Origin of the sequence: Vibrio jasicida CAIM 1864 = LMG 25398 (assembly GCF_000400365.1) — a bacterium.
GTDB lineage: Bacteria > Pseudomonadota > Gammaproteobacteria > Enterobacterales > Vibrionaceae > Vibrio > Vibrio jasicida.
This window is the reverse complement of sequence record NZ_BAOG01000023.1, coordinates 1-57671: the sequence shown is the minus strand read 5'-3', so window position 1 is coordinate 57671 and position 57671 is coordinate 1. Positions and strand designations below refer to the sequence as shown.

The window sequence follows — 57671 nt, the reverse complement described above, 5'->3', positions numbered from 1 at the left end:
GGAATGTCTTTGATGGTGGTCGTGGCGATGCTTTAGAAGACATCAACCAAGCTCGTTTTGACGCAGCAACACTGACTTACCAACACGCCGTAGATTCGGCTTTTGCTGAAGTGGATTCCACCTTATTTGCCTATGGCAGAAGCCAAGAGAATCAGCGCCGCATTGATGATGCTCTAGTTGCGACAGATAAAGCCGTGGGGAAAGCCAAATCTCTCTACCGTGCTGGGTTGATTGACCACTTGTCGGTACTGGATGCTCAGCGCCAACAACGCATGATGCAAGACCGACAAATCGCAGCCAAATTGCAAACGGCTCAGGTCACTGTCGCACTCTACAAATCACTGGGTGGCGATTGGGCATTAGAGCAATCTCCACAAAGTTAAACCGAATGAGTTAAGTAACGATTTTGGGGAGTGGGTTAGCTTCAACGGGGACCTCGAATCTAACCCCTCCTCTTTTTTATTGGGTATAAAGTCGCGCATTGGCTCGCGTTTCCTATAGTTAAAAGGATTGAAATCAGAGAGTAAGGAAGGAACTCCCTCATGATGACATTAATCTTTTTGCTGTTATTAATTGCGATGCTCAGTGCATTTTTAGGTAAGAAAGCGGTGGGCTATGCCTTCTTTGCTTCCTCGGTGATCATTGGATTGTATTGGTTCAATCATCACGCCACCGACCCTCTATCCATCTTGTTGTAAGGGGGATTGCACATGAATCGAAACTATCTGGCTTTGCTCAATACCCTTGGTTTACTGGGCATGACAGCCGTTCTACTGATTGGCTTTGTTCTGCAATTTGTACTGAACGAGTTGCCTTGCCCTTTGTGTTTATTGCAGCGCATTGGCTTCATCATGATCATGTTCGGTTTCTTGTTGAACGTGGTGTATGGGCCGCAGTCGCGACATTATGGTGTGGTCCTTATCGGCGCACTCTATGGCGTCGCTACGTCACTGAGACAAGTCTCTTTACACGTGATTCCCGGTACGCCTGGATACGGTAGCCCTATCTTCGGGATGCACTATTACACTTGGGCGTTTGTGTTGTTTGTTGCCACCATTTTCGCGGTCGCCGTTATTCTGATGCTCACCAGTAAAGAGGAGTCTCCAGAACCATACGAAATGAGCAACCTAGGTCGCATCACATGTTTGCTGGCGATTTCTGTTGTGGCACTCAATGTTATTGGGACTTTTGCCGAATGTGGTCCTTATCAATGTCCAGACAATCCAGAAAGCTACTGGCTATTTCACTAACGAGTTCTTAATCGAAGCAAGAGGAGTCATGCATAGGTACATGTGACCTTGTATTACTCCTCTTTTCTATCGGTTACGAAAATACGATTCTTAACACAATCCGACTTGGTTCAAATTCGTTGGTATGCAATTGGATGTCATACAAACATGTCAGTATGTTTAGAGATAAACGTACCGATTAATTCTCTCATCATGTTTTACCAAAGCAGGAGTGGTTATGAACTTTGTCGACGGTGTATTACAGGTCGAATCTTTTCTCGCGGTGACCCTCGGGATCATCGTGTTGTTTTTAGGCAGGCGCCTAACCCAAGCCAGCAGTTTCTTAAAGGAATTCAGTATTCCTGAACCCGTTTCCGGCGGCATCTTAGTATCAGTGTTGTTCGCCGTTATCCATTACGTCACTCAAATCGATGTCCAATTTGATCTTGCTACCCGAGACTTGTTGTTGGTGTATTTCTTTACCACTATCGGCATCAACGCCAGTCTGCAAGATCTGTTCAAAGGCGGTAAGCCATTATTGATCCTGCTTTCGGTCACCATCGGTTATATGTTGATTCAAAACCTAACCGGCATTGGAATCGCGACCATGTTAGATCAGCCAGAGGCGGTTGGCTTGTTGAGCGGCACGGTATCTCTGATCGGCGGACATGGAACCGCGATTGCGTGGTCACCTCGCATCGCTGAAATATTCGATCTTGATACCGCAATGGAAATCGGCATCGCAAGTGCAACGTTTGGCTTGATCTTAGCAAGCTTGATGGGCGGGCCGATTGCAAAATACCTGATCAACAAACACAACCTAAAGCCAGCTAAAGTGGAAGAAATGGACGTGGGTACGGCGCAGGATGAACCGCAACCGTCTATCAATGCTTATGACTTCTTAGATGCGATGTTAGCGATCCATGTTTGTATCATCTTGGGCGCGATTTTAAACGAAGGCGTAAGCAGCTTAGGACTGGAATTGCCGTTGTTTGTGACCTGTTTGTTTGCCGGTATCTTGATTTCTAACCTTATTCCCGCCTCTTACCCTCGCCTTACAGGTACTCGTTGGCCAGCAAGAAAACCAGCGGTTGCGTTGATTGCGGATATGGCGTTGGGCGCGTTTTTAGCCATGTCACTGATGAGCATGCAGCTATGGGCTTTGGTCGATTTAGCAGGACCTATTTTTATCATTCTTGGCGCGCAGTTCTTTGTGGCTATTTGCATCGCCATATTCGTCGTTTTTCCTCTAATGGGAAAGAACTACGACGCTGCGGTTGTTTGCTCTGGTTTTGGGGGGATTTCTTTGGGTTCTACCCCAACCGCAATGGCGAACATGTCGGCCGTTGCACAAAAATACGGTAACTCTCACCAAGCCTTTATTATTGTGCCTTTGGTGTGTGCTTTCTTTATCGATTTGGCGAACGCGCTGATCATCCCTTACTTCATCCGGTGGATTGGCTAATTAAGATGCTAACCGGTTAAAAAGGGGTCACTTCGGTGGCCTCTTGATTTAATCGTGCAAATATTGCTACCACCTTGCCCCTCACTCAGTTGTATAATGCTTGTCTTGTAATATTTTGTTACGAACGTCGTAACCCTTGAGAAGACGCATGAACAGCAGCAGATGGGTTGGCTTAACAGTCGGCACACTTTTTTTAATTGGTACATTAATTCTATTTGGATCAACTGTGCATTCCGCGTGGTACAAGATCCCAGTAGAAGCCGTAAATGGTATCGCATTCACTCTATCCTTCGGATTGGGGCTGAATCATCTTGTTGCCTATATATCCGCTTTTTTCACACTCGCTGCGCTATTTTATCTTGGTTACGCGATGGGTTACCGTATCCATCAAAAACTCAAGTAGACACCTCATACTTTAGACTGAATTTAAATTCACTAGTAGGATGTAAGTACTAGTTTTACCTCACTAAATTTGCCGTTTACCCACTTTTTATGCGGACATATTGAGATCGGGGCATTTTCCCGAAAACCGTATAGTTTTATGCAACCCTGCCTCATAGAATAGTTTATAAAAACGGCAGTAGGTATCGAGCAACTTTATGAAATGCAGTGTCGCTTGCAGACGAGAAAAACGCCCAAAAAAGCACATGCGCCTGGCATTTACAGACTCATGCGGGGTAAGTCGTTTCGTCTTTACAAGTCATCCATCCACACTCAATCCATACAGAATCCTCTCCTAGTCTGCCCATTATTTGCTGTTCCTTTGAGACATAACTATGGACAGAACACAGTTCACCAAAATTTTTACGCGCTATTACATGCGCTCTACGAGTTTGGGCATTCTGATTACCCTATTCGCTTGTGCAATTAGAGGGGTAGAATTTGTTGTATACCTTCCTTACCTGTTCGCCGCTGTCGCCTGCCTAACTTATCTTTGGGCTGGGCGCTTTTTCGTTCTCGAACAAAAAAACAAAGCGGTGGTTATTGCTCTTATCCTCGCATTCACACTCACTTTTTACCTATATTATTTTTTAGGCGGGCATTTTCTCTTTTCGTCGTTAGTGACGGTCAATCTCCTTTTAGCCTTAATTGAATTTGGCGTATTTTGGTCGCTAATTGCATACGCACTATCAATGGCTGCTTGCTTTAACATAGATTTGATAGTTGCAGGTAGTGACCCGTTTAAACTACAGGGTTTAAGTGAGTTCTCCATTCGGAGTACGTTTCTGTACCTGTTCAACCTTTTTATTTACAAAGGATTGCTTTCTATAGAGCGTTATTGGCAAAACGCTTGGCAAATGCAGTACGAACAGGTCGAAAAACTAGAAAGACTGCTCGAGATAGACGAGCTGACAGGGTGTTATTCCCGCTTTAAAGGCCATCAGTTAATTGAACATCAGATACAACGCGCTCAACCGTTTACTCTGTTGTACATCGACTTAGATAGCTTTAAAGCCGTGAATGATAAGTTCGGCCATGATGCCGGCGACAAGGTTTTGAAAGTCACCGCCCAACGGATCTTACAACTGCTGGGTAACGATCAATTTGCTACACGAATTGGTGGTGATGAATTCATCCTTTGTCTTCCCAACCTAGAAAGTACAAAGGATTTAGAACAATTTCAGTCTTTACTACAACACGCATGTAGTGCACCTATTTTCATCCATTTTCAAAACGTTCACATCGGTTTGAGTATCGGAATGGCGCGCTTCCCTCATGAAGGGAGTAACAGTGACGCGCTTATCCAGCATGCTGACCAAATGATGTACCTCACTAAAAAATCTAGAACATAGAAATTTGGCCCATCTCGGGCTGCTTCAAGCAATCAAAAAATATAATGAGTTCAGGACGTAGATATATGGTTAGCAAGTTAGAATTTTCGCATGCTGTTGCTGCAATTCGAAAGGAAAGGGGTTTGACTCAAGGCCAGTTAGCCGATGAGTTAGCAAGGAGTTACAGCGCTTTCGAAAGCTTAAATCAACCAACATTAAGCCAGTGGGAAAGCGGTAAAGTTACACCGAGTCTATTAAAGCGACTGGCCTTTTCACACTTCATCGGAGAACAATATCAATACACCTCCAGCGAGTATAAAAGAGTCAAAGCTTCTCAAAGTAAAAGTATTTATTTGAGCTTTAAAGACATTGTGTACGAATACCAAGTTACCGATGTAAAAAGTTGCTCCCTCAACCAAATCAGTGTGTCTGAATTCGAGCAAATCAACGCTGTACATAAGCAACTGATAACGCCAGGAGGCGTGGAAGATACACTTAACCAATTCGACCAATCCCCAAGTAAAGCTCGGCTTTATTACTGTAAAGGTATGTTAGTCGGACACATGATTTATCAGGAGCTGAGATCTGAATTCAGGATTCTTAGCCTATGGCATTTAGGCCGCTCAATTTTGAAGTTTTTGGTCTCTGACATTATTCAAGTAATGGGCAACGCGATCATCCACTTTCCTGTTCATGAGCCCGTGATTAAACAACTTTTGTTCGACATTTTTATACGGGATTTCTACCACCATCGGCGAGTCACCTTTTTTAAAGCGCCTGCTGCCAGGATATTTGAAAACCCCATGGTGAAACATTGCTTTGACGGATTACTCGATCTGGTGCTCTACCGCTTTCACCAAGTAGGAAATGAATTTATGCAGTCTCGACAGGAGGCAAACTAATGATGTACGACAATCCAACCAACAACACTATTTTATTGTTCACCTTCAACAATATTCAAGGCAGAGGATTACAAACTGCAATCGAGCAGCGCTTAGGGCAACCCGTTTTATTAGCCAAAGGGGCGGATGTGGAACTACCCGTTCACTATGACGAACACTATGTCGCGATCGTTGACAGCTCTCTACCCGACCTCTGTGATGTTAAAGTCACATTGAGTGAACTTCACCACGTCGACGCTACGATATTAGTCAATGCCGAACCAAACTTAGGTGTAGAGAGTTTACTCAGCTGGTCTAACCTAAAAGGTTTATTTTATTTTGAAGACGATTTCGACAAAGTAATCAAAGGTCTTAAAGGAATCTTAAATGGGGAGAACTGGTTATCTCGAGATATTCTTAATCGATTGATTGGCTACTTGATGAACTTAAATCACACCGTTACTGAGTTAGACAGTAAGCTCGATATTGAGCTCACGCGGCGAGAAATGCAGGTATTGACCGCACTATGTCAAGGAGGCTCGAACCTGGATATCGCAGACTCTTTGTTTGTGAGCGAGCACACGGTGAAATCTCATCTATATAGCATTTTTCGAAAACTGGAAGTCAAAAATAGAATGCAGGCCATAACTTGGGCTAAGCGTCATTTGTTTTAGCGAACCCAAGAAACAATAAAGGGAGCCCGTAAGCTCCCTTTTGCTGAATGTATTGTGCTTCGACTCGCTTAAGCTTTCTTATTGCATTAAATGGTAAACACGAAGTGACTCTGCCATCGCCGCCACATCCTTACCAAAAAACGTCACGGTTACAGGTTGTTCAGCAAGTAACGTCAAACTGGATTCGGAGAATCGACCATCCGTGTCCGCTTCTAGATGCACAAAGAATGCTGGCTTATCTGCCACCAGCGTGATTTGGTTGGCTTCTATCGTCACTTTGATGTTCGCCTTCTGCATCGGCAGGGTTTTCAGTTCATGAGTGCTAAACCATGTGTTCGTGATTCGCTCTTCGCCTGCTTGTCCCTCTACGTAGAGGAAGCCTGACTTCAATTCAGACGAATCAAACTGCCCATCCAACTGCCAGACAACCATGTTGCTGTCACTGGAAACGGTGTGCTCTAGCGACCAAGTTTGCTTCACTTCACCTTGCCAGTTCACCCAATGTAATTGCGCACTCACATCAACGGGTTCTTTGGCATCGTTTAGCAAATGGAGGCTCAGCTTACCGGTGTGCTCTGAGAACACCAAATACTGGGGCGCAAAGAAGCGTTTCGCATGGTAATGCAATTGCTTCCAACGGCCACTGTACTCCAAACTAGACCAAGAACTCACTGGCCAGTTGTCATTAAGCTGCCAATACAACATGCCACGACATATTGGAGAGATGGCGCGCCAATGGTCACAAGCAGTTTTGATTGCCATCGCTTGCTGAACTTGGCTTAAGTACAACATCTCCTCGAAGCCTGATGGGAAGCGGAAGTAACGAGTAAACATCTCTGTGATGATACTGTTACCACGAGGGTTCTTTTGGTGCTGCTCAAACGTTGGAGAGGTGACGTTCCAGTCTTGCTCTGGCACAAACTTCTTTGCCTCTGCAAAAGACGGCCAAGATTGGAAGCCAAACTCGGAACAAAAACGCGGGTTAATGTTTAGATAAGCATTAAACGATTTGCCTGAGTGCCAAACGTCCCAGAAGTGCATGTCACCTTTACTGTCATCATGCCACGCATCGCCAAAATCCAACTCGCCATTACAAGGTGAGCTCGGCCAAAAACGGCGTGAATCGTCTTGCTGACCAATGACTTGTTCGATCATTCGATTTAGACGATCGTAATTCACTGTGTATTTGACTTTGTTGTGCTTGGATTCGTCATACCAGCCAATCGCACCAATCACTTCATTATCGCCACACCAAAGTGCAATCGAAGGGTGCTCTTTCAAACGTGGGATTTGGAATCGCAACTCTTGTTCCACATCTTTCAAGAAATCGTCATCGGATGGATACAGCGAGCAAGCGAACATCATGTCCTGCCAAACCAACAGGCCTAATTCATCACACAGGTTGTAGAAAGTTTCGCTCTCATATTGGCCTCCACCCCAGACACGAATCATGTTCATATTGGCATCGATAGCACTCTGTAACAGATTGCGGTATCGGCTTTCACACTCTCGCCCCGGCATGGCGTCCACCGGAATCCAGTTTGCACCCTTAGCATTGATTGGCACGCCGTTAACGACAAACTCCATCGCCGAGCCATGCTCATCAGCTTGGTTGTTTAGACTCAGCTCTCGCAAACCAATCATGCGTGACAGTGATTGCTCACCACAAGCGACCGTTATCGGATAAAGATGCGCTTCGCCATAACCCGCAGGCCACCAGCGTTTTGGCTTGGAAATATGGAACTGACAGTGATAGTGACCACTTCCTTCGGTTTGAATCGATTGGCGCTGACCATCAAATTCAACAACAATTTCATGATGTTGGGTATCCGCTTCAACTTCGACTAAGACATCGATCTGCACACTGCCGTCAGCTTTCCATTGTTGCTCTGTCGCGAATCCTTTTAGCCACACATCTTCAACGACATCAATTAGAATCGGGTCATAAATACCAGAGACCATCAAGCAAATGCCCCAGTCCCAACCTGAATGACATTGGGTTTTACGAATCAAGTTCATGTGCGGGATCTGGTTGTTCCCCATCGCCGAAGGAATAGGGAATGGCAGTTTCTTTGCACGTTCTAGCCCTTCTAAATCCACACGGACAAACTCAACTCGAATCGCGTTAGTGCCTTGCTTTAAGTAAGGTTTGATATCAATACGTTGCTGGGCAAACATGTTGCTGCTAGTTAGTGCTTGCTCACCATTGATATAAAAGGTCGCTAAGGTGTCTACACGGGTTAGCGTCATCCACACTTGTTTGGCAGAGAGCACAGAACCATCGACAGCAAACTCGCGTTCAATATGCCAATCGCATTCTTCAATCCAACGAACCTTGGATTCATTATCTGCCACATATGGGTTAGGAATAAGCTCTGCTTGCAAAAGTGCAGAGACATTATCGCCAGGCAAAGTCATCGGAATATTGATGTCTGGACGCTGTGGCGAGGTAAGTTGCCACTGTCCATTGAGTTCAAAATGAGCCATAGGGTAAGACCTTTAATTTTTATTAGAACAGGTTGGCTCAATGTAATCCTGCGGTGTCCTTACAAGAATAAGGGAAATGTCATTTACATACGAAATGCGGCGCACTTCACGCAAAAAATCTCTACCTAGAAATCAGTAATTTGCCGCTTACGTAGACAATTATTCCGAATCTACGGTTATATTGAGGTGCTCAACGTGCTAGTATCAGCGGCTTTTTGATCATCCTCACACTTTTCGACCTATTTGTGTGAGGGAAATGCACGGCTTCCGAGCCCTAAAAAGCGAAGTAATTATGTCAAATATGACGAATGCCGCCTCTCATGCTCCTATTCAGGAGGCAGACTATTCTGCGATTCATCCTCCTTCCCTTATCAAGCGCCTTGAACTCACTAACCCTGTATTTTGGTTAAGTGGTAGCTTCCTTACTGTCTTTGTTCTGCTCGCTTTAACAAATACAGAATCTCTGACCGCGATGGTCAACGCAGGCTTTGGGTTTGCGACTCAATACTTCGGTGCCTTCTGGCAAGTATTACTCCTTCTGAATTTCCTTATTGGTTTGGCTATTGCACTAGGTCGTACGGGTTACGTACGTTTAGGCGGTTTAGCGAGACCTGATATCGACACCTTCAAATGGCTGTCGATCGTACTTTGTACCCTACTCGCTGGTGGCGGTGTATTCTGGGCTGCTGCAGAGCCTATCGCCCACTTTGTTTCTGCACCACCTCTGTATGGCGAAGCGTCGCCAAAAGCATCTGCAATCAATGCACTTTCTCAGTCTTTCATGCACTGGGGTTTCCTTGCTTGGGCTATCCTAGGTTGTCTTTCTTCAGTCGTTTTGATGCACCTTCACTACGATAAGGGCTTACCACTCAAACCTCGTACCCTGCTTTACCCAGTATTTGGTGACAAAGCGATCAACGGTTGGATTGGCGACGTCGCAGACGCATGCAGCATTATCGCCGTAGCCGCAGGTACTATTGGTCCAATTGGCTTCTTAGGTTTGCAGATCAGTTACGCCCTGAACTCGCTATTTGGCTTACCTGATACCTTTGTTACTCAAAGCTTAGTGATCGTCGCTGCGATTTTGATGTACACCTTGTCTGCCCTAAGCGGTGTAAGTAAAGGCATCCAGCTTGTGAGCCGTTACAACATCGTGTTGTCTGTGGCTCTAATTGGTTACATCCTGTTCTTCGGCCCAACCAGCTTTATTGTCGATGGTTACGTGCAAGGCATTGGCCGCATGGTAGATAACTTCTTTCCAATGGCGCTTTACCGTGGTGACACCGAATGGCTAAGTTGGTGGACAGTCTTCTTCTGGGGCTGGTTCATTGGTTACGGTCCGATGATGGCAATTTTCATCGCGCGAATCTCACGCGGCCGTACAATTCGCCAATTAATCCTTTCTATCAGCATTGCTGCACCATTGATCACGTGTTTCTGGTTCAGCATCGTTGGTGGCAGTGGCTTGGCGTTCGAGCTAGAAAACCCAGGTTTGATTTCATCGGCATTTGAGGGCTTTAACTTGCCTGCCGTTCTGCTTGCGATTACTTCTGAGCTACCATTCCCGATGGTGATTTCAGTATTGTTCTTGATCCTGACCACGACGTTCATCGTGACAACGGGTGACTCAATGACATACACCATCAGTGTGGTAATGACTGGCTCTACAGAACCAAACGCAGTGATCCGCTCGTTCTGGGGCTTAATGATGGGTGTGGTGGCGATCGCGCTTATCTCGATGGGCTCTGGCGGTATCTCGGCATTGCAGTCTTTCATCGTGATTACAGCTGTTCCTGTGTCTTTCATACTGCTTCCAAGCATCTGGAAAGCGCCGAGCATCGCTAACCACATGGCGAAAGAACAAGGTTTGATTTAATACACAACCAAGACTTTCGCGTCACTAGATAAAAATCGGCCCCGATACAAGTTATGTATCGGGGCCGAATATTATGGGTTGGATGCAAACAGCTTCACTACTTTACAGATGAAGTTTACGCAGCTCTTTCTTATCCACTTTACCGACGCTGGTTTTCGCAATATCGTCAACCATCTTCACTTTCAGTAGTAACGCTTCTCTGGCTAGAATGCCTTTGCTGATGAAGTCTTTGGCGAAACTTAACAACTCTTTCTCCGTTACTTCTGCATCATCTTTTAGCGTCACTAATGCCAACGGCACCTCGCCCCATTTGTTATGAGGCATGCCAATCACGGCGACTTCCGACACGGCCTGATGCTGGTGTAGAATGTCTTCCAGCTCCAAAGAACTGACCCACTCACCAGAAATCTTAATCATGTCTTTTACGCGGTCGGTGATCTTGATAAAGCCTTCATGATCGATATGCGCGACATCGCCAGTGTGCAGGTAACCACCACGCCACAAGGCTTTAGAGTTCTTGTTGTCTTTGTAATAGCTCGGAGTCAACCAAGGAGCGCGAACCACAATCTCACCCGCACTTTCGCCGTCGTGGGGGAGCTTGTTCATTTCATCATCAACAATGTAAGCGTCTACCAGCGCGACTTTCTTACCCGTTTTAGAGCGGTACTCCGCTTGCTGATCGATATCGAGTTCGAGTTGCTCAGGAGTCAGTTGAACAATAGACAGAATTGGTCCTGTTTCGCTCATGCCGTAACCCGCAAACACATCAATATCGCGCTCAAGGGCTGATTTACACAATGCTTTCGGTAGCGCGGCACCACCAATCACGACTTTCCAACCAGAGAAATCCATCGACTTGGATTTTGGTGAGCTCAACAACAGATGCAGGATGGTTGGCACACAGTGCGAGAACGTCACCTTCTCCTGTTCAATCAAGTTAAGAAGAACATCTGGTACATATTTGCCCGGGTAGACTTGTTTCACGCCAAGCATGGTCGCCATGTACGGAAGCCCCCATGCGTGGACGTGGAACATTGGCGTAATCGGCATGTAGATATCACCTTGATGCAGTCGACCTTGTGACGCATTGGTGCCGATGGTGCTCAATATGCCCATGGTGTGCAGAACCAGTTGGCGGTGAGTAAAGAACACACCTTTAGGGAAGCCCGTCGTACCTGTCGTGTAGAAAGTGGTCGCAACGGTATTCTCATCGAAATCAGGAAAGTTGTATTCCGTACTTTCTTGCTCCAGAAGGCGCTCGTATTCACATTCATCGTTATCGCGCAAAACCACGTAACGCGTAACAGTATCAATACGACCTTTGATCTGATCCAGAATTGGCAGAAATTCTTCGTTGATCAAGATAATGTCATCTTCTGCATGGTCGATGGTGTAAAGGATCTGCTCTGGAGACAAGCGTACGTTGATCATGTGTAGCTTTGCACCAATCATCGGGATGGCAAAGTAGCATTCAAGATAACGGTGTGAGTCATAATCCATTACCGCTACCGTATCACCTTTCTTCACGCCCATTTTGGTTAGTGCGTTTGCAAACTGTCTCACACGGTCATGAAACGTTTTATAGCTGTGACGACGGTGGTTCGCGTAGACGATTTCTTGCTCGGGGTTGAAAGCAACTGGGGAAAACAGCAAGTTTTTAATTAACAACTGATAATTGGATGGATCATTTACATACTGGTTCATATCGGGGATTCTTTTTGTATTTTTCTTAACGTTCGCTTTGCGCGAGTGGCGCTATTATCACTCAAAGACAAGACTGTATTCAGTACACAATATTGAGATCAGGTTCGAAAGACGCCATATATCTAAAGTACGCGGTTTCTAAAGTACCTCTGTATTGTAGCCTTCTATCACCAAGTCAGAAATGCTTCATCCCACGACTTAGTCATTAAGTTTTGTCGTGGTCAGAAAAAGTGCAACGAAACCGTCACAGTTTGTCGTTAGCATACGTCCCACACTCGTAAACCTCGCTCTATACTGACCGACACGTTACATCGACCTCAATCCAAACTGTGAGAAGCCAACTATGTCCAAGCCTTTGTATGTTTTTGATCTGGATGAAACCTTAATCAACGCTGACTGCGCAATGATTTGGAATGAATTTATGGTCGAGAAAGGTATCGCCATTGCGCCTAACTTTATTGAGGAAGATAAGCGTCTAATGGGCTTGTACGCAGAAGGCAAAATGGACATGGAAGATTACCTAACGTTCTCCATGAAGCCGCTAGAAAACATGCCGATTCAACAGGTCAACGCCTTGGTGGAAGAGTGCGTTGAAAACCATATTCTGGCTAAACAATTCCCGCAAGCCAAAACACTGATTGAACAACTGTCTCGTGATGAGATTGATATGGTCATCATCTCTGCCAGTGTCACTTTTTTGGTTGAAGCGGTTGGTCGACGTATCGGTATCCCTAACGCGCTCGGGATTGATTTAGTCGAACAAGACAACGGCTACACCGCTGAAATAGAAGGTATCCCGAGTTATCGCGAAGGCAAAGTTACACGCTTAAAACAGTGGCTAGAGACTCAACCTGAGACCTATTCAGACATTCATTTCTATACAGATTCGATCAACGACTTCCCACTGTGTGAATACGCCGGTTACGCCTATCTGGTCAATCCATGCCCTCGCCTAAAAGAACAAGCCGATAGACCGAATTGGACTGTGTTGAGTTGGGGGTAAAACAGCTCAACATCACTTACCCTCTTCACCAAATATCCAAGAGCAGGTCTAACTGCTCTTTTTTTGTGTCTCTCCTTCACAAATTAATCACTTGATTAAATACTGATTAATTTTTCACATGTCGTATAAGAAATCAGCACCTTATAATTAATCATATGTTTAATATTCTGAGAGACGATTGTGACGCAAGTTCATCGAAAGGCGGGAAGACCCACAGATAAAGTCGACGCACGTGAAAAGCTAATTTTCCATGCACGCGAACTCTTCACCATCATGGCCTACGACAAAGTGTCTACCCGTTTGGTGGCACAAAAGGCAGGGGTGAATGTGGCGATGATTCGCTACTACTTTGGCAACAAAGAAGGGTTATTTGAGACCATGCTGCGTGAAACGCTGTCACCGATGCAAAAGCAAATGCAGGCCTTATTGTCTGACAGTAATGAAAAGAACTTCCTCGACTTAATGCGTACCTACTATCGTGAGATGATCAAAGTACCGCAATTCCCCCGCTTGATTGCTCAAGTCATGCATATGCCCCCCTCAGAGACTCAACGTAAGTTACTAGAAAAAGTCTTTGCTGACATCAGCAAGCCGATGCAAGGCATTATGTTCGATAAGCTCATCGATAGTGGCGTTCTGCGAAAAGACGCCGACCCACAACTGTGCCGCGTTTCTTATATTAGTCTCATGGTGTTCCCATTTATGGCACCACCGGCCTTACTTGCGATTCATGGCATTGAGCTTTCTGAAGCCTTCTTGAACCGATTATTCGAACACAACATACAACTGATGAAACATGGATTTCTAGACTCGGGCGACCAATATGAAAATCAATAAAAAGCTTCTGTTCTTTCCTGCTCTTGCTGTCGGCGTCATTATCCTCTTTCTTGCGATTAGCCTTAAACCAGACTTACCCGTTAAACCCGCAGGTGATAGAGCAAGGCTGGTCGAGACAATTCCACTAGAGCTTAAGGCGATAGCACCTGTCGCAATTGGCTTTGGTAAAATCGCTCCGAAAGTTGAATGGAAAGCGATAGCCGAAGTGACCGGTAAAGTTGTTTACCGTCATCCGCAACTGGAAAAAGGACAAGTGCTGCAAGCAGGAACGGAAATCTTGCGCATCGACCCACTCGATTACGAATTGAAACTGGTTCAAGCTCAAGCCGATCTCAAATCTGCCCAAACCTCTCTGGCTAAGCTGAACCAAGAAGAAGCGAACCTCAAAAGCACACTCAAGATAGAAGCCAACCGTCTGGTTATCGCCAACAAAGAGTTAGACCGTAAACAAAACCTGCGTAAGAAAGGCCTAACGTCTCAATCAGATGTAGATCAGCAAGAGCAAAGCGCGCTCTCTCAACGTAAGTTAGTTTTGGACATAGAAAACCAAATCGGTTTGATGCCGGATGAAAAGCGTGTCGCAGAAGCCCTAGTTAAGGTCAATGCATCAAAGGTGGATGAAGCAAAACGTTCGCTTGATAAAACCATTATCACCCTTCCTTACAACTTGCGCATTGCAGAAGTCGAGATTGAGCAAAACCAAGTGGTTAATCTACAACAGACCATGGTGACAGGGCATGGTATTGATGTCATGGAAGTGGAAGCTCAACTGTCCATTCATGACATGCAAACTTTGGCGACGAGCATCGGTGAGTTTGTTCGTGATGAATCTGGTATTCCACAACCTGATATGAATGCGATTCATGCCAACATTGAACTCAGCAGCGGTAACCTCTCTGCAAGCTGGCCTGCGAAAGTTGCACGAATCAGCGAAACGGTTGATCCAAGCCAAGCGACGGCCGGTGTGATTCTGGAAATTGAACAAGACTACCGTGCATTAAACCCAACCTCTGCTCCGCCACTGGTGAACGGCATGTTTGTGCGTGCCTTGATTGAGGGACAAGAGAACCCGAGTTGGGTTATTCCAGAGCGTGCGCTTCATGGCGATAAGATTTACCTAATGGGTGATGACAATCGTCTGCAAGTGGTGACAGTTGAAGTGTTATATCGCCGAAATAACCAAGTGGTGATCGATGGTGAACTAGAGCAAGGCCAGAAGCTGATCATCAACGATTTGCTGCCTGCGATTAACGGTATGCTATTGAAAGAGTCCCCTGAACAGTCCGAAGCGGCTATTAAGGAGTCTGATTCATGATCCGATTCTTCGCCAAGCACCCAACAGCAGCCAACTTGTTGATGCTAACGCTGTTGATATTGGGGATTTCTTCGCTTTCCACGATTAAGCGGGAAACCTTTCCTGAGTTTGATCCGCCCTACATCCTCGCCGGTGTGGTTTACCCTGGCGCTTCCCCGCAAGAAGTCGAAGAGAGTATCTGTGTCCGCATGGAAGATGCTGTTGATGGCCTTGCTAACATTGAAGAAACGCAATGTGAAGCGATTGAAGGCTCTGCGCGTCTTATCTTAAAACTGAATGAAGAAGCCGACATCGGCCGCATGTTGGTCGACGTTCAAACTCAAATCAACTCGATTAATGACTTCCCACAAGAAATTGAGTCTCCCGTAGTCCAAGAGTTGGATTGGAATGAGCCAGTTGTGGATGTTGCGATCACCGCAGACACCACATGGCCAGAGCTAAAAGCTTATGCAGAACAACTTAAGCGCACATTGAAGCTCGATTACGATGTGTCTTTGGTTGAAGTTGCAGGCTTCTCTGACCACCAATACCGAGTAGAGTTAGATACTCAAGCTATTCGACAACTTGGCTTGAGTGTTGGTGATATTGCTGAGCAGATTGGTCGTCAGAACGTCAAGTTGCCAAGTGGTAATGTCGAAACGCCAGATAAGAACTTTCTGATCCGCTTTGACGAACGACGCGTGACGCCAGAAGAGCTTGAGACTATCGTCGTTGGCTCTGGTCCAAATGGATCAATCATCCGTCTAAGAGACATTGCGACGATTACCGACCGATTTGAATTAGATGAACAGAAAGTCCTCTTCGATGGTCACCCTTCTGCCCTATTAAAAGTCAGCAAAAACAAAGAAGACGACGCGCTGCGTATCAAGGAACGAGTTGCTCAATTTGTCGAAGAACAACAAGCCATCGCGCCTGACGGTGTGATGCTACAAATGACCAATGATCTTTCATCCGTGCTTTGGGATCGCCTGACCATGATGGTCAAAAACGGCTGGCAAGGTATCATTTTGGTCTTCGCCACCATGTGGTTGTTCTTTAGTTTTCGCTATTCCTTTTGGGTCGCAGCTGGTTTGCCCGTTGCCTTCTTAGGTGGGTTATTTTTGATGGCGCAACTTGGCCTGTCCATCAACATCATGTCTTTAGTCGGGCTACTCATGGCTATCGGAATCATGATGGATGACGCCATCGTTATTGCCGAATCGATTGCCGCTCACCTCGACCGAGGAGAAGAGATCGATGATGCCGTGATTAAAGGAGTGAAAAAGGTACTGCCGGGGGTGATTTCTTCCTTCCTAACCACGGTGTGTATTTTCGGTAGTTTGTTATTCCTGCAAGGTGAAATGGGTGCGGTGCTTAAAGCGGTTCCTCAAGTTCTGATCCTCGTACTGAGTTTAAGTTTGGTGGAAGCCTTCTTGATCCTACCTAACCACCTTTCTCATTCACTGCATAAACAAAAACAAGAGCGAAAGACACCGAAGTTCAAACAAAAGCTGCTCGCTTCTTTTGAAAACTTCCGCAACACCACCTTGGTCAACGCAGTGGATAAAGTGGTCGAGTATCGCTATGCCTTTATGGGTGGCGTGGTCGCCTTGCTTCTTATCTCCGCAGCCACGTTAGTTGGCGGTTTGCTCAAGTTTCAACCCTTCCCTGAACTGGATGGCGACATTGCAGAAGCGCGCATTATTCTTCCTCCGGGTTCTTCTCTGTCTCAAACGGAAGCTGTCGTCGATAAGATCGTCGCTTCCGCTCAAAAGCTAGATAAAGAATGGACAGAAAAAGTGGAAGACGGCAATCCATTGGTTCTGCACATCACCAGTCAATTCAATGCTAACGCCGACGCGAATGAATCTGGCCCTCACATTGCCACGGTACGTCTGGATTTGCTGGGCGCCGAGAGTCGTAACACACTCATCGATGAATTTATCGACGCATGGCGTGAAGACATTGGTGAACTTGCCGATCCTATCTCACTGGTATTTAAACAACCGACCATGGGGCCGGGTGGACGAGCGATTGAAATTCGAGCGAAGCATGATGATCTGGATGCGCTCAAAGCGGCCTCTATCGACATTCAGCAATACTTGAATGAGTTTGACGGTGTTCATGGCGTGTTGGATGACATGCGCATGGGTAAAGAAGAAGTCTTGGTTAAACTGCGTCCGGGTGCAGAAGCTTATGGGATTAACGGCCAACTCATCGCCAATCAATTGCGCGCGGCTTTCTTTGGCCAAACCGCAGACGAAATCCAAGTTGGGGTTGAAAACATTTCCATCGAAGTTCGCCTTGATAAAGCGCAAGCTGGTGACTTACAGCAATTGGCAAACTTCCCAATTATCTTGTCCGATGGCAGTCAAATTCCACTCGCGACCATTGCGACTTTGGATTTCCAACGTAATTACGTAAGAATCCAGCGCATCGATGGCTTGCGCACTGTGAGCGTATTCGGCGATATCGACAATACGAAAGCCAACTCAACCGCCATTATTCGTCAGTTCCAACAGGATGAAGCGCCAAAGTTGATGCAAAAGTATCCTGGTCTTCGCTTTGATTTTGAAGGCGAAGCCAAAGATACCGCGGAAACTGGGGCATCAATGGGTAAAGGCTTCTTGCTTGGTTTGTTTGGCGTGTTTGCGATTCTGAGTTACCAATTCCGCAGTTATTTGGAACCATTCGTCGTCATGCTTGCGATTCCCCTCGCCTTTATTGGCGTGGTATGGGGACACATCCTACTTGGTCACTCATTAAGTATGCCAAGTATGATGGGCTTCGTCTCACTAGCGGGGATTGTGGTGAATGACTCGATTCTGTTAGTTCAGTACATACGCCATCATGTCGATGAAGGGGATAATGTGCACGACTCGGTAGTCAAAGCCAGTCGAGAGCGCTTTAGAGCAGTATTCCTGACATCAATGACCACTGCAGCAGGTTTGCTTCCGTTACTGACTGAAACCAGCCTGCAAGCACAGGTTATCCAACCGCTGGTGATCTCCATCGTGTTTGGTATTTTTGCATCCACTCTGCTGGTGTTGTTTATGATCCCTGCCGCGTATGCCATTTTAGCTGACTTCGGCCTAGTCCATAAACACGAAGAAATCTAAAACGGACTGATAAGTAAACTTATCAAAATGAACAAGAGCGGCTTAGGTCGCTCTTTTTATTTTCAGTGAAAAGCGTTAAAAACAAAACAAACACTTAACAAATACAGGGTTATTATGTGGCATTAAGTGCAAATATGAACAATTGAGAATGCGGTATGTCGAGTTTTATATAACCAACCCCAATGATCACCGTAGGATTTATGATAAGTTTTATTATCAAAAACGACATTTAGCACAGTATAAACACACACAGACAACACATTCACAATTTGAACTAACGATAATGAAATCATTGATTGAAGAATTAACATTTTAACAATGATTACAACAATGTTAACTTTAGCCTCGTTGGTCGCACTGGTGGTAAGCCTCTCACCAAGCCTATTGTCAGTATGATATGGACGTTCGACCATCTCCAAAATGAATAGACACCCAATTTGGTGCCCTTTTTTCGCCCGTGAAGGTATTCTTCGCGGGCTTTTTTCTATCTGCCGTATTTCTCCTACTCGATTCCCAGTTTTAGCGCCCCCTCCTCAACCAACAGGCATAAAAAAGCCAACCCATTAATAGGTTGGCAAATAGAGCAACAAGGTTGACGCTGACTGCTCACTAACGTCGTGCTTGTATCGGATGCACTCTGGTTAATCACTCGTCCTTGTGACTAACACGGAATCTTTGTCGTCAGAGGTTATGACTTGGTTGCCTCTGTCTTCTGGCATTTGATCTTTACCAGTTGAGCTTGTTGTTCTTTGATGTGTTTAACAATGCGTTCATCGCGTTCATCAATAGCGTCCATGTTCATTTGTTGGATGTCCGCAACCGCCTCATGCTTCATTGTTGTAAATTCTTGACGTAAATCCGCACTCCACTCTTCTTTGTCTAGAGTGTTAGCAGCAGCGATTGGTGATGACATTACAGCAATAAGACCTAGAGTAGATAGAAATACGCTTTGCATAATAAGCTCCTTAGGGATTAGCAGTTCATTGGGTTGCGCTCTATACATTGCACATAGAATGCCAACTTTTTAAACCTTTAATATCAACAACTTAAACAAAAGTTTATTTTTCTACCATCTGCTCAATGGCGAATTTCACACACACAGTGTTAAATTAACCAACGATATTTATGAATATTTAACCATTCACCCAACTTATAGTATAGATAGTCCATTTCAGTTAGCCTAAGGCACAAAAAAAGCAGCCCGAAGGCTGCTTTAGATTTTCGCTTTAGGTGAAACTAGCTTTGAGTGCCTTCGTTACCGACAGTGTTTGATGACTGTGATTTGAACTTACCTATCAAACGACCAAAGAATCGTTTAACAATGCGGAAGATATTTTTAATATCCTCGAGCATCAGGTACAGACAAGGCACCAGAATCAAGGTAAGGACAGTTGCAAACAGAACGGCAAAACCAAGCGCGACCGCCATAGGGATAACAAAACGCGCCTGCAAGCTGGTTTCAAACATGATAGGAAGTACACCAGCGAAGGTGGTAATAGACGTCAGCGTGATCGCTCGAAAACGAGCACAGCCAGCCTCAACAACCGCTTGCTTAATGCTCATGCCTTTTTCTCGCACTTGGTTAACGTAATCTGTCATCACCAAGGAATCGTTGATAACCACACCCGCTGCCGCAATTAATCCAAACGTCGACATCATGCTGATGTCCATATCCAGCCAGAAGTGTCCCCAAATCGCCCCCGTTAAGCTAAACGGAATCACCGACATGACGATAAGCGGTTGGGTGTAACTCTTAAGTGGCACAGCTAGCAAGATGTATACGATGATCATGCCTGCAATGAAGAACATGATTTGCTCGTTGCGCTGCGCGGCTTGCTCTTCGATGTCACCACCCAATTCCGTTTTCACACTTGGGAAGGCTTCCTTCATGTCCGGTAAGATGTTGTCATCGATGACTTTCACGACTTCTTGAGGTTCAACCAACTCTTCATCTATAGAGCCATAGACATAAACGGTTTGATAACCGCCTTCACGTCGAATGGTACTCACACCCGGTTGCTCGTTGATTTTCACCACATCACCAAGCATGACCTTTTTGCCTGCTGGTGTGGTAATCACAGCGTAACGTAGTGATGAGAAGGCTTCACGCGTCAGTTGCGGGTAACGCACCATGACCTTAATTTCTTCGCCATCACGAATAATGCGCTGCGCTTCACCACCGTAGAAACTGCCACCTACTTGCTCTGCGATCATGGTGAGATCCAAGCCCAAATCATAAGCAACAGGAGCTAGTGATAGCAGTACCTCTTTACTACCGGAATCGATAGACGAAGAAATATCGTACAGACCTTCTTCTTGCTGGAGGCGACCAATCAAGTAGCGACCCGCTTCGTTTAGCTCGTTAATGTCCGAACCAAACAGAAGGTAACCAAACTCGTCGCGGTCACCACCACCTGCACTTTGCTCACGGATCTTAAAGCTCTTCATGCCCGGAATAACTGGCATTGCCTCACGCCAGCGACGTGCAAGTTCAAAGGTATTGAATGGACGCAGTTCTTCATCCACAAGCGGCACAAGAATACGACCTTCAGTACGGCTGCGGTTGTAAGAAAGCACATCACGAATCATCCCCTGACCATGCTCATCAATGATCTGGTTTTCGATTTTCTGCATCACGCCTTCAATGGTTTTTAACGCATTGATGGTTTGCTCGCTCGATACCGTGTCATTCATCTCAATCGTAATCGCCGGATAATCCGTTGGTACTTTCGGGTTTGGAATCACACGCACATAGTTCGAGCTAACTAAAGCAGCACTAATCAACAACAGACCACAGAAGAAAGCAAACACGGTCCAACGCCAATGGGTACAAGCTTTAACAAAGCTGCGGTAAGGGCCATTAACAAAGCCGAAGAAGCGCTTGTTGAAATTATCACGCCAACCGCCCGCTTTGATTGGCGTAAAGTTGGTGTGGGCTAAGTGAGCCGGCAAGATCAGCTTAGATTCTATCAAGCTAAAGATAAGACACAGGATCACCACACCCGCAATGCCATAGAAAAAGGCACTATCAATCCCACTTGAGAGTAGGAATGGAGCAAACACCGCTATCGTGGTTAACACACCAAAGGTAGCCGGAGTCGCGACACGTTTAACACCCGTCACAACATTCTCAACACCACCACCCTTTTCTTCGATCTCACTGTAGGCACTTTCCCCGGTTACGATGGCGTCATCCACCACGATACCGAGCACCATGATAAAGGCGAACAAAGACACAATATTCACGGTGATACCCAGCATTGGCATCATCATTACTGCGCCTAAGAAACACACTGGTAGCCCCAACATTACCCACATTGCTAAGCGGAAACGAAGGAATACTGAGAGCATGATGGCCACCAACGCGGCACCTTGAAGAAGGTTTTTCAGCATCATGTCGAGACGACCATTTAGGTAGTAAGTCATATCGACGAGAACTTTCAGTTGAATGTCATCAGGTAAGGTTTTGTTCTTTGCTTCGATGTAGTTACGAACGGATTCAGCCACTGGGATGATGTTTTGATCACGCGTGGCTTGAACCGCCATGTAGATCGCGTTTTGACCCGAGTATTCGAAGTAACGATCTTCTTCGGTGAAGCCGTCTTTAATCGTTGCGATGTCTTGTAACAGAACTTTTGCACCGTTTGCGCCAAGCTTAACAGGGATATTGCGGAACTCATCACCACGGTAGTATTGGTTCTCAATACGTACTGCGATCATACCTGCGTTGGTTTTTACTTCACCTGCAGAAAAGTTCGCTGAATAACGACGAATCGCGTTGCTCACATCACTTAGCGTCAAGTCATATTTACGAAGAATCAGCGGATCGACTTCTATAGCAATCTCTTCTTCTGGTGCATTGAGATCCACCAGCATGACATTTTTCAGTTGGAGTAATTCGTCTTCGACTTGTTTCGCAATAGGTTTGAGCTCTTCCAGTGGTCTATCGCCCACCAAGCCCATTTCTATCACCTCTTGTCGCCATTCCACCTGATAAACGTTGATGGGTTCCATGCCTGCCGGCAAATTGGATAAGGTGTCTACCCGTTGCTTTACATCATCCAACACGCGTTTGATGTCGGCATTCACATCCACTTCTATCGATACATAAGCACTGCCTCGAGAAGCTCGTGCCACGGTCTTTTTGATGCCAGTGACGTCTTTGATCGATTCTTCGACTTTAACCAAGATACTCTCTTCAATCTCCTGCGGAGAGGCGCCAGGATAAGCCGCTCGAATGTTGATATAGTTAACTTCAACGTTCGGGAACATTTGTCGTTGAATGAACATGAAGCTCACGATACCCATCACGATGATGAACACCATCATTAGGTTCGCGGCGACAGAGTTATTCGCAAAATAGGCAATGATGCCCTTTTGTTGATTCTCTTCCATGATTGACTCCTACTTACTGTACGACGGTTTCGGAGTCGTCATTCTTTTTTGCGACTTGGACAGCCATGCCTTTTTGCGGGTACTCAGGTAACGTCAGAACCAGCTTATCTGATTGCTCAAGACCTTCCCCAACAAGTAGGAACTCGCCCTCTGCACGAAGTACGTTAACCGTTCTAGGTTGCAGTTCATTTTCGCCATTCACGACCCAAACGGTGCGGTTCTTAACTAGTTCCTGAGGGAGACGATAAATGTGCTTGAGTTCTTTGCCAGTAAAGCTCACTTCAACGTATGAACCAAACTTAATCGGTGGCTGATTGTTGTCTAGACCATATGGGTCACGAACTTGAATCACCATATTGATCATGCGCGTCGCGCTGTCGATCATGCCGAGATCGCGAACGACTTTGCCTTCACGAGTCGTCGATAGAATGCCTTGTTGCGTTACAGTCGCACGTAGCTCTTTCAAAGATTCAGGAAGGAATGCGCTGTCAAAACCAGCGATAGGAACGTGGATCTCTGCCACTTCGATATTATTCAAAGTGGCAACGCGGGAGCCGGAAGAGACAAACTGTCCCACACCGATATCACGCTCAACAACAAGTGCATCGTATGGCGCAATCACTTTACAGTTTTCTAGGTCACGGTTAGCTCGCTTCAACGCTGCTTGTGCAGACTTAACTTGCGCCTGAGCACTCAAGACATGGGGCTTACGTAGGTAAAGGTCTGTGACTTGTTTGTCGCTTAACTTTTTCGCTTGGCGTTTTGCGACTTCCGCTTTGGCTTGTTCCTCGATCAACGCAGCACGTGCACTTGCCAAGCCCGCTTCTGCTTGTAGAACGGCCGCTTCGTAGTTATCACTTTCAATCGTGAATAACACTTCACCACGCTTTACGATTCCACCCGTCACAAAATTTGGGTGCCAACTGATCACTTCGCCGCTAACTTGCGCTGCTAGGTGCGTTTTTTCGAATGGACGCATTTCACCGTGACTGGTGATAACAACTTTATGATCGGTAGGAAAAAGTGAAGAGGTTTGTACTGTGGGTTCAGTAATGGTGTCTTTGATTGACTCTTTTTCGGGCGCAGTAGCGGCAATCGCGGCATAACCCGCATAAGAACCACCAACTACGACGAAGGGTAAAAGCCAACGTAATACTGGTTTTGCTAACATCAAAAATCCTTTTTTATTTTTGTATTCTCCTGTTCATCCTCGTCAGGCCTTCGCCTTAGAGCTGAATTAACAAACGGAACGTTCGATAACCCAATCTCCTACTCCCCGCGGACAAACAGTGAGTGTTTGCATCTGAAATAGACAACTTTATAAGAGCGCCGTGCTTCTGCTGTGTTTCGCGATTATCAATCACAAAAGAACTATCCATGGCAAGTTAATAAAATTAACAAAAACTTAACCATCTCCGCAAGTTACGACCTCTCACGCTCACTGTTTATACGCAATCGTCATGCCAAACGATTACCCTTTAAATATCAACAATTTAAGTTAAATCGGTAATTTCTCTCAGTGCAGTGTTGGTAATTACCACCAGATATTAGTGATATTGACCATTTCTGAGCAAAACATAAGTAAAAAACATGATATTGTCCGCCCGAATAATATGCTTTCCAAAAACCATATCGAGTCATTCAGATTCGGTTGCTTTATTGAGAAATCTGCGACTTGGCTACAATCACTCGCGTTACCCAGATTTAAAGCTTGATATATAATCAAAGAGTTACGTTGTGTATTAACAAGGAAGTGTGCATTGCTACGTTCTCTCTCTAAAGCCTTACTCGGTTCAATGCTTGTACTTGTCTCGGCTTGTTCCTCAATTCAGCCAAGAGATCCAAGTGAGAAATCCACCAGTTTTCAGTTCGGATATCAAAGCGACTCATCGTTGGCAGAGTTCTTTGAAAGTTACGACAAAGACCCTAACTCAGATACTGGCTTTTACCCTCTTAATCAGGGAAACGACGCGCTATTAGCTCGAATCGCACTGATTGAATCTGCCGAAAAAAGCCTAGATTTGCAGTACTACATCTATCGCAGTGACGAGACCAGTCAACTAATGACGTGGCGTTTGTATGAAGCAGCACAACGTGGCGTACGCGTTCGCCTACTTCTAGATGACATGCAAAAGCGAAATGATGCAGGAATGGCAGAGTTGAACGCTCACCCAAACATCGAAATCCGATTGTTTAACCCACACCAATATCGAGATGCGCGTGTATTTGCATTGGCAAGTGACTTTGACCGCCTTAATCGTCGCATGCACAACAAGGCTTTGATTTCCGATAGTGTGTCTGCCATTGTCGGCGGCAGAAACATTGGCAATGAATACTTCTCTTTCGAGTCCAATGTCGAGTTTGGTGATTTCGATTTGATGCTTTATGGCGAGGCAGTGACGCAAACTGCGGACCAATTCGATTTGTATTGGAATAGTCTCTATGCCATCCCAATGGAATGGATTGTGCCTGAGTCTGAAAAAGTGGCAGACGATGCGATTCAAGCGCAAGTGAAAAAGCTAAAATTGGAAGAGAAGTTTTCTACTGGTCCCTATAACTTCAAAGAGTTAGACCTGTACGAGGAGCTCCAACAAGGCAAACTGAAACTGTATTGGGGACAAGGCCAAGTGTGGTTCGATTTACCCGATAAGATTGCCACTCAAGAAAGCCAACTGGTCGCAAACTTAGGTGAACTCCTTGATAGCGTTGAAGATTCTTTTGTCCTGATTTCCCCTTACTTTGTGCCAACAGAATCCGGAACAAAAGCTCTGACTGATGCAGCAAAACGAGGGATAGATATCACCATCGTGACGAATAGCTTGGCATCAAACGATGTGTTCGCTGTGCACGGTTGGTACGCCAAGTACCGAGAAGATTTAGTTAAAGCGGGCATTAAACTATGGGAAGTAAAAGCCAGCGCGAAAATCAAAAGCAAATGGAGCTTAACCGGTAGCAGCCGAGCGAGTCTGCACGCCAAAGCCATGATGATCGATGGGAAAACCTTGTTTGTAGGTTCGATGAACTGGGATCCGCGTTCGGCTGAGCTCAATACAGAGATGGGCGTAGTTATAGAGCAACCAGAGTACGTGCAAAAACAACAAACCGTTTTACCAGAGCAGTTGAAAGAAAATGCCTATCAACTCATCGTCAAAGATGGCGATATCGCATGGATTGATCAAGCAACAGGCGAAGAATTTGATTCAGAGCCAGAAGCCAGCGTGTGGAGAAAAATGGGCGCTTGGTTCTCGGGCATTCTACCAATCGAAGACCAGCTTTAGCTTCCCAACGAAAGACGAAGTCAACAAATCTAAATCAAAACGCTATTCAACACTGAGTAGCGTTTTTTACACATAAGAAAGGAATCTCAATGTCAGTAACATGGAACGATTACTATCAAAAGGTTGCGAGCCAACCTCACCGACCAAACGTAGAACGTGCCGCCAACCTGCTTAAGCTCAACAACAAAATCGCCATTGATGCAGGATGCGGTACCGGTCGAGATTCCAACTATCTCCTCAATCAAGGCTTTACCGTTTACGCGTTTGACACTCATCAAGATGCGGTGGAAACTTGCTTGACGCGTTTCGAAGGCAATCCTAACTTTTCCATATCGCAGTCTTGCTTTAGTGACTTTCATTACCCGTCATGCAGCTTGTTCATTGCCAGTGCGAGTTTGTTCTTCTGCCCTAGTGAGCACTTTGAAAGCGTGTGGCAGAGAATCGACTCGGCATTAGTCTCCGGAGGTATTTTTTGTGGGGATTTACTGGGCATTAAAGACTCTTGGGTCAAAGCAAAAACGCATCCAGACATCAGTGCATTCACCAAAGACCAAGTCAAAGCATTGTTTGAAGGGTATGACATTCTCCACTTCCATGAGCGGGATGAAGATGGCAGCACAGCCCTAGGTAATGCTAAACATTGGCATATGTTCAGCGTCATTGCGGTCAAACGTTAATTCGTTACTCTTATTCGTACTAAAAGGAGTGTTATGTACCATTTCCAAGGCGTCACATTAAGACGAGCCGTTCCGGAAGAAGCCAAAGCGCTCTATAAGCTCATCACTGAGGATGAACGCTGGGCGCAATTCAACGGTCCTTACTTCCCTTATCAAACACCGACATTAGAAGGCTTTCGTAACCACACCTTTCAACGCCTACTGAAAGGTGAAGACATGTTATTGATTGAGTTCGAAGGTAAGCCCGTTGGTTCAGTGAGTTGGTATTGGGAATGTGAGAGCACTCGCTGGCTTGAAGCTGGCATCGTCATTTACGATTCAAACTCTTGGGACAAAGGGTTGGGGTTTTGTGCGCTAGTACCTTGGATTAGCCATATATTCGAAACCCAAGACATAGCACGAGTTGGTTTAACAACGTGGTCTGGTAACCCAAGAATGATGCGTTGCGCAGAAAAGCTTGGCATGCAACAGGAAGCCCGGATTCGTAAAGTACGTTACTACCAAGGCGAGTACTACGACTCCATCAAATACGGCGTATTAAGAGAAGAATGGCAAGCGCTGCTCCAACAACTCTATAGCCAAGAACAATTGGCGTAAATCATCATATTTAGTGAAAAGGCTTGGCAACGCGCCAAACCTTTTTAATTGGGTTACTTGGATATAGGGTAAACAACTCTAAAATGCTCAAGCACCAATAAACGTTGATCGTGCCACTCGATGCCAAGCTCCTCACATTCCGCTTTAAAGAATTTAGTGTGCGCTTCTCGCCACCAAGCTATCGTGCGATCACCTTCCCCTTCAGCTTGGGCAAATTCTTCACTCACGTCCGAATATCGGCAGGTACTGACGTCTGTAATTTGAATAATACAAACAGGTTCGTCGTCCCAATTGGTCACCACTTGTAAGTGCCCGACTTGAGGCATCACCTCTCCGTGTTCGCTGTACCAGAGCTCCATACTACAAGAGGCCGTTTTCTGGCCAATTCTAACCAGCTCAGCACAAGTATTGGCGTTGTACTCGTCAGCACAATAATAATCAGCGCTTACTGAGGGAATCGCTGCTTGCGCTTGTTCAGAGAGCGTCTCCATATAATGGGTAAGATAAGCTTGTGCTTTGGCATCCATACTTCTGTTCCTTGGTTCTGCTTTTCCATCGCTTTACTAACCGGAAAGAGTATCCATTCATGATCAAAAGAACAAGATATGAGCCCATCAGAACACTTTATAAAACAAGCATTTTTCATCTGATTTTTGCTAAACCTAGTCTGTATTTGCTATGGTTTCAGAGATCCATCCATTCTCGACGCAAAAGGACGTTCTATGCGCTTATTCATCGGCATCTTCTTCGCTGCTCTGCTCTCCTTTCCAACTCTTGCATCAGAAGAAAAATACTCAGAGTCCGAGATGCTAGACAGACCATTGATGGAACGCTACATCCTCGATGAACTGAAATCACTGCGTCAGGAACAACAAGATCTGGAGCGACGAATGATCGTCGAAATCACCGATCGTGAACTGACTGTCGCGGACAAATCGTTGAACTACGCCAACGTAACGGTCACTTACTTCTTCTACATCATTGCTGGTGTCGCTTCTTTGATCGCCTTTGTTGGTTGGCAATCTCTTCGCGAATTTAAGAACAACACCACAGAAATGGCGGACAAACGCCTCGAAAAAATTGCTCAAGAATATGAGAAAAAATTCCTAGAATTAGAACGCGATTTAAAACGCAAAACGCGTATCATCAGTGAGAACAACAAAGAGATTGAGAAAATCAACGAAATCCACAACTTATGGTTGCGTGCACAAAGCTCACAAACACCTGAGCAGCGTATCGATATTTACGATGAGATCTTACTAGTTCGACCTGGAGATTTAGAAGCACTTACATACAAAGCAGACGCAGCAATGGAAATCAAAGAGTACCACTGGGCATTGAGCCTTTGTAACCGCGTACTTGAAGTCGATGACACCAACGGCCCAGCATTGTATCAACGTGCTTGTGCATACTCTCGCTTAGGGATAGAAGAACAAGCGATTGAAGATCTTGAACGTGCGATAGACACCAGCCCATCAATTCGAGATCTGCTAGCGGAAGAGCAAGACCTTGAACTTCTTCATGGCCATGAACGATTCGAACGCTTGCTGTACTCAGCCGCAGAACAATAATCCACATTCAAATCTTAAAGTGTGCAGGTGGAGAAGGCGTTCACCCTTCTTCATCTAGCGTCAAATTCGACCCTGCATGATCTTTCCCTAATACGTCTTCCGGGTTTCTTAATGCACAAGTTTCTAATGACAAACAACCACAGCCAATACAGCTACCTAAGTCACTTTGCAATGCCTTGAGTTTCTGAATTTTCTGCTCTAGTTGCTCATGCCAATGGCTTGCCATAGTTTCCCATTGAACTTTGTTCGGTGCTTGGTGCTTAGGTAATTCTTCAAGTGCTCGCTTTATCTCTTCTAATGACAAGCCCACCTGCTGCGCGGCTTTAATGACCGCTACACGACGTAGCACACTACGATGATAACGGCGTTGATTTCCTTGATTCCGCCAACTTGAAATTAACCCCTTTTGCTCGTAAAAGTGCAATGCAGATACCTTAACGCCAGAACGCTTTGCCACTTCACCAACACTGATTTCCATCTCTTCATCCTTTTTCTAAAAGCGCTTTACCTCAAGTATGCTTGAGGTTCAAAGTTACACCACGTTAACATATTCAAGCAGACAAAAATGAAGAAAATACAATCATTTCAACGATGTTTGGTGCGATATGATTTCCTCTCACAAACCAGAACCGCACATCCATATAGAGATGCAATCCTTAATGAAGTAAATTAGAGATTCTCATCTTGCTCAATAAACGCAAAGGAAAGCGCAGTGAACTTAAGACAACTGGAAGTCTTCTATGCCATCATGCAAACCGGAACAGTCTCTGGCGCTGCACGTTTGTTACATGTCTCTCAACCAAACGTCACTCGGGTGCTTGCGCATACGGAACAGCAACTTAGCTTTGCTTTATTCGAACGCGTCAAAGGTCGCTTGGTGCCAACGCAAGAAGCCAAAGCACTGTTACCAGACGCAGAGAAGGTCTACCAACAACTCGGCCAATTTCGCTCGCTCACCAATAAGGTGAAACAAGGCACTCAACACTTGAGAGTTGGAGCTCCCCCCGTATTGGCTTCCCAATTGCTTGCTCCAACCGTTGCCACTCTTTCCAAGCAACAAAGTATCTCGTTTGAACTACTAACGGCAAACCGTGATGAGCTATGTTCAGGCTTGCTTAAGCACGAATTGGATGTGGCGATTGCCTTTGGCGAAGAAGCCCCTCCCGCGATTTTGAGTGAGGTTTTACTTAAGCAACAACTTGTTCTAATTGCACCAAAAGAAGCGCTCAATTCGGACAACGACACCATTTCGTTTGATGATTTGATTCAGCACGAATTGCCAATCATCGGCTTGGACAGTCGTGACCCGCTTGGTTTATTGCTGCACCAAACCTTAACCGCTCGCGACGAACACTACCAACATCCAATTACGGTGCGCAGTTACGCTGCTGCGGCAGAGTTAGTCAAACACCACGCGGGTTTCGCCATTGTTGATCCTTGGACCGCAAAACAATATCAGCATGATGAAGCAGTCAGCGTGCGCTCACTCTCTCCTACATTGTCGTTTTCAGTGTCTATATTATTTGCCGAGCACACCCCACAGTCCATTTCTACCAAGCTATTTATTGATTCCGTAAAGCATCAGGTGAATCAGTAATTTAGTGCTTACCTTTGTCCATAACTTCAAGTTATAGGCGCACAACAAATAGGCATTCGGCTTCCCTCTTCAAACTGGCTACATTGTTTGAAAACATATTGAATGACAGAGGGAACCATCATGCAAATCGCTCAACCTTACTTGCTATTTCTCGGCGACGTCACCGACCCACTCGCCGCAAAAACCGCGCGAGGCATTCATCAATGGCGTCCTGAAATTTGCTTAGGGCAGCTTCGTCTTACATCAGAAACCGTTTCATTAGGTTTAACCGACATGACGCTGCAACAGGCTCAGCAGCAAGGCGCAAAAACGCTTGTCATCGGTACCGCAAACCCTGGTGGTGTTATTCCTGAATCATGGCAGGCGACGTTACTGGAAGCGGCGGAAATGGGTTTTGAAATTGCCTCGGGTATGCATCAACGTCTTTCTGAATTTGCGCCTTTGAATGACTTACAGCAACGTGACTTAACCAAGTTACACGATGTACGCCATTACGATGAACCGTTGAAAGTGGGCAATGGTAAGACGCGCTCAGGTAAACGCTTACTAACGGTTGGCACCGATTGCTCGGTTGGCAAAATGTTCTCAGCCCTCGCTATTGAGAAAGCCTTACAGCAATCTGGTTGTAAAGCTGAGTTCAAGGCCACAGGTCAAACAGGCATCTTAGTCGCGGGCAGTGGTATTTCGATTGATGCGGTTGTCGCGGACTTTATCTCTGGTGCGGTGGAAGCCATTAGCCCTGAGTTTACAGACCATGAATGGGACATTATTGAAGGGCAAGGTTCACTATTCAATCCCTCTTTTGCTGGTGTGAGTTTAGGCTTGCTTCACGGTGCTCAAGCAGACGCTTTGGTATTGTGTCACGAGATCGGTCGCCCGCACATTCGCAACCTTCCTCATGCAAAATTACCAAGCATCGAACAAACCATTGAAGCCAATTTGCAAGCCGCACGTTTAACAAACTCTGACACACGTCTTGTCGGAATCTGCTTGAATACTTGCGCAATCAGTGAAGATGATGCCGCACAGCTTTGCCAAGACTGGACTGAGAAATACCAAGTCCCTGTTACCGATCCTGTGCGTTTTGGCGTAGAGCAAATTGCTCAACACATTATTGCGATTTAAGGATTGTAGACGCGATGAATATTCATGTAGAGCCGGTCACCATTGCAATGGCGACGCCTTTTCGGATCTCCCGTGGCAGTCGAACCGAATGTCACGTGGTGCGAGTAACCATAGAGCAGAGTGGCATCAGTGCCAAAGGTGAGTGTACGCCTTACCCCCGTTACGGCGAGTCGGTGGAATCGGTGATCAAAGCCATTTCTCAAGCCGCTCATGAACTACAAGGTTTATTTGCCAAAGGTGACGCGAACATAGTCTCCCTCAGAGAAAAGCTGCAAACCCTTCTCCCTGGTGGTGCGGCACGTAATGCACTCGACTGCGCGATGTGGAACTTACAAGCTAAGCTAGCGGGCAAGCAACACACTCAAGATTTATTTGAACTGCCAGCATCGATTGTCACTGCGATGACCGTGTCGATTAACACGCCAGAAGCGATGGCAAACCAGACTCGTAACTACATCAAACAAGGCGCAAAACTACTTAAAGTGAAGCTCGATGGCGAACAAGTGATTGAGCGTGTACGCGCTGTTCGTGAAGCGGCAGGCGATGCGATGATCGTGCTGGATGCGAACGAAGCATGGCAAGAACTGGATTTAGACGCCACCTTTGCCGCGCTAGCGCCATTGAATATCGCAATGATTGAGCAACCTTTGCCATCGAATGACGATGACAAGCTAAAAGACATTTCGCACCCTATTCCACTTTGTGCCGATGAAAGTTGCCATACGCGCCAACAATTGCATGAATTGGTAGGCAAATACGAGATGGTCAACATCAAGCTCGACAAGACGGGTGGTCTAACCGAAGCCCTACTGCTTGCAGAAGAAGCGAAACGCCTTGGCTTTACCTTGATGTCTGGTTGCATGCTAGGCACTTCATTGGCGATGCGAGCAGCACTACCTATCGCTGTTCAATCGAAAGTGGTCGACTTAGATGGTCCGGTTTTACTGGGTCAAGATGTTGAGCCTGCTTTGGTATATCGAGAAGGTGAAATCGTCCTGTAAAGGATCAGTGATCACCCCATCACCCATTTCATGACCTAGATTAAAAAACAATCACCGTCAGCATGAAATAAGTCACATAAATTACGGGGTTATTACGGCATGCTAATACCGTAGTAACCTCTAATGCGCTTTTTCAGCAAGGTGGTGGTTGTATGTATAGAGTCATCCGAAAAATGACATGGAAGACGAAAAGGCGGTAAACCCGCCCTACTCCAATGCAGTTCGTGCCTGATATCAGGTTTGCTTTGGAACCGTTGATTGGCCGCTAAAGGCTCACTCGGTTTCTCACGTCATTTGCAAGGAGGCTCTATGCCTATCAATAAGATCCGCAACGTCGCCTTTGTCGGTCAAACGGGTACCGGCAAAACCACACTGATAGAAAAACTGCTCTACGCCTGCCAAGCTACCAACCATTTAGGTTGTGTAGAAAAAGGCGATACGGTGACCGATTTCGACCAACAATCCATCCAATATCAACACAGTATCGAAGCCACCCCAGTCGCCCTAAGTTGGAATAAACATCGCCTTAATCTCATCGACACTCCGGGACAGAACGAATTACTCGGACGCACGCTCAGCGTATTCCCTGCCGTGGAAACTTCAGCGTTGATCATCGACCCTCAAATGCCCATCAACCAAACAGCTGATCGCTTATTTACCTTCGCGAAACAGCAACAAAAATGCCAGATGATCATCATCAACAAGCTAGACAATCACGGTAATAAGCTTGAAGCCGTGATGGAAAACATCATTGAGCATTTTGGCGATAACTGTTTACCAATCAACTTACCTTCAGCCGATGCCAAATCCGTGGTCGACTGTTATTTTGAGCCAGAATTAGAACGTGACACTTTGCTTTCACGAGTTGAAGATGCTCACGAAACTCTGATTGATCAGGTTATTGAGGTCGATGAAGCCTTAATGGAACTCTATCTCGAACAAGGCTCAGAACTGACAGCAGAACAACTGCACGACCCATTTGAGGAAGCGTTAAGAACAGGCCACGTCATCCCAATTTGTTTTGTTTCTTCTGAAACGGGCGCAGGCGTCGAACTGCTCTTAAGAACGTTGGCAGAAATCATGCCGATGCCAAATGAAGGTAACCCACCACTGCTTGAAAAAAATGGCAAAAAGGTCAAAGTAAATTGTGAAGCACTCGAACGCAGCGTCGCGCATGTATACAAAATCAGCGTCGATCCTTACATGGGTAAGTTAGCCTATTTGCGCGTCTATCAAGGCGAAATAAATGCCGGTTCTCAACTCTACATAGGCGAAAACAACAAAGCATTTAAAGTCGGACACCTATACCAATTGCAAGGCAAAGACCGTAGTGAAATCCCTAAAGCGCTGGCGGGTGATTTCTGTGTGTTAGCCAAAGTGGATGAGCTCGAGTTTGATGCCATTGTGCATGACTCCCATGAAGAAGATGGCGTGCAACTTAAAACCCTCAACTTCCCTGATTCAATGTACTCGCTGTGCCTAAAACCCGTTAAGCGTGGCGACGAACAAAAGCTTGGAGATGTGCTGAATAAAATCGCCAGTGAAGACCCATCGCTTAGAATTGAACATCGCGCACGCACCAACGAGACCATCATTAGTGGACAGGGAGAATTCCACCTCAAAGTAGCGCTTGAGAAAATGTCTTCTGTTTACAAACTGGAAGTGGAAACCAGCCAACCAAGTGTCGAGTATTTTGAAACCATTACTAAGCCTGCTGAAGGACATTACCGCCATAAGAAACAAAGTGGCGGAGCTGGTCAGTTTGGTGAAGTGCAGTTGAAAGTGCGCCCCCTAGAACGGGGAACTGGCTTTAAGTTTGTGAATAAAGTGGTCGGTGGAGCGATTCCAACCTCACTTATCCCTGCGGTAGAAAAAGGCATTGTACAAGCTCTTGAAGAAGGAGCTATTTCTGGCAATCCAATCAAAGATGTCGAGGTAACGGTTTACGATGGTAAATACCACTCGGTTGATTCAAAAGAGATCGCCTTTGTGATCGCCGGTAAAAAAGCCTTTTTAGATGCCATCAATAATGCCGGACCAATTGTATTGGAACCGATTGTTCAAATGGAACTGCATATTCCGACATCGAATGTCGGTGATGTGTCTGGCGATCTTTCAGGGAACCGAGGCTTGATTGAGGGTACTGAGCCTATCGATGCGAACTTCACCATGCTAAGAGCAAAATCTCCAATTAACGAACTGCAAGATTATGCTCGACGATTGCGCTCAATAACTGGGGGTGAAGGCAGTTTCAATATGACGCTCAGCCATTACGAACCAGCGCCGCCAGCCATACAAAAACAAGTGTGCGACGAAGCAACGCAGTAAAGTTAAGTTAGCACTGGTTTCAACAAAAACGCCCTCAATCTAGAGGGCGTTCTCATTACTAATCAAATTACTTATCAAGTGACAAACCTATCTGGCTGAGCTTGCTTTCGAACGCTTCCACACTTTCGGCCTGATAAGTTGGAGAACCGTTAAAGTAGCGAGGTTTCTCTGGCAACATCGCGTTTTTCAACTCTTTTTCCTGATCGACATTGTCATGGTAAACCGTCACGCGATTTGGAATATCCTGTTTCATTACAGCCATTTTGGTTCTCCTTTATTAAGACGAACTTAAAGCGTAGATGCGAACAAAAAATGCGCAAAAATCGACCAGCGAAAATTTGATCTTCTAGACAATATTAATCTAATTTCATTTCCATAATTCGCTCAATACTGGTTTGCACGGACAACACACAAGCTAGCAAATACATTGAATGGATTAGACGCTCATAACTAAAATGACGTGAAGCCGTCGAACTTTGAGCCAAGCGCTAGCGTTTCGAGCGTGGTTCTTGGATCTGATATAAACGGCGTTCGCTCTCAGCACATGTAATTTCGCAGTTACAGACCTTATCCACACCCACGTTATTCAAGCCACCGCAACTGCCTTGAATACGTTTGTTGTGAAAGATCACGCCCAGTGACATCAACAAAATGATGGTTAGGAAACCTAAAAAAGTGAATAGCCAAACCATTACTTCACCTCTTTCACGTAAGAAGAAACCAATGCTTTAAGCTTAGCCGGACGCAGCGCCATGAGTGCTTTTTTTGATTGAGGTTTGGGATTGAGTAATAACGAAGGCACTTCTTTGCTTTTACTGCTACAACCTCTACAACTGTCTTTTTTGGCGTGATTGGTTGAAGGTCGACCCTGCGTGGCAACCGTGAGAGGTGAACGTGGTACTCCTAAAACATCATCAAGTGAACTGCGAGTAGACAACTTAAACACTTGCTTACCACTACTTAGTAACTTGCCTAAAGCGCGTTCACCAATATTGCGAACCAAGACCGCGTCGACTTTGTACTCATGCAAGGATTGAATAAGCTGAGACTTCGCTTTGCAGCCAGCTTGAGGCATAGAAGCGATGTTTGCTAAGTTCTTTAGTAAACCGTCGGAATCTGAGTAAATCGCAATATACGGTGCTTTGACAAAATGGCTGGCGACGCGTTCGCCGTCGTTTGGAATGGCATAAATCATGAGTTTGACTCCTGGTCAGGAAAAACTAATGCATGACCCTCAACTAGGCTTTTCGCAACTTTAAAACGTGCGCTTTTCACCGTATTTCCGAAGGTTTGGCGAGAGACGCCCATTTGCTCGGCCGCTTGCTGTTGGCTTAATCCTTCAAAATCAGACAAACGCAACGCTTCCAATTCTTCTGGCAAAATATCGACTTTTTCGAGTTCATAAAATGGAACTCCATTGGGTTTAAAACAATGGTGTGCAGCACGTCCACATATGCGTCTTTCTATTTTTGGTCTCGCCATGACAACCTCTCTACATAACGCCTTCACATTACGCCTATTTATGGCATATGCCAATTACAGTTTTTAGCATATGCCAATATCTTAGTTTGCAAAAATCGACGCTTAAGCGAAATATTCTTTAGACATCTAACAAATTAGCGCTCAGCATTACAAACCACCATACGATTCATCGCACTTCACATCAGAAAAACCTTTAATTTATGTGGCTATTTTCATCTAATTCTCACGAACACATTCACACCAATTAACAATTGAAACTATAATTCATCTAATACATTAGTTTGAACACTAATGATTAATTAGTTACCCTAAGTAGGCTATTTAGAGAAAGGAAACTCAATATGACGTACAAAACTCCCTTACTACTAGCGATTGGTGCGCTAGCAGCGACCAACGCAAACGCAAGTGAGTGTGGAACGGTTACCATCGCAGACATGAACTGGAACTCTGCGACACTGATTGCTAACGTGGACCGTTTTATTCTTGAGCACGGCTACGGCTGTGATGCCGAACTCATCCCTGGCGACACCATGCCAACCGGCACCTCAATGATCGAAAAAGGCCAACCAGACGTTGCTCCTGAGCTTTGGAGTAACAGTCTCAAAGATGCGTTAGATAAAGGTGTGGAAGAAAAGCGCCTTCGTTATGCCGGCAAAGCTCTAGTTGATGGCGGTGAAGAAGGATTCTGGATTCCTGCTTATCTGGTTAAACAATACCCTGAAATGAAAACCATCGAAGGTGTGAAGAAACACGCTAAGCTGTTCTCTCACCCAGAAGATAAAAGTAAGTCTGCTTTCTACAGTTGTCCTGCGGGCTGGAACTGCCAAATCAGTGCGGGTAACTTATACAGAGCGATGGATCTTGCAAGTGCCGGTTTTGACATTATCGACCCAGGTTCAAGCGCTGGCCTATCCGGTTCTATCGCAAAAGCTTACGAACGTGAACAAGCGTGGTTTGGCTACTACTGGGCGCCGACGGCTGTGTTAGGGAAATACGACATGGTGAAAGTCGATTTCGGTAGCGGCGTCGATTTAGAAGAGTTTGTGAACTGTACAACTCAACCTGAATGTGATGCACCAAAACCAACCATGTACCCACCTTCACCTGTTCATACCATTACTACAGAAGAGTTCGCTTCACGTTCTCCTGAGGCTTATAACTATTTCTCTAAGCGTGGCTTTACGAATGCGGACATGAACCAGCTATTGGCTTGGATGGAAGACAATCAAGCTGACGGTGAAGAAACTATGTTCCATTTCCTAGAAAACTACCCACAAATCTGGACCGCATGGGTTCCTCAAGACGTAGCTAAAAAAGTGCAAGGCGCACTGTAAGACTTAGACGTTTCGTAAACGGTATAGGAATACCGCATTTGTTGTATGCCGAGGCTCAATAGAGCCTCGGTAAGAAAAGGAAGTAAACATGTCTGACTCGAACTGGCTGAGCGAATTTCCAGAGATGGATCGCTCCGATCTTAGAGCCATCCGTAAAACGCTCGATGGTGCCTACCGTGATTTTTCTCGTGAATATGGCGACCTTATTGAATCCTTCTTCGACCCATTACTCTCATTCCTCGTTTGGTTCGAAAAACTGCTTATCTCTACCCCTTGGGTGATCATTCTCGCCGTCTGCACCGCATTAGTTTATGCAGCAAGTCGATCTTGGAAACTTGGTGTCGCGTGCTTTGGCTCTCTCTTGCTCATTGGCTATTTCGGCATGTGGGAAGACACCATGCGAACACTCAGCATCATTACTGTGTGTACTATGCTCGCCATTGCCCTTGGCATCCCCATTGGTATTGCGATGGCCCGCTCTAACCGAGTGCAATCCGTCGTAACACCACTGCTGGACGTAATGCAAACCATGCCAGCCTTTGTCTATCTGATTCCAGTCGTTATGCTGCTTGGTATCGGTAAAATTCCGGGATTGATTGCGGTGGTCATCTATGCGATACCGCCTGTCATTCGCCTTACCAACCTTGGTATCCGGCTTGTAGACAAAGAAGTGCTTGAAGCCGCCACCGCTTTTGGCGCGAGCAAGAAACAACGCTTGGTTGGAGTTCAACTCCCACTGGCAATGCCAACCATCATGGCGGGCATTAACCAAACTATTATGATGGCGCTTTCTATGGTCGTTATCGCTTCGATGATTGGCGTAAAAGGCTTAGGTCAGCCTGTATTGAAGTCGATTACCAACCAATATTTTACACTTGGTTTGTTAAACGGCTTGGCCATTGTGGCATTGGCAATTTTATTCGACCGTGCATCACAAGCCTACGCGAAACGAACTCAAGCGCATTTAGGAGATCTGAAACATGACTAAGCCTCTTATCGAAATCAGCGGCCTGTATAAGATCTTCGGCCCGAAACCACAAACCGTCATTGATCGTGTGAAACAGGGACAAAGCAAAGACCAAATACTTGCTGATACGGGTCATACTGTCGGATTGAAAGACATCAATCTACAAATCAATAAAGGCGAAATTTTTGTCATCATGGGTCTATCTGGCTCTGGTAAATCGACAATGATTCGCCACTTCAACCGCTTGATTGACCCAACGATGGGGCAGATTTTGGTTGAAGGTGTCGATGTGATGAAACTTTCACCAAAAGAGTTGGAAGAATTTCGTCGTCACAAAATGTCAATGGTATTTCAACGCTTTGGCCTGCTCCCTCACCGCACTGTCGTAGACAACGTTGCTTATGGCCTTGAAATTCAAGGCTTCAAGAAAGATGAGCGCCTTGCAAAAGCGAACGAGTGGTTAGAAACCGTTGGTTTAAAAGGCTACGAGAACCAATATCCAGCCCAGCTCTCTGGTGGTCAGCAACAACGTGTGGGGCTAGCGCGCGCATTAGCAACCGATGCAGAGATCCTATTGATGGACGAAGCTTTCTCCGCTCTCGATCCTTTGATCCGAAGTGAAATGCAAGATCAGCTTATCGAACTGCAAGAGAAGCTGCACAAAACCATCATCTTCATTACTCATGATTTGGACGAAGCACTTCGTTTAGGCGATCGCATTGCGATCTTGAAGGACGGCGAGTTAGTACAGCAAGGTTCTCCAGACGAAATTCTGCTTCATCCTGCTGATGAGTATGTAGAGGCGTTTGTTAAAGACGTGAACCGTGCCCGCGCGCTCACAGTTGAAACCGTAATGCAGCCACCAGCGTACCGCATTGCAGCAACAACTATCGAGGAAGCCCTCATCGAAATGAAGCGTGTGAAGCAAGATTATGCCTACCACGTGACCGACGAAGGCTATCAAGGTGTTGTCACCAAAGAAAGCTTATTGGACGCAGCGAAGACTGACGGTGCGCAAGAGTTGGATGACGAGATTTACGAGGAAGTACCTGTTGTCTCTCCAGACACGGTTATTGAACAAGTTCTGCCTGACACCATGTCATGCGATTACTCACTCCCAGTGGTTGATGACGAAGGTAACCTGCAAGGTGAGCTAGAACGCAGCGCCGTAGCAGAGATCTTCACTGATGCTTCAGAAGAGGAAGCACCATCAAAGGAGGTCAAAACCCCTCCGCCAATGGATAAGGCGTCCTAATAGGTTAAAGGCTCATCATCTGATGAGCCTTTTCTATTTTTCTAGCTATCTCTGTCTTGTTACCTACTGGCTCTCATTAAGAGTGCAACCATATAAGTAAGGCAAAAACCAACAGACACAACACAATACCAAACAGAAGAACTCGCCCTTTCATCTCTGGTGATACCGGTCGATGAGGCCGTTTACCTAGCGTCAGAATATACAATCCCGCATACCCAATATGATAAACAACGCTATTTAAAATGAGTTCAAACATGAGCCAACGAATAAGCGAACCCAATACTCGGGCAGTTCCTATAAGTAATTCTTCCATTTTTACTTCCCTGTCTTTCTATTTGCAAATCACTGACGTTAAAGAGTTTTTCTAACAAAGGAAGATCAATGGTTTGCTTTCTTCTGACGCAGGTGTAGGAAACGAGTCTATTATTAAGACCATATACCCAAGTGACCTTAGCATACATGCTTCGAGATCATTTCGGTATATCAACTTGTTGATTAAAAGAGGAATAAAATGAAAAAGACACTATTAGCACTCACCAGTGCCGTATTTATTTTAGCCGGTTGTCAGGACGAGAAACCAGCAGAGACAACCACAGTTGACGTTCCTCAGGCGACAGAAGTTGAAAGTACGGTTGATGCAACTTCTATTGAAGAAGAGCAAGTGATCACGACTGATACGTTTGTCGATTCTGGCCACAATGCGCAAAATGCACTGGATTGGAACGGCATATACAAAGGCAAGCTTCCATGTGCAGATTGTGCAGGAATCGACACAACGCTAACACTGAATGAAGACGGCACTTACTCATTGGTAGAGCTGTATGAGGGTAAAGAAGGTGAACCAATCAAATCTGAAGGTAAGTTCACTTGGAACGAGTCTGGCAATACCATTACTTTGGTCGACGAGTCAGGTCCAAACCAGTATTTCGTTGGTGAAAACATGCTAATGAAACTGGATATGAATGGCGAAAAAGCAACAGGCGAGCTAGCGTCATTCTACAACCTAAGCAAAATGCCTTAGCGCTAATTCATCATTCAATTTAGTCCTGATAGAACATAAATCCGAGCTTCCCCCGCTCGGATTTTTTATTTCTCGTTATTTAGAATGAAAATCAAAAAAAGTCATCCATTAAGAAAATTAACAAATTCATCAATTGACGCAAACGTTTGCTATTGATAGATTGCGCCATCTTTTCCTTTTGTAAGTATGTCGTATGCAAATTCTTAAACGTTTCGCCGCACTGGTTCCTGCCGTGCTTTCATTCTCTGTTTTCGCTCAAACTCAACCAATCCTAGTTCAAGGTGCAATGGATATTGAAACCAGCACGCTTGTAGAAGCCCTAGATGACGCAAAAGAAACCACCGTTGGTTCTTGGACTTTCTGGCAAGGTGAAATCGACGGCTACCCAGTCGTGGTATCTCGTACCGAAGTTGGCTTGGCCAATGCAGCCGCTTCTACCACGATTGCAATTGAACACTTCAATCCTAAATACATCATCAACCAAGGCACATCTGGCGGTCATGACCCTAAGCTTTACCGTGGTGATATTGTTGTCGGTGAAGCAAGCTTCAACATGGGTTCATACAAGTCTGAATTTACTGAAAAAGGCAAAGGCATCGACCCAACGAAGTGGCAGAACTTCGACGTAACCATGCGTTTACGTGAAGACGGTGAGTTTGTTGAACATAAACAGTTCAAAGCGGATCCGGCATTGGTTGAAACTGCTCTTTCTTTGTCTGAAGGATACAACAAAGGCAAAGTTGTAAAAGGCTTGATTGGTTCAGCGGACGAGTGGAACCGCGAAGTAGACCGCATCAACTGGTTCCATGAAACGTACGGTACATCTGTTGAAGAGATGGAAACCTCATCAGCGGCTTTGGTTGCTCAAGCTTACCAAGTGCCATTTGTTGGGATTCGCATCTTGTCGAATACTGACCAGCACAAACAAGACTTTGACCCGCAAACCGCTGTCGATTGTCAGCTATACACGATTGATGTGATTAAAGCGCTGATCAAAAAGCAATAGTCGCTTTTTTGAATCGCAAAGGGAGGCACAACGCCTCCCTTTCCTATTTATAGGCACTGCTGCTTGAGCCAGTTTGTCAGTTTTATAATTTCGGTCTGACGGACTCGGCTCTTTTTGTGCACAAAGTAAAAGCTATCTCCCGTCTCCAAACCGTGCGAAGGGATATAAACCAAATCTTGAGCCTTATCCCGTTCATTCAACATGAAGTCATTGGCAAACGTAATGCCCTGATCGTAACGAGCGGCTTCGATAGCCAGCAACATGTGGCTGAAGTGCTGCATGTCGATGTTCTTTGGAAGCTCATAACCACCCACGCTGCACCACTCTGCCCAATCTTTACCACGTTCACGATAGATGGAGTCAGTAGAAAGAATCGGATAGTTCCAAAGCGCATCCGGCAACGGCTGGTCTTGAATCTCCTTCCAAAGATTCAAACTACAAACTGGGTACAAAGTCTCATCATACAAACGTACCGCCATGTAATTACGCTTCGGTTTTTGAACCGTAATGAAACAGTCTCCGACACTGTCCGTTTGTTCAGGATCACCCGCAACCATATTCAAGGTAAGGTCGATATCGGGGTGTAACCGCTTAAAATCCGCCAGACGTGGTATCAACCATTTCACCGCTAGCGAACTGTATATCGCCAGCCTTAAACTGCCCTTATCACCCTCTCTCACCTTCTGACTAGCCATTGCGATCGAACTGATGGCGGGGCTGATGTCTTCAAGATAACGAGCTCCCGTTTCCGAGAGTGACAGTTTGCGTCCTTGACGAATAAACAAAGCTTCACCGAGATAATCTTCGAGCAAACGTATTTGATGGCTTACCGCACTTTGAGTCACGTTAAGCTCCTCTGCAGCGAGTGAAAAGCTTAGATTGCGCGCGACCGATTCAAAACAGTGTACCGCTCTTAAAGGTGGCAGTTTCATTATCTAAAAATCTCATACTTAAACTAATAAATATCATTTCACTTCATCCTATGACATCCCCTACTCTTTGGCAAAGAATGAGGAGAGGAATAACGTGAAAGTCACATCTGTCGGTGCAGCCATGCTGCTATTAATTGTTGGTAACCTAATTGCGGTGCTCTCAGACGCTTTGATCAAAAGCGTCGGTAACGAGGTGCCGGTTTTTCAGTTCGTATTTTACCGACAATTGTCCGCTGTGATGATGTTATTGCCCGTGTATTTATTCACTAAACAAACCCCTCTAATGGAAGGCTTTAAATGGCATGCTGTGCGTGCTCACGTGTGGTTGACGGGTGCTATTTTTATGGTTTTTGCGATCTCTTCAATGCCGCTCGCAACCGCCAATGCGATCTTCTATGCAGCTCCACTTATCATGTTGCCACTTGCCGCATTCTTTTTTGGTGAGAAGCTCTCTGCTCAATCTATCGCCGCTGCCGTCATGGGCTTTGCTGGCGTGCTTGTAATTATTCGTCCTGACCAAATTGATTGGGCGGCATTATCAGCATTAGCGGTCGCGATAACACTAGCCATCAACAACTTATTGATCCGTAAGCTGCCAAAGAATCAATCCGTAGTCCACACGCTACTTATGACCAACCTCGCGGGTATTCCAGTATCTCTGCTGCTTGTGTTTATCGAAGGGGAAGCATGGGATTGGAGTTCATTCCCAGTCGCGACAGGATCTAGCTTATTCATTATGATTTATGCGGCAACTTGTGTACTGGCTTACCGCTCTATTGATAGCAACAAAATTGCCAGTGCCGAATACAGTGGTTTAATTGGCGCTGTCTTCGTTGGTTTAATCTGGTTTGGTGAAGTACCGGATATCTTTATGGCGATTGGCACAGTGATGATTGTCGTTCCTTTGATTTGGCTATCCAAACGCGAGCGTAGAAAACAAAAACAAGCGCAAGCCGAAAAACAATTGGAAGAACAAAATCACCATCAAGCACCTGCGGCGTAAATGGACTAAAAAGCCGAGCATTCATCGCTCGGCTTTTTTACTTTAGGACGAGACAGACAAATCTTGCCTCTCGCTAGTTATCAACTTACTGGTTTTTGATGGCGTTAATGGTTAACGCTTTTTGCTCTAACGCTTTAAAGTCAGCGCTCTGCTTAATTTGGTTCAATGTGTCAGTAACATCAAACGTACCAACCACCTGCTTTGCGGCCTCAAAGGGTGTCACTCCTTTTTGCAATTGAAGGATGTCATAGCCTGCCGCCTTCAACGCATAAATTGCGGCTGCACCACTTGGATAGAAATACCCCCAACCAAACTGAGACTCCACACTTTCACGGTTTTGATACTGAGTCGTAAACGCGTAACTATCGACGAACTTGAGCTCGGAAAAATTTGGTAGCGCATTTCTCAATGCCATCACTTCAACATACCAAGCGCTGCCTTCAAACAGCTCTTGGCCTAATCCCATGTTCTTCGCATAACGCTTACTGCTAGTATCAATATTGATTTGCTCCTGAGTCAAAGCGATGTATTGCTTGAGCATGGTTTTCGCTTCGTCTTGGGTCATTGTTTTAGGCAAAGATTTAAACAGGTCCAATACCGCTAGCTTGTAAGTAATCTGCTGTACATTCACAGGGTAACCGTTGAGCTCGTTGAAGTAATTGGCAGGGTCGCGAAAATACTCCAGTTGATAATCATGAAACATCTCATGCACAGCTAATGCAATGGTGTTGCGTTGATGCTCACCTTTTACGAAGGTCTCTGAGGGCTTATACACTTGGAGATAGTACTTCGCTCCGTTAAACGTATATTGCCTTTCATACGCCCCATTACCTTTGTTTATTACGTCATGAAAGACGTGCATATTGGTTTCGTACTGATAGATATTCAGTGCGCTACTTTCATTGACGCCTAACTTTTGTGCTTCTCCTGGGACTTTGGAAGGATTGACCAAATAGGCAGTGACTGGCGTGCTGCTCTTTTCATCCAAACTTAGAAAGTAAGCTGGCGTACCTGATAAGTAGTCCCCATAACCGCCCCAAACGGATTGGAATTTCAGTGCATTCACAGAGGCATTAAGTTGCTCGAAAAGCTTACTATCAACCTCACTGGTCAAAGACGTTTCGCCTTCAGGGGAGGCAAGTTTACCTAGGCCGTATTTGGTTATCTCTTGCTCAGACATATTGTGTATGTTTTGTGCCGACGCTGCATTAATCGTGAAGTAGTAGAAACCTTCAGGGTCTGGCAAACCCATCTTCTTGTAGTAATCAATGTAAGGTTGATGATACTTGTGACCGACAGGGAAATCCGTTGCGACTTGGTCTTCGGTTGCCCATGAATGAACGCCAATCGTTGCACCGCTTTCAATTGTTCGATTTACACCAGCCAAAAATAAATCTGTACCGCCAGAGGCAATCTGCCCACTGCTCGCAATATGGGAATCCAGCTGTTTAGCACGAACTTGGTAAGCCAGTTCCAGGTTTGATTCATCATCAACGGAACCATCAATACTAATGAACTTAAGCTGCTTCACGTTACTGTGTTTCGCCATCATTTGCTCGAACGCCTTTGGGGAGCCCTGACAAATCACCCCTTGCAATTCTGCGATGTCTCCTTTCACCACAAATGACAAGCCAGATTCTTGAGCTGACAGTTGGTCACCACACTGGGACGTAAATGTGTTAGATTCCGTAGCGCTTCCATCTTTCCCTTCTGAACCACAGCCAGACACCGCCAAGGCAATGCTCATGGCCAATACTCGTTTTTTCATTCCTTTCTCCAATAAAACACCGTTCAATATTGAGGAGCATGATAAACAAAAAAACTGCACTTTCTTCTGATTCTTACGTTCGCTTACACGCGCTTAAGAAACCTTCAGTAATGGCGTTTTTGTAAGTGAGCAATGTAAGTGCTTGCATGTCAGTCACTGGTGAAAGTCGTTGTTAGCATCAACTGCTATAGTTAAAACAGTAAATAAAAACTAGGGCAGTGCTGAATTCGTCATCGTTTCCATTAACTTCTGATCATGTTTACATTCTAGGGTGACTCATCGCCGTGGATACAATTCATTCACTGCCTCTCCTTTGAGGGCCTGTGCATGCAAAATGGTTTCCAAACGACACTTCAATACCTAGTCGCTTCAACACTTTGTTTCTTTGTTTTATTCAGTACTTTTTCTCATGCAGCTCAGTTAAAAGTTGGGACCTATCCATGCCCACCCTTTGTGATCGGCTCAGTCGATACTCAACTGAATGGTTTAAGCGTTGAGCTGTGGGAATTGATTGCGAAGGAGATGAATGTGGAGTTTTCCTTCGAGCATCACCCGTTAGATGATCTGCTCAATGCCATTGAAGCAGGGCAAATAGACATTGGTGTCTCCTGTATATCCATCACACCAGAGCGTGAACTTTTCGCTGATTTCTCGCATTCTTTTTATGAAACCCACCTCGCCATAGCAGTAAAAAATCAGGGGTATTTTCATACCCTACAATCCATATTTTTAAACCCTGCGTTATGGCTCATCATTGGTGTCATTGTTCTTATTGCTGGTGTTATTGGTGCCTTCTTCTATGCATTAGAGAAAGGGAATAATGAGAAGCTCTACTCAATGAAAAGCCGCTCAGGCCGCTGGATAGAAAGCTTTATTCTCGGCTTACTCTTTATCACTCGCGGGCCGTTTAACTACTTCGAATTTAAAAGTTTAACCGGACGAATAGTTACCGTGTTTATTGGAGTGTTCAGTATGCTTTTCATCGCGAGTATTACCGCGGTATTAGCCAGTAAGCTCACTCTCAGCCAAGGCGCTTCACAGATAAAAGGGATTAACGACCTTGCCAACGTTGAGGTTGGTGCAAAGAATGCCACCACTTCCTCTCTGCTTTTGACGAGTTTCGGACTTCGTCACAAAACATACCAAGATATGCCCACATTGCTTGCTGCACTAGAGAATGGTGAAGTCGAGGCCATTGTTGCCGATGATGTCGTACTCAAATACATGATTGGTAATGGCAGAATATCAGGGCAATTTGATAATTTAGAGGTGCTACCTTACCAGTTAGAAAAGCAGAACTATGGCTTCATCATTACGGAAAACAACACGTATGAAGAAGAAATTAACCGTGCGCTTCTGCAAATTCGTGAATCACGGAAATGGCGCAAAACGTTAGTTGATTACTTTGCCGATAAGTAATGTCGAGTTGCCATGAATCTTAATTTTCATTGAAATAAGAAAAGCCCTTTTAATCTAAAGGGCTTTTAGGTTCAACTAAGTTGGCAATTATTGCGGTAGTACTACTTTGCCATCTTGAATTGGGAATGTCTTACCTGCTGGCTTGCTTTGCATACGAACGGTTGTTGGCGCGCCAGCAACTTCGTAAGTGACATCGTAACCTACTACTTTCTCAGAAGTGGTGTATTCTGTGTGACATTGCTTTTCAGTTGACGTGACTACATCACCTTTCTGCACATTGTCTTGAATCTTACGACCTGTCATTGCACCTGCAACAGTACCGGCTGCAGTTGCAATCACTTTACCAGAACCACCACCAATTTGGTTACCTAAGGCTGCACCTGCTGCTGCTCCGCCTACAGTACCAAGTATCTTGTTGTTGTCTGTTGGTTCAACTTTGTGAGTTACGACTACATCTTTACATACTTGATGTGGGTTCTTCACCGTTTCCGTCACAGCTTCAACCAGCGTGATGTTTGCTTCTGTTGGTGCTGGTGGTGTCTTGTCTTTACAGCCTGCTAGAACGGCTACAACCGCAGTTGCGATTGCGATAGATTTCATATTCATGGTTTACTTCCCAGTATGGTTATCTTTGCTTGGCGGTATAGTAAATCTAGAAGAAAAATTCACATCAGGTGAAAACAAACGTCCGGTCATTAGCAGGTTAAAATACAGCGTTTTATAAACGCTGTGTTAGAGAAAACTCAGAGAAAGGTCAATTGGAGCGAGATCACATCAGTTTGAGCAATGAATATTGCGTTAAATACAATGCTAAGTTGAGCAAACTTTAGGCAGGCACCATCCAGCGAGTCCAAAATGCTAACAGCATGGTTGCAAAAAGTATCCAGACCAGAGTTGCGGCGGTGAGTGTGCCAATAAGGCTCAAACGATAGCTGAAGTAAAATACCGAAATCAGATAAGCGGCGTAAGGAATCAAAGAATAGATGCCAAACAATGCCGTTTGGCGAAGTGCTTCCATATCTCGATCACTGCCCACAATAAAATGCGCAATTAATGCGAAGGTCGGAAACAAAGGCACCAAACCAGCAATATAGAAGCTTTTTGATTTAGAGAGCATGGCAATGATCAACACAGCGCAAGCTCCGAGTATCGATTTTAAAAATAGACTGGTCATTAATAGGTTAATAAAGTGACTACGCTAAACTCAAGAACAATTCATCATCCGTCAGGTATTTATGACGATGGCTGAGCGTTCGCAAATGCATAAACATAAAATCAGGAAATCCTGGTGCAATCATATTGTTCGGCTCCCAAAAAATGCCGCCAACAAACACGTAACGCCCTTGTTTCTCTTCTTCATGTAGTGGGTTATTGATTGGTGTAGTAAGCTCTGCACGACAGCCTTCAACAACACAAACAATCTGACCTTTGAAGATCCCGATCACTCGTTTCACAAGATTCGCTTTTATTCCACACTTCCAAGCTTGGCGCGTTGCCCACTCATAGCCGTGTTTGTTGATCGCTTTTTTCTGTAGATGCACAACCAAATTCATCGTTCATTCCTGACTTGACCTTTGCTTGTACTATAACCAAATCGCCTGTTAGGTTTGCCGATATTAATTTATCGAAACCATAGAAGGTAAAAATCAAGAAACGAGAGCGTTACAACAATTCGCCTTTTACCTAACGATTTTTAGGATTTTTCTGACATCAGAAACCGCGTTGTGTTGCATAAAATGGCTGCATATTTATAAAAATAATGACAGCGATAGTAAAGGTGACGTATGGCTTTTGATGACTACTGGAAAAAGGTGCGCGAAAAGCACCTGAAAAGTGCCAATCTAGAAGGGCTTATTGTAAAGAGGATACGTGCGAACACAGGAAGTAAGCGTCTTCCCTATCGCATGAAATGTGGCGCACTATGCGAAATAAAATACAACGAAAGTTGCGCCACAGAGAAAGAGTGATGACAAAACATCACCCTTATTCATCGATAGCTTAAGCGTCGATAAGGTAGTTATCGCCTTCGTCTTCGAGGCGATCAATCAAAACACGGCACTCATCAAGATCGAGCGGTTGCTCAAAACGACGCTTCAAATTCATCAGAAAGAAGATATCTTCGCACATCGCTTTCTCTGGCTCATCGCTGATTTTCGCAACAGGTGAGCCGTTGCATGACACCATTTTAATAACGATAGACAGAGGTTTGTACGCAACACTTTGTGCGTTCACGTACTCGCCCATATCGTTGGCCAAAAACGTACCAATACCAAAGCTGATTTGTACTCGACCTTGGAAGTGCTCACAAATATCCAATGCTTGGTCAAAGTTCAAGCCGTCTGTAAACACCAAGGTTTTGGTCATAGGATCGATGCCAAGCGATTGGTAATGCTCAATCATCTTCTCGCCCCATGTGTAAGGGCAGCCACTGTCATGACGAACACCAGCGTAAGCATTACTTAGCTCTTCATCGAAGTCTTTTAAGAACGCGTCGATACCAATGGTGTCTGTTAAAGCAATGCCTAACGCGCCATTAAACATCTTTTGCCAACGTTGTAATGCTACCTTTTGTGAATCACGAACATTCACGAGCGCTTGGTGCCCCATAAACCATTCGTGTGCCACCGTACCGATTGGCATGAGATCGAGCTCTTTCGCCAAATGGTAGTTACTGGTTCCAGTGAGGCTGTCAGGCAACTCTTGGCTCAGATACTGCAGCATTGAACGCTGTGCTTGGAAGGAGAAGCGACGACGGGTCGACATATCAGCAAACTTAAAGTTAGTGATATTGCGGCGTTTTAGTTCGGATTTTAGATGACTAACTTTCTCTTTAAGAACGGATTGGAATTGCTCGACTGGAATGTCTGCCCAACGTGCACGGCTACGCACTTCGGACACAATACTCATGATGATGGTCTCGTAGAGAATGGTTTCTTTCCAAAGACCATTGATGGTGATGCGTAATTGGCTTGTGCCATCAGCCATGGTTTTAGTATTGAAAGAAACGTCACGTTGAGGGTTAAAACGAAATGCATGCAGAGCGTCAACAAACTCAGAGCTAAGATAAGGCGCGACACCTTTCATGTACTCGATTTCTTCTGCCGAGAAAGTGATGTCTTGCAGTTTTAGAACTTCCGCTTTCACATCTGGCAGTAGTTCAGACAGGTCTTCTTCACTGCGAACAATGAATTTGTAGGACACCATCGCATCTGGATAAAGCGTTGCAACAGCACTCATCATATTCACTTTGTATACGTCAAAATCTAACGCACTTTGAATGATGCGAGACGAAAATAAATTGGTGGTCATTCGGAGCCCTTCTACACGCCCTTTTTCGTTTATACCCAAATTCCCTCAGCACGGTGCAAACCGCATCTTATTGTTTTCCCAACGAAGTTGGCGGGAAGTTCTCAACAAGGCAAACTTGGGTATATAACTTGTTGTTACTAACTAAATTGCGTAAACAATAAACACCCACTATTAGTTTGTCAACTTTTGTTACTAACCACTCTTTTTTATAAGGTTTTTACGCACAATAATCCAACAACTATTGTGGATAACCTGAACATATACGCACATTCATGCTTAAACAGTATCACGAGAAAAACGTACGTACGTTTCTAACAATCGGTTACTTACCCATTGATTGACTACTTGTTATGCGCTAGATTACTTACAAATCAATCTCAGGACCCAATCATGATCGTAACTGTCGACATCATTCCATTCAGACTATCTGGCTGTGCCGATAAAGGGTTGGAAGTGTTGCTGATCAAACGTTCAAATCCAGAACGCCCCTACCACGGCGTGTGGGCTTTGCCTGGTGGATTTGTGTTTGATAAAGACATGACGCACGAAGGTGGACGAGCAGCAGACGAAAACTTCGAAGCAGCGCGACGTAGAATCTGCCGTGAAAAAATTCACACCTACCCTCGCCACTTTAGCGAAGCTTTTGTCGATGGCGATCCAAAGCGCGACCCTGAAGATTGGAGCCTGAACATCACCCACTACGCCTTAGTAGACCGCAATAACAAAGAACAAATCGACAATGCTGGCGTACCAGAGTGTCATTTGAAGTGGTTCCCGCTGCAAGCAATCCTTGATAGTGAAGAAACCCTCGCTTTTGATCACCAAAAGATGATTGAAAAAGCGTGGCAGAAGCTGCGTGCCTCTATTGAATACACCTCAGTGTTGTTGTTCGCACTCGATAAAGAATTTTTGGTCGCAGACATCATTGCCGCATACCAAGAGTTTGGCATTGATATCAGTCGAATGACGATCAAACGCCGCTTGATTGATTCTGGTGTTCTAAAGTCAACCAACAAGGTCGCTTCCACCAACAAAGGTAAAGGCGGTAAGCCAGCCATGGTGTACACCCTAGCAAGCGACGAAGTGACCTTTTTCCAAAACTGTTTGCGTGGTTAACGCAAGCACAAAAGACAGACAAGGAGTCTGCCATGACCGTTCGAGTTAACTACCAAACCACTGCTGTGATCGACGTGGATCCTGAAAAAGGCTTCACCGAACTTTGCCCTGGCGAATTACCCGTCACTGGCGCATTAGACATTGTTCCTGAGCTATTAAAGAACCGCACTAAAGGTCGCTTAAAGCTCGTTAGCCGTGATTTACACCCACCAAAAGCAGCTTGGGATGCAGAAACGCCAGCGAATATGCTTGAACCTGTCGGCCTACCTAATGTAGACATTAAGTGGAACCGCCATTGCGTGCTTGGTACTACGGGCGTTGAACTGCTGGACGGTCTACCTCCTGTTCTGGAGTACGATTTCCAAGTCAACAAAGGCATGGACCCAGACGCACACCCTTATGGCATCTTTTTCCACGACGTGGCTGATACCAAAACCACAGGTGCGAATGAGTTCCTTAAATTCAACAACATCGATACGGTTGTTGTTGGTGGCTTAGCGCTTGATTTTTGTGTGAAGAAGTCCGTCACTCAAGCTCTCGATTTAGGTTTCAAAGTGATTGTGAACTTAGCCTCTAGCCGCGCAGTATTGCCAGATACTATCGATGCAGTGATTGCGGAGATGGAAGAGAAAGGCGCAGTATTTGTTAGCAATGCAGATGACATCATCGTTGAGAATTTCGCGTAATTTGCGTCGGTTTGAACCTAAGCCCATCAGCTTTTGCTTAAAAAGAAAACGGTCCAACTTATCTGGACCGTTTTTTGTTTGTGGCATCTAAGAAGGGGATTACTTAATCACACCACACACAATGCGAGCACCGCCGCCGCCAAGTTTCGCCGGATGGTCAGAGTGGTTATCGCCCCCCGCATGAACCATCAAAGCACGACCTTTTACGTCATCAAGTTTTACTCGTGGTGCCAATACTGGCTGATCCGCGACACCATGAGCATTCACATAAAGTGCTGGTAAATCGCCAAGGTGATTGTCGTCCGTCCAAGGGAAGCCATGCTTACCTGTTTTTTCTGGGTCATAATGCCCTCCGGCAGCACCGCCAAGTATCGTTTTACCTTCTTTGGTAATGCTGTCGCACGAGCCGTTAGTGTGTAGGTGGAAGCCATGCGTACCAGCAGGTAAACCCTGTAGTTTCGGCGTAAAAACGGTGCCGTAATCACTGTCGCTGATCATCACACTACCGGTTGATTGCCCAGAGCCAAGGTCAATCATTTCTACGCTTATTGTCTCGGCAAAAGTTGGGGAAGAGAGAAGCGTAAGTGCAGCAAGCCATGTTGTTTTATTCATACTGTGGGTCCTATTTATTGTTATTTATCATTGTTGAAGTGATTTCAACACATTGGATTGACCATAGATTTCGGCAAACTCTTTCAAATTTAACCCTGCTTTATTGCGCAGCTCTGGTGAACAGTCCGCTTGATAGAGGTCTTTCGCTATGCCAATTTCACGCTTGATGAGTGCTCCCATTAATGCAGTGTTACCACGTTTATCTTGCAGGCAGGCGTTAGCGCCAGAATCGAGCAGCAAGCGAACGGTTTCTCGATGTCCTTGATACGCTGCCACCATCAATGCGGTATAACTTTGAGTGTTACGTTGGTCGATTGGGAAGCCTTGAGAAACAAATGTATCGACCACTTCGTTATTGCCAATTCGCGCTGCGTCAAAGAACAGTTCAACCAAAGATTGGTATTCCTCTTCTAGTTCGTCTTCGGCAGCTAATAAGCTCAGCGAGAAGCTTAAAGAGAACAGAACGGCACTGAGCAAAAACACGGTTTTCATTTACTCACCCTCACTAACAGAATTTGAGAATGACCCACGGGAGCCCTGATTTTCGGGCAGAAAAGAGCAGATAAATCTCCCGCAGGTCAAAACTTATTGCTTACATCATCGCTTTGTTTTTCACTTGCTTAAGGTTGGTATCTGTCGCTTCAGCCAGACGCGTACCGTACTCTTTATCTGCGCGATAGAAATAGCTCACCATGGTTTCCTTAACGTCTTTATCCATCACCTTGTTCAGGTCACCCGCTAAGTTAGCAATCAAATCACTCTGGTCTTGCTCGCTCATGCTGCGGAACAACACACCCGCTTGGTAGAAGTTGCGAGGATTGCTGATTGCTCTCTGTTGAACAGTGCCAACCAGCTTGGTTTCAACCGCTTTAAATTGCGTGTCTTCTGCCAGCGCCAATTTACGGCTTGGTTCGTAGTTCACATCACCATTGCCTTGCTTCGCGTTGTTGCTCAATCCATCTTGGTTATGGTTGTTCACTGATGCTAAAGGACGGTTTACTGGCAGTTGGAACAAGTTCACACCCACGCGGTACAGCTGTGTATCTGCATAAGCGAACAAACGGCCTTGTAGCAAACGGTCTTCCGATGGCTCGATACCAGGAATCAAATTCGAAGGCGCAAATGCCGACTGTTCAGTGTCTAAAAAGAAATTTTCTGGTAGGCGGTTCAACGTCATAGTGCCGACTTTTTGATCCGGTACATTCAGCCATACTTTGGTCGCATCCAACCCGTTGTAATCCAGTTTGCTCAGAGCTTCTGGTGACAGCACCTTCACGTAGAGATCCCATTTAGGGTAGTTACCACGCCCAATTTCTCTGTACAGATCATTGGTTAAATGGTTGAAGTCCTTACCCTGCATTGCGGTTACTTCATCAGGGCGCAGGCTTTCGATACCTTGTTTGCTCTTCCATTGGAACTTCACATAGTTCACATCGCCTTGCTTATTAATCCACTTATAAGCGTGCACACCAAAGCCGTCCATCGTGCGATAGCTTGCTGGCGTACCTAGGTTGCTATAAACCCAAGTCAGCATGTTGGTCGCGCTCGGCTCATGACTGAAGAAATCAAAGAATCGGTTTGGATCCTGAACGTTGGTAACAGGAGACGGTTTTAGAGAGTGCACCATGTCCGGAAACTTAATTGAATCGCGGATGAAGAACACAGGCAGGTTGTTCCCTACCAGATCCCAGTTACCCTGTTCAGTATAAAATTTAGTGGCGAAACCACGAGGATCGCGAAGTGTCTCAGGTGATCCTTTTGAGTGAATAACGGTCGAAAAACGAACGAAAACAGGGGTTACCTTTCCTTTGTTAGTAAAAGGAGCGGAAACCGTTAAGTCACTAAAATCAGCCGATGCAACAAACTCACCATGAGCACCTGTACCACGAGCATGCACAACACGCTCAGGAATACGCTCTCTGGCAAAACGCTGCAATTTTTGGATCAGGTGAACGTCTTGCAGTAATACGCTGCCGTTTTCACCTGCTGTGATTGAATTCTGGTTGTCACCGACTGGTGCACCGTTGTCTCTTGTCAGGGTTTGCGCCTGCAGAGATGTGCTGGCTAAGCCAACTGTAATTAATAAAAAGCTTTTTGACATCTGCATGGTTGCTCTCCAATGCGTGCTAACCATTTGACCAGTCGAGTGGTCAATGGATACTCAAAAGCTCTTTTCTGCCCACTAAGAATATATCTTCAATGATTACATTTGTTTAATGGGAAATAACGATAGATTTAATAGGGATAACCAATGAAATTTTTGAGGTTTTATCAGTTTGATTAATAAAACCTAGACTCGGGCTGAGAAACTCGACGGAAGAGTTAATACACTGACAGAAAAGCACAGCGATGAAAAGGACACCAGAATGCACCAACATGAAAAGTTAAATTACGTTGAGTTTGGCACGCGAGACATCAATGCGACTAAACAGTTTTTCGAGCAAACCTTTGGGTGGCGCTTCGTTGATTATGGGCCAGAATACAGCGCCTTTTCAGGTCAAGGCTTGGACGGTGACTTTTATGCAGCAGAGCAAGTGAGCCAAACAACAAATGGGGCAGCACTATTGGTGTTCTATAGCTCAGATATTCACACCACGTTAGCCAAAGTCGAACAGTTCGGGGGGCAAATCATCCGCCCTATCTTCGAGTTCCCGGGAGGTTGTCGTTTCCATTTTGCCGAACCAAGTGGCAACGAGTTCGCGGTCTGGTCTGAAAGCCAATAATTAATGACAGGTAAAACAATAACGTACCACCGCATTCGATAATTGACTCGAAGAGTTACAAACCCGCTCGCCCCGCCTTTTCATTTGTTGATAACGCGAGGCTTCTTGACTGCGCAAATTTTATACAATTGTTTTTGTTCTTTAAATCAAAAGCAAAGGTAAAACATGGAAGTTTTGAAGCGTTGGTTCATCGCCCTTTCTTTGGGGCTTGTGTTATCAGCATGTGGTGGGGGAGATGGCTCCTCTGTTGACAGCAGCTCCGCGTATGTTCCTGCGGAAAAAGTACAAGACAATATCTTTTCTAATATCACTGGCGTCAGCTATCCCTACGACATCTACTTGCCAGAAAACTATGAAGAGCGCACAACATCTTTGCCCGTTATCTACGTTTCCGATGGTAATGGGACGGGTCAGGGGTTTGGCAACCTTGTCGCCAATGCCGAACTCGATGTCATTCTAATCGCCATTCATGAAGGTCCTCCTGGACGCAGAAATATTGATTATTTGCCACCAGGGGTCGATGACTTCTACCTTTTCTTAACCCAAGAACTCATCCCAGTTGTCGAAGCCGAATACGATATCGATCCAAATGAACGCACACTGGCTGGACATTCATTTGGAGGTGCAAAAACAGCACATATCATGGTATCAGAAGATATTGGGAGCCAGTTTTTCAAGAATTTTATTATCGCCGACGGTTCGTTCTGGCGTATTGAAGACACCATCTATCCTTTGGAAGAGGAACGTTACGAGGCTTCGCCATGGTTAGAAGTCACCGCTATATTCAGCTCAACACACATAGGAAATCACCCCTCCGTTGAGGCTTTCTATAAACATATACAAACCAAGAACTACATGGGTTTCAATTTACCGACTCTTATCGAGTATAAAAATTTAGATCATGGAAAAATGTGGTATCACACCTACAGGGACAGCCTCCCAATCTTGTTTCCAAAAGAAGAAATTTAAGACCATCAAAATAAGTCAGTGGTAGCCAGATTCGGAACTGGCGTTGCATTTCTGGTTGATCTCATCCTTGGTTTAATCCACTGTTAGCGCAACAATTAATCAATGGGGCGCTAGACCTCGACCAAGGATGTATCATGACTGCAGCCAGTTTTTTTCGCTTACTTTGTCTCGCTGCTATTTGGGGTGGCTCGTTTCTGTTTATGCGAGTCGCCGCTAATACGTTCGGACCGGCTTACTTAATCGAGTTTCGTGTTGCATTTGCGGCAATAGCATTGCTCTTGATAGCTTTCTATCTCAAAAAGAAACTTGCCTTCACAAAACACATTAAGCACTTTTTCATTATTGGCTTATTTAATAGCGCCGTGCCCTTTCTGCTTTTTGCTTACGCTGTTCAAACACTTAATGCGTCGACCTTAGCCATTCTCAACTCAACCGCACCGATATGGGGCGCATTAATTGGTTTTGTTTGGTATCGCAGCCCTTTAACGGCAAAAGCCATTCTAGGTATGATGATTGGTATTGGCGGTGTCGCTGTACTTGTCGGTTTGGATTCTTCAATCATCGGCAGAGAGGCTACCCTCCCTATTGGGGCAAGCTTAATGGCTTCTTTCAGCTATGGGATTGCAACCAACTACACTAAAAATGCACCACAAGTCCCAGCTTTTGACAACGCACACGGCAGTATGTGGGCAGCGGTTATTTGGGTACTTCCGCTACTGCCATTTTTACCAATGCGTGCAGAACCAACCAGTATAGAGTGGAGCTCTGTGGTTGCTCTCGGTGTGGTTTGTACAGGTTTGGCTTATTTGCTTTACTTCCGCCTAGTTTCTGAAATTGGCCCTGCTTCGGCTCTCACCGTCACTTTCCTTGTGCCCGTTTTCGGTATTCTATGGGGCTACCTAGTTTTGGATGAGCCAGTCGGTTTCAACACCATCATAGGGACCATTCTGGTGCTTAGTGGGACAATGTTGGTGACAGGCTTCTCTCCTGCCGCAATGTTGGCGAAACGAAAAGAGAAGTTGCATAGACGTTTTTAGTCGTCACAAAATCGAATAAGGCCGCTGTTCAAGCGCAATGTAGTTCACTTAAGCGGAGCTGCTTTGCGATTAACTGGGTAGCGAGTCTTTGACATTTTTACCGCCCTAGGCCGATTAGGCTT

At 45.4% G+C, this 57671-nt stretch carries 55 protein-coding genes (1 of these 55 running past the window's edge); 34 read left to right on the top strand and 21 right to left on the bottom strand.

The features are described from left to right. The 8 genes from VJL_RS06585 to VJL_RS06550 form a co-directional block, all read left to right on the top strand. A protein-coding gene (locus tag VJL_RS06585) for an efflux transporter outer membrane subunit (protein WP_038876638.1) crosses the window boundary here: on the top strand, positions 1-383 show its end. The gene continues 1102 nt to the left of window position 1, outside the view; the window shows 383 of its 1485 coding nt (coding positions 1103-1485); the start codon falls outside the window, past its left edge; the stop codon is at positions 381-383. Positions 384-542: 159 nt separating this feature from the next. After that, positions 543-698 carry a DUF5993 family protein gene (locus VJL_RS29645; RefSeq protein WP_005429588.1) on the top strand — a complete coding sequence of 52 codons (156 nt, stop codon included), beginning with the start codon at positions 543-545 and terminating at the stop codon, positions 696-698. Between the two features lie 12 nt (positions 699-710). Further along, positions 711-1250 carry a disulfide bond formation protein B gene (locus tag VJL_RS06575; RefSeq protein ID WP_038876637.1) on the top strand — a complete coding sequence of 180 codons (540 nt, stop codon included), beginning with the start codon at positions 711-713 and terminating at the stop codon, positions 1248-1250. A gap of 217 nt (positions 1251-1467) precedes the next feature. After that, on the top strand, positions 1468-2694 hold the full coding sequence (gene gltS, locus VJL_RS06570; RefSeq protein WP_038876636.1) for a sodium/glutamate symporter: 1227 nt from the start codon (positions 1468-1470) through the stop codon (positions 2692-2694). Positions 2695-2842: 148 nt separating this feature from the next. Beyond that, entirely contained in the window at positions 2843-3097 is a 255-nt protein-coding gene (locus VJL_RS06565) for a hypothetical protein (RefSeq protein ID WP_038865015.1), read from the top strand. A gap of 373 nt (positions 3098-3470) precedes the next feature. Next, a complete protein-coding gene (locus tag VJL_RS06560; protein ID WP_038876635.1) occupies positions 3471-4487 on the top strand; it encodes a GGDEF domain-containing protein in 1017 nt (338 codons plus the stop codon). 65 nt (positions 4488-4552) lie between these two features. Then, a complete protein-coding gene (locus tag VJL_RS06555) occupies positions 4553-5368 on the top strand; it encodes a helix-turn-helix domain-containing protein (RefSeq protein WP_038865011.1) in 816 nt (271 codons plus the stop codon). Then, a complete protein-coding gene (locus VJL_RS06550; RefSeq protein WP_038865010.1) occupies positions 5368-6021 on the top strand; it encodes a LuxR C-terminal-related transcriptional regulator in 654 nt (217 codons plus the stop codon). Before VJL_RS06555 ends, VJL_RS06550 begins: the two co-directional genes overlap by 1 nt. Positions 6022-6099: 78 nt before the next feature. Here the strand turns inward: VJL_RS06550 and VJL_RS30190 are convergent, their stop codons facing one another. Beyond that, positions 6100-8508: a beta-mannosidase gene (locus VJL_RS30190; RefSeq protein ID WP_038876633.1), complete on the bottom strand. Its 2409-nt coding sequence runs from the start codon at positions 8506-8508 to the stop codon at positions 6100-6102. 292 nt (positions 8509-8800) lie between these two features. Between VJL_RS30190 and VJL_RS06540 the strand changes: the two genes are divergently transcribed. Continuing rightward, the gene (locus VJL_RS06540) at positions 8801-10384 is read left to right on the top strand and encodes a BCCT family transporter (protein ID WP_038865353.1); all 1584 of its coding nucleotides are present in this window, start codon (positions 8801-8803) and stop codon (positions 10382-10384) included. Between the two features lie 102 nt (positions 10385-10486). Here the strand turns inward: VJL_RS06540 and VJL_RS06535 are convergent, their stop codons facing one another. Next, positions 10487-12088, bottom strand: a complete 1602-nt coding sequence (locus VJL_RS06535) for a long-chain fatty acid--CoA ligase (protein WP_038876632.1) — start codon at positions 12086-12088, stop codon at positions 10487-10489. 343 nt (positions 12089-12431) lie between these two features. Here VJL_RS06535 and VJL_RS06530 point away from each other — a divergent pair, with 343 nt between their 5' ends. The 4 genes from VJL_RS06530 to VJL_RS06515 all read left to right on the top strand — a co-directional run bounded on the left by VJL_RS06530 (position 12432) and on the right by VJL_RS06515 (position 18341). After that, positions 12432-13091, top strand: a complete 660-nt coding sequence (locus VJL_RS06530; protein ID WP_038876630.1) for an HAD family hydrolase — start codon at positions 12432-12434, stop codon at positions 13089-13091. 180 nt (positions 13092-13271) lie between these two features. After that, positions 13272-13928 carry a TetR/AcrR family transcriptional regulator gene (locus VJL_RS06525; protein ID WP_038876627.1) on the top strand — a complete coding sequence of 219 codons (657 nt, stop codon included), beginning with the start codon at positions 13272-13274 and terminating at the stop codon, positions 13926-13928. Beyond that, a complete protein-coding gene (locus VJL_RS06520) occupies positions 13915-15243 on the top strand; it encodes an efflux RND transporter periplasmic adaptor subunit (RefSeq protein WP_038876625.1) in 1329 nt (442 codons plus the stop codon). The genes VJL_RS06525 and VJL_RS06520 overlap by 14 nt, the downstream gene beginning before the upstream one ends. Beyond that, entirely contained in the window at positions 15240-18341 is a 3102-nt protein-coding gene (locus tag VJL_RS06515) for an efflux RND transporter permease subunit (protein WP_020196082.1), read from the top strand. Before VJL_RS06520 ends, VJL_RS06515 begins: the two co-directional genes overlap by 4 nt. A gap of 688 nt (positions 18342-19029) precedes the next feature. Here the strand turns inward: VJL_RS06515 and VJL_RS06510 are convergent. The 3 genes from VJL_RS06510 to VJL_RS06500 form a co-directional block, all read right to left on the bottom strand. After that, positions 19030-19296 carry a hypothetical protein gene (locus VJL_RS06510; RefSeq protein WP_005429553.1) on the bottom strand — a complete coding sequence of 89 codons (267 nt, stop codon included), beginning with the start codon at positions 19294-19296 and terminating at the stop codon, positions 19030-19032. 281 nt (positions 19297-19577) lie between these two features. Beyond that, complete coding sequence (locus VJL_RS06505; RefSeq protein WP_038876624.1) at positions 19578-22736, bottom strand: efflux RND transporter permease subunit; 3159 nt, start codon at positions 22734-22736, stop codon at positions 19578-19580. Positions 22737-22749: 13 nt separating this feature from the next. Next, positions 22750-23907, bottom strand: coding sequence for an efflux RND transporter periplasmic adaptor subunit (locus tag VJL_RS06500; RefSeq protein WP_009706355.1), 1158 nt, complete (start codon positions 23905-23907; stop codon positions 22750-22752). 589 nt (positions 23908-24496) lie between these two features. On the opposite strand from VJL_RS06500, the gene VJL_RS06495 reads away from it, so the two are divergent. The 3 genes from VJL_RS06495 to VJL_RS06485 all read left to right on the top strand — a co-directional run bounded on the left by VJL_RS06495 (position 24497) and on the right by VJL_RS06485 (position 27288). After that, positions 24497-26014, top strand: a complete 1518-nt coding sequence (locus tag VJL_RS06495; protein ID WP_038876621.1) for a phospholipase D family protein — start codon at positions 24497-24499, stop codon at positions 26012-26014. Positions 26015-26103: 89 nt separating this feature from the next. After that, complete coding sequence (locus VJL_RS06490) at positions 26104-26691, top strand: class I SAM-dependent methyltransferase (RefSeq protein ID WP_038876619.1); 588 nt, start codon at positions 26104-26106, stop codon at positions 26689-26691. A 33-nt stretch (positions 26692-26724) separates the two neighbouring features. Next, positions 26725-27288 (top strand): GNAT family N-acetyltransferase, encoded by a 564-nt coding sequence (locus VJL_RS06485; protein ID WP_038876617.1) that lies wholly within the window; start codon positions 26725-26727, stop codon positions 27286-27288. 53 nt (positions 27289-27341) lie between these two features. Here the strand turns inward: VJL_RS06485 and VJL_RS06480 are convergent, their stop codons facing one another. Continuing rightward, the gene (locus VJL_RS06480; protein WP_038876615.1) at positions 27342-27815 is read right to left on the bottom strand and encodes an ASCH domain-containing protein; all 474 of its coding nucleotides are present in this window, start codon (positions 27813-27815) and stop codon (positions 27342-27344) included. Positions 27816-28010: 195 nt separating this feature from the next. Between VJL_RS06480 and VJL_RS06475 the strand changes: the two genes are divergently transcribed. Beyond that, positions 28011-28859 carry a tetratricopeptide repeat protein gene (locus VJL_RS06475; protein WP_038876612.1) on the top strand — a complete coding sequence of 283 codons (849 nt, stop codon included), beginning with the start codon at positions 28011-28013 and terminating at the stop codon, positions 28857-28859. Between the two features lie 40 nt (positions 28860-28899). On the opposite strand, the gene soxR is transcribed toward VJL_RS06475, so the two are convergent. After that, positions 28900-29337, bottom strand: a complete 438-nt coding sequence (soxR, locus tag VJL_RS06470; RefSeq protein WP_038876610.1) for a redox-sensitive transcriptional activator SoxR — start codon at positions 29335-29337, stop codon at positions 28900-28902. A gap of 234 nt (positions 29338-29571) precedes the next feature. On the opposite strand from soxR, the gene VJL_RS06465 reads away from it, so the two are divergent. From VJL_RS06465 to fusA, 4 genes are all read left to right on the top strand, one after another. Continuing rightward, the gene (locus tag VJL_RS06465; protein ID WP_038876608.1) at positions 29572-30456 is read left to right on the top strand and encodes a LysR family transcriptional regulator; all 885 of its coding nucleotides are present in this window, start codon (positions 29572-29574) and stop codon (positions 30454-30456) included. Between the two features lie 120 nt (positions 30457-30576). Continuing rightward, the gene (gene dgcN / locus VJL_RS06460) at positions 30577-31581 is read left to right on the top strand and encodes an N-acetyltransferase DgcN (protein WP_038876605.1); all 1005 of its coding nucleotides are present in this window, start codon (positions 30577-30579) and stop codon (positions 31579-31581) included. Positions 31582-31595: 14 nt separating this feature from the next. Then, entirely contained in the window at positions 31596-32582 is a 987-nt protein-coding gene (dgcA, locus tag VJL_RS06455; RefSeq protein ID WP_038876602.1) for an N-acetyl-D-Glu racemase DgcA, read from the top strand. 309 nt (positions 32583-32891) lie between these two features. Further along, positions 32892-34910: an elongation factor G gene (fusA, locus tag VJL_RS06450; RefSeq protein ID WP_038876600.1), complete on the top strand. Its 2019-nt coding sequence runs from the start codon at positions 32892-32894 to the stop codon at positions 34908-34910. 67 nt (positions 34911-34977) lie between these two features. Here fusA and VJL_RS06445 read toward each other — a convergent pair whose 3' ends face one another. The 4 genes from VJL_RS06445 to VJL_RS06430 form a co-directional block, all read right to left on the bottom strand. Further along, complete coding sequence (locus tag VJL_RS06445; RefSeq protein ID WP_038876598.1) at positions 34978-35172, bottom strand: hypothetical protein; 195 nt, start codon at positions 35170-35172, stop codon at positions 34978-34980. A 226-nt stretch (positions 35173-35398) separates the two neighbouring features. Further along, the gene (gene nqrM, locus VJL_RS06440) at positions 35399-35602 is read right to left on the bottom strand and encodes a (Na+)-NQR maturation NqrM (RefSeq protein ID WP_038876596.1); all 204 of its coding nucleotides are present in this window, start codon (positions 35600-35602) and stop codon (positions 35399-35401) included. After that, a complete protein-coding gene (locus tag VJL_RS06435) occupies positions 35602-36105 on the bottom strand; it encodes a NifB/NifX family molybdenum-iron cluster-binding protein (RefSeq protein WP_038876594.1) in 504 nt (167 codons plus the stop codon). The genes nqrM and VJL_RS06435 overlap by 1 nt, the downstream gene beginning before the upstream one ends. After that, the gene (locus VJL_RS06430; protein ID WP_038876592.1) at positions 36102-36392 is read right to left on the bottom strand and encodes a DUF134 domain-containing protein; all 291 of its coding nucleotides are present in this window, start codon (positions 36390-36392) and stop codon (positions 36102-36104) included. Before VJL_RS06430 ends, VJL_RS06435 begins: the two co-directional genes overlap by 4 nt. A 341-nt stretch (positions 36393-36733) precedes the next feature. On the opposite strand from VJL_RS06430, the gene VJL_RS06425 reads away from it, so the two are divergent. From VJL_RS06425 to VJL_RS06415, 3 genes are all read left to right on the top strand, one after another. Next, complete coding sequence (locus tag VJL_RS06425) at positions 36734-37726, top strand: ABC transporter substrate-binding protein (protein ID WP_038864971.1); 993 nt, start codon at positions 36734-36736, stop codon at positions 37724-37726. 88 nt (positions 37727-37814) lie between these two features. Next, on the top strand, positions 37815-38714 hold the full coding sequence (locus VJL_RS06420; RefSeq protein ID WP_038876590.1) for an ABC transporter permease: 900 nt from the start codon (positions 37815-37817) through the stop codon (positions 38712-38714). Then, positions 38707-39948, top strand: a complete 1242-nt coding sequence (locus tag VJL_RS06415) for a quaternary amine ABC transporter ATP-binding protein (protein ID WP_038876588.1) — start codon at positions 38707-38709, stop codon at positions 39946-39948. The genes VJL_RS06420 and VJL_RS06415 overlap by 8 nt, the downstream gene beginning before the upstream one ends. Positions 39949-40024: 76 nt before the next feature. Here the strand turns inward: VJL_RS06415 and VJL_RS06410 are convergent, their stop codons facing one another. Continuing rightward, the gene (locus VJL_RS06410) at positions 40025-40261 is read right to left on the bottom strand and encodes a hypothetical protein (RefSeq protein WP_038876586.1); all 237 of its coding nucleotides are present in this window, start codon (positions 40259-40261) and stop codon (positions 40025-40027) included. Positions 40262-40459: 198 nt separating this feature from the next. Between VJL_RS06410 and VJL_RS06405 the strand changes: the two genes are divergently transcribed. Then, complete coding sequence (locus VJL_RS06405; protein WP_038876584.1) at positions 40460-40969, top strand: copper resistance protein NlpE; 510 nt, start codon at positions 40460-40462, stop codon at positions 40967-40969. Positions 40970-41162: 193 nt separating this feature from the next. Then, positions 41163-41975: a 5'-methylthioadenosine/S-adenosylhomocysteine nucleosidase gene (locus VJL_RS06400; protein ID WP_038876582.1), complete on the top strand. Its 813-nt coding sequence runs from the start codon at positions 41163-41165 to the stop codon at positions 41973-41975. A 47-nt stretch (positions 41976-42022) separates the two neighbouring features. On the opposite strand, the gene VJL_RS06395 is transcribed toward VJL_RS06400, so the two are convergent. Then, a complete protein-coding gene (locus VJL_RS06395) occupies positions 42023-42907 on the bottom strand; it encodes a LysR family transcriptional regulator (RefSeq protein ID WP_038876580.1) in 885 nt (294 codons plus the stop codon). 94 nt (positions 42908-43001) lie between these two features. Between VJL_RS06395 and VJL_RS06390 the strand changes: the two genes are divergently transcribed. After that, positions 43002-43910 (top strand): DMT family transporter, encoded by a 909-nt coding sequence (locus VJL_RS06390; RefSeq protein WP_038876578.1) that lies wholly within the window; start codon positions 43002-43004, stop codon positions 43908-43910. Positions 43911-43995: 85 nt separating this feature from the next. Here VJL_RS06390 and VJL_RS06385 read toward each other — a convergent pair whose 3' ends face one another. Beyond that, complete coding sequence (locus VJL_RS06385) at positions 43996-45678, bottom strand: hypothetical protein (RefSeq protein ID WP_038876576.1); 1683 nt, start codon at positions 45676-45678, stop codon at positions 43996-43998. Between the two features lie 327 nt (positions 45679-46005). Between VJL_RS06385 and VJL_RS06380 the strand changes: the two genes are divergently transcribed. Then, positions 46006-47097, top strand: a complete 1092-nt coding sequence (locus VJL_RS06380) for a transporter substrate-binding domain-containing protein (protein ID WP_038876574.1) — start codon at positions 46006-46008, stop codon at positions 47095-47097. An 87-nt stretch (positions 47098-47184) separates the two neighbouring features. Here the strand turns inward: VJL_RS06380 and VJL_RS06375 are convergent, their stop codons facing one another. The 3 genes from VJL_RS06375 to VJL_RS06365 all read right to left on the bottom strand — a co-directional run bounded on the left by VJL_RS06375 (position 47185) and on the right by VJL_RS06365 (position 48650). Continuing rightward, entirely contained in the window at positions 47185-47703 is a 519-nt protein-coding gene (locus VJL_RS06375) for a glycine zipper 2TM domain-containing protein (protein ID WP_038869168.1), read from the bottom strand. 220 nt (positions 47704-47923) lie between these two features. After that, the gene (locus tag VJL_RS06370; RefSeq protein ID WP_038869166.1) at positions 47924-48271 is read right to left on the bottom strand and encodes a GlpM family protein; all 348 of its coding nucleotides are present in this window, start codon (positions 48269-48271) and stop codon (positions 47924-47926) included. Positions 48272-48290: 19 nt separating this feature from the next. Beyond that, entirely contained in the window at positions 48291-48650 is a 360-nt protein-coding gene (locus VJL_RS06365) for a hypothetical protein (RefSeq protein ID WP_038869165.1), read from the bottom strand. 231 nt (positions 48651-48881) lie between these two features. Here VJL_RS06365 and VJL_RS30325 point away from each other — a divergent pair, with 231 nt between their 5' ends. Beyond that, on the top strand, positions 48882-49064 hold the full coding sequence (locus VJL_RS30325) for a hypothetical protein (RefSeq protein ID WP_038869163.1): 183 nt from the start codon (positions 48882-48884) through the stop codon (positions 49062-49064). A 31-nt stretch (positions 49065-49095) separates the two neighbouring features. Here the strand turns inward: VJL_RS30325 and pncB are convergent, their stop codons facing one another. Then, complete coding sequence (gene pncB / locus VJL_RS06355) at positions 49096-50406, bottom strand: nicotinate phosphoribosyltransferase (protein ID WP_038876572.1); 1311 nt, start codon at positions 50404-50406, stop codon at positions 49096-49098. A gap of 390 nt (positions 50407-50796) precedes the next feature. Here pncB and VJL_RS06350 point away from each other — a divergent pair, with 390 nt between their 5' ends. Together VJL_RS06350 and VJL_RS06345 are read left to right on the top strand one after the other, a co-directional pair. Beyond that, entirely contained in the window at positions 50797-51522 is a 726-nt protein-coding gene (locus VJL_RS06350) for an NUDIX domain-containing protein (protein ID WP_038876570.1), read from the top strand. Between the two features lie 32 nt (positions 51523-51554). Further along, on the top strand, positions 51555-52208 hold the full coding sequence (locus VJL_RS06345) for a nicotinamidase (RefSeq protein ID WP_038876568.1): 654 nt from the start codon (positions 51555-51557) through the stop codon (positions 52206-52208). A 99-nt stretch (positions 52209-52307) separates the two neighbouring features. Here VJL_RS06345 and sodC read toward each other — a convergent pair whose 3' ends face one another. The 3 genes from sodC to katE1 form a co-directional block, all read right to left on the bottom strand. After that, a complete protein-coding gene (sodC, locus tag VJL_RS06340) occupies positions 52308-52820 on the bottom strand; it encodes a superoxide dismutase family protein (protein WP_038876566.1) in 513 nt (170 codons plus the stop codon). Positions 52821-52847: 27 nt separating this feature from the next. Continuing rightward, a complete protein-coding gene (locus VJL_RS06335; RefSeq protein WP_038876563.1) occupies positions 52848-53312 on the bottom strand; it encodes an ankyrin repeat domain-containing protein in 465 nt (154 codons plus the stop codon). Positions 53313-53412: 100 nt separating this feature from the next. Beyond that, positions 53413-54927 carry a catalase KatE1 gene (gene katE1, locus VJL_RS06330; protein ID WP_038876561.1) on the bottom strand — a complete coding sequence of 505 codons (1515 nt, stop codon included), beginning with the start codon at positions 54925-54927 and terminating at the stop codon, positions 53413-53415. A gap of 259 nt (positions 54928-55186) precedes the next feature. On the opposite strand from katE1, the gene VJL_RS06325 reads away from it, so the two are divergent. The 3 genes from VJL_RS06325 (at position 55187) to VJL_RS06315 (ending at position 57549) form a co-directional block, all read left to right on the top strand. After that, on the top strand, positions 55187-55543 hold the full coding sequence (locus VJL_RS06325; protein ID WP_038876559.1) for a VOC family protein: 357 nt from the start codon (positions 55187-55189) through the stop codon (positions 55541-55543). Between the two features lie 165 nt (positions 55544-55708). Beyond that, on the top strand, positions 55709-56512 hold the full coding sequence (locus VJL_RS06320; RefSeq protein ID WP_038876557.1) for an alpha/beta hydrolase: 804 nt from the start codon (positions 55709-55711) through the stop codon (positions 56510-56512). A gap of 134 nt (positions 56513-56646) precedes the next feature. Further along, the gene (locus tag VJL_RS06315) at positions 56647-57549 is read left to right on the top strand and encodes a DMT family transporter (RefSeq protein WP_038876555.1); all 903 of its coding nucleotides are present in this window, start codon (positions 56647-56649) and stop codon (positions 57547-57549) included. Positions 57550-57671 lie beyond the last annotated feature (122 nt).

Excerpts from the sequence above, each read along its gene's own strand:
- VJL_RS29645 (WP_005429588.1), top strand. The coding sequence starts at position 543 with ATGATGACATTAATCTTTTTGCTGTTATTAATTGCGATGCTCAGTGCA.
- VJL_RS06575 (WP_038876637.1), top strand. The coding sequence starts at position 711 with ATGAATCGAAACTATCTGGCTTTGCTCAATACCCTTGGTTTACTGGGC.
- gltS (WP_038876636.1), top strand. The coding sequence starts at position 1,468 with ATGAACTTTGTCGACGGTGTATTACAGGTCGAATCTTTTCTCGCGGTG.
- VJL_RS06565 (WP_038865015.1), top strand. The coding sequence starts at position 2,843 with ATGAACAGCAGCAGATGGGTTGGCTTAACAGTCGGCACACTTTTTTTA.
- VJL_RS06560 (WP_038876635.1), top strand. The coding sequence starts at position 3,471 with ATGGACAGAACACAGTTCACCAAAATTTTTACGCGCTATTACATGCGC.
- VJL_RS06555 (WP_038865011.1), top strand. The coding sequence starts at position 4,553 with ATGGTTAGCAAGTTAGAATTTTCGCATGCTGTTGCTGCAATTCGAAAG.
- VJL_RS06550 (WP_038865010.1), top strand. The coding sequence starts at position 5,368 with ATGATGTACGACAATCCAACCAACAACACTATTTTATTGTTCACCTTC.
- VJL_RS30190 (WP_038876633.1), bottom strand. The coding sequence starts at position 8,508 with ATGGCTCATTTTGAACTCAATGGACAGTGGCAACTTACCTCGCCACAG.
- VJL_RS06540 (WP_038865353.1), top strand. The coding sequence starts at position 8,801 with ATGTCAAATATGACGAATGCCGCCTCTCATGCTCCTATTCAGGAGGCA.
- VJL_RS06535 (WP_038876632.1), bottom strand. The coding sequence starts at position 12,088 with ATGAACCAGTATGTAAATGATCCATCCAATTATCAGTTGTTAATTAAA.
- VJL_RS06530 (WP_038876630.1), top strand. The coding sequence starts at position 12,432 with ATGTCCAAGCCTTTGTATGTTTTTGATCTGGATGAAACCTTAATCAAC.
- VJL_RS06520 (WP_038876625.1), top strand. The coding sequence starts at position 13,915 with ATGAAAATCAATAAAAAGCTTCTGTTCTTTCCTGCTCTTGCTGTCGGC.
- VJL_RS06515 (WP_020196082.1), top strand. The coding sequence starts at position 15,240 with ATGATCCGATTCTTCGCCAAGCACCCAACAGCAGCCAACTTGTTGATG.
- VJL_RS06510 (WP_005429553.1), bottom strand. The coding sequence starts at position 19,296 with ATGCAAAGCGTATTTCTATCTACTCTAGGTCTTATTGCTGTAATGTCA.
- VJL_RS06505 (WP_038876624.1), bottom strand. The coding sequence starts at position 22,736 with ATGGAAGAGAATCAACAAAAGGGCATCATTGCCTATTTTGCGAATAAC.
- VJL_RS06500 (WP_009706355.1), bottom strand. The coding sequence starts at position 23,907 with ATGTTAGCAAAACCAGTATTACGTTGGCTTTTACCCTTCGTCGTAGTT.
- VJL_RS06490 (WP_038876619.1), top strand. The coding sequence starts at position 26,104 with ATGTCAGTAACATGGAACGATTACTATCAAAAGGTTGCGAGCCAACCT.
- VJL_RS06485 (WP_038876617.1), top strand. The coding sequence starts at position 26,725 with ATGTACCATTTCCAAGGCGTCACATTAAGACGAGCCGTTCCGGAAGAA.
- VJL_RS06480 (WP_038876615.1), bottom strand. The coding sequence starts at position 27,815 with ATGGATGCCAAAGCACAAGCTTATCTTACCCATTATATGGAGACGCTC.
- VJL_RS06475 (WP_038876612.1), top strand. The coding sequence starts at position 28,011 with ATGCGCTTATTCATCGGCATCTTCTTCGCTGCTCTGCTCTCCTTTCCA.
- soxR (WP_038876610.1), bottom strand. The coding sequence starts at position 29,337 with ATGGAAATCAGTGTTGGTGAAGTGGCAAAGCGTTCTGGCGTTAAGGTA.
- dgcN (WP_038876605.1), top strand. The coding sequence starts at position 30,577 with ATGCAAATCGCTCAACCTTACTTGCTATTTCTCGGCGACGTCACCGAC.
- dgcA (WP_038876602.1), top strand. The coding sequence starts at position 31,596 with ATGAATATTCATGTAGAGCCGGTCACCATTGCAATGGCGACGCCTTTT.
- fusA (WP_038876600.1), top strand. The coding sequence starts at position 32,892 with ATGCCTATCAATAAGATCCGCAACGTCGCCTTTGTCGGTCAAACGGGT.
- VJL_RS06445 (WP_038876598.1), bottom strand. The coding sequence starts at position 35,172 with ATGGCTGTAATGAAACAGGATATTCCAAATCGCGTGACGGTTTACCAT.
- nqrM (WP_038876596.1), bottom strand. The coding sequence starts at position 35,602 with ATGGTTTGGCTATTCACTTTTTTAGGTTTCCTAACCATCATTTTGTTG.
- VJL_RS06435 (WP_038876594.1), bottom strand. The coding sequence starts at position 36,105 with ATGATTTATGCCATTCCAAACGACGGCGAACGCGTCGCCAGCCATTTT.
- VJL_RS06430 (WP_038876592.1), bottom strand. The coding sequence starts at position 36,392 with ATGGCGAGACCAAAAATAGAAAGACGCATATGTGGACGTGCTGCACAC.
- VJL_RS06425 (WP_038864971.1), top strand. The coding sequence starts at position 36,734 with ATGACGTACAAAACTCCCTTACTACTAGCGATTGGTGCGCTAGCAGCG.
- VJL_RS06420 (WP_038876590.1), top strand. The coding sequence starts at position 37,815 with ATGTCTGACTCGAACTGGCTGAGCGAATTTCCAGAGATGGATCGCTCC.
- VJL_RS06415 (WP_038876588.1), top strand. The coding sequence starts at position 38,707 with ATGACTAAGCCTCTTATCGAAATCAGCGGCCTGTATAAGATCTTCGGC.
- VJL_RS06410 (WP_038876586.1), bottom strand. The coding sequence starts at position 40,261 with ATGGAAGAATTACTTATAGGAACTGCCCGAGTATTGGGTTCGCTTATT.
- VJL_RS06405 (WP_038876584.1), top strand. The coding sequence starts at position 40,460 with ATGAAAAAGACACTATTAGCACTCACCAGTGCCGTATTTATTTTAGCC.
- VJL_RS06400 (WP_038876582.1), top strand. The coding sequence starts at position 41,163 with ATGCAAATTCTTAAACGTTTCGCCGCACTGGTTCCTGCCGTGCTTTCA.
- VJL_RS06395 (WP_038876580.1), bottom strand. The coding sequence starts at position 42,907 with ATGAAACTGCCACCTTTAAGAGCGGTACACTGTTTTGAATCGGTCGCG.
- VJL_RS06385 (WP_038876576.1), bottom strand. The coding sequence starts at position 45,678 with ATGAAAAAACGAGTATTGGCCATGAGCATTGCCTTGGCGGTGTCTGGC.
- VJL_RS06380 (WP_038876574.1), top strand. The coding sequence starts at position 46,006 with ATGCAAAATGGTTTCCAAACGACACTTCAATACCTAGTCGCTTCAACA.
- VJL_RS06375 (WP_038869168.1), bottom strand. The coding sequence starts at position 47,703 with ATGAATATGAAATCTATCGCAATCGCAACTGCGGTTGTAGCCGTTCTA.
- VJL_RS06370 (WP_038869166.1), bottom strand. The coding sequence starts at position 48,271 with ATGACCAGTCTATTTTTAAAATCGATACTCGGAGCTTGCGCTGTGTTG.
- VJL_RS06365 (WP_038869165.1), bottom strand. The coding sequence starts at position 48,650 with ATGAATTTGGTTGTGCATCTACAGAAAAAAGCGATCAACAAACACGGC.
- VJL_RS30325 (WP_038869163.1), top strand. The coding sequence starts at position 48,882 with ATGGCTTTTGATGACTACTGGAAAAAGGTGCGCGAAAAGCACCTGAAA.
- pncB (WP_038876572.1), bottom strand. The coding sequence starts at position 50,406 with ATGACCACCAATTTATTTTCGTCTCGCATCATTCAAAGTGCGTTAGAT.
- VJL_RS06350 (WP_038876570.1), top strand. The coding sequence starts at position 50,797 with ATGATCGTAACTGTCGACATCATTCCATTCAGACTATCTGGCTGTGCC.
- VJL_RS06345 (WP_038876568.1), top strand. The coding sequence starts at position 51,555 with ATGACCGTTCGAGTTAACTACCAAACCACTGCTGTGATCGACGTGGAT.
- sodC (WP_038876566.1), bottom strand. The coding sequence starts at position 52,820 with ATGAATAAAACAACATGGCTTGCTGCACTTACGCTTCTCTCTTCCCCA.
- VJL_RS06335 (WP_038876563.1), bottom strand. The coding sequence starts at position 53,312 with ATGAAAACCGTGTTTTTGCTCAGTGCCGTTCTGTTCTCTTTAAGCTTC.
- katE1 (WP_038876561.1), bottom strand. The coding sequence starts at position 54,927 with ATGCAGATGTCAAAAAGCTTTTTATTAATTACAGTTGGCTTAGCCAGC.
- VJL_RS06325 (WP_038876559.1), top strand. The coding sequence starts at position 55,187 with ATGCACCAACATGAAAAGTTAAATTACGTTGAGTTTGGCACGCGAGAC.
- VJL_RS06320 (WP_038876557.1), top strand. The coding sequence starts at position 55,709 with ATGGAAGTTTTGAAGCGTTGGTTCATCGCCCTTTCTTTGGGGCTTGTG.
- VJL_RS06315 (WP_038876555.1), top strand. The coding sequence starts at position 56,647 with ATGACTGCAGCCAGTTTTTTTCGCTTACTTTGTCTCGCTGCTATTTGG.